The 57,671-nt window shown below is 64.4% G+C and carries 46 protein-coding genes and 2 tRNA genes (1 of these 48 running past the window's edge); 20 read left to right on the top strand and 28 right to left on the bottom strand.

The window, feature by feature from the left end; translation table 11 throughout:
- Nucleotides 1–312, top strand: partial view of a dihydroorotase gene (locus tag ACVOLI_RS00240; RefSeq protein WP_481533034.1) — the end only. Its footprint begins 1,035 nt before the window's first position; the window shows 312 of its 1,347 coding nt (coding positions 1,036–1,347); its start codon lies off the left edge, out of view; its stop codon occupies nucleotides 310–312.
- Nucleotides 312–1,163, top strand: a complete 852-nt coding sequence (locus ACVOLI_RS00235; RefSeq protein ID WP_481533033.1) for a M23 family metallopeptidase — start codon at nucleotides 312–314, stop codon at nucleotides 1,161–1,163. Before ACVOLI_RS00240 ends, ACVOLI_RS00235 begins: the two co-directional genes overlap by 1 nt.
- A 346-nt stretch (nucleotides 1,164–1,509) precedes the next feature.
- Here the strand turns inward: ACVOLI_RS00235 and ACVOLI_RS00230 are convergent, their stop codons facing one another.
- From ACVOLI_RS00230 to efp, 5 genes are all read right to left on the bottom strand, one after another.
- Nucleotides 1,510–2,190, bottom strand: coding sequence for a phytoene/squalene synthase family protein (locus ACVOLI_RS00230; RefSeq protein WP_481533032.1), 681 nt, complete (start codon nucleotides 2,188–2,190; stop codon nucleotides 1,510–1,512).
- A 19-nt stretch (nucleotides 2,191–2,209) separates the two neighbouring features.
- On the bottom strand, nucleotides 2,210–2,899 hold the full coding sequence (locus tag ACVOLI_RS00225; RefSeq protein WP_481533031.1) for a phosphoglycolate phosphatase: 690 nt from the start codon (nucleotides 2,897–2,899) through the stop codon (nucleotides 2,210–2,212).
- On the bottom strand, nucleotides 2,896–3,618 hold the full coding sequence (gene ubiG, locus ACVOLI_RS00220) for a bifunctional 2-polyprenyl-6-hydroxyphenol methylase/3-demethylubiquinol 3-O-methyltransferase UbiG (protein WP_282266737.1): 723 nt from the start codon (nucleotides 3,616–3,618) through the stop codon (nucleotides 2,896–2,898). The genes ACVOLI_RS00225 and ubiG overlap by 4 nt, the downstream gene beginning before the upstream one ends.
- 43 nt (nucleotides 3,619–3,661) lie before the next feature.
- Nucleotides 3,662–4,999, bottom strand: a complete 1,338-nt coding sequence (locus ACVOLI_RS00215; RefSeq protein ID WP_481533030.1) for a TRZ/ATZ family hydrolase — start codon at nucleotides 4,997–4,999, stop codon at nucleotides 3,662–3,664.
- A gap of 307 nt (nucleotides 5,000–5,306) precedes the next feature.
- Complete coding sequence (gene efp, locus ACVOLI_RS00210; RefSeq protein ID WP_282266739.1) at nucleotides 5,307–5,873, bottom strand: elongation factor P; 567 nt, start codon at nucleotides 5,871–5,873, stop codon at nucleotides 5,307–5,309.
- 100 nt (nucleotides 5,874–5,973) lie between these two features.
- Between efp and epmB the strand changes: the two genes are divergently transcribed.
- Nucleotides 5,974–7,002, top strand: a complete 1,029-nt coding sequence (gene epmB, locus ACVOLI_RS00205; protein ID WP_481533029.1) for an EF-P beta-lysylation protein EpmB — start codon at nucleotides 5,974–5,976, stop codon at nucleotides 7,000–7,002.
- 42 nt (nucleotides 7,003–7,044) lie between these two features.
- On the opposite strand, the gene ACVOLI_RS00200 is transcribed toward epmB, so the two are convergent.
- The 3 genes from ACVOLI_RS00200 to ACVOLI_RS00190 are packed head-to-tail and all read right to left on the bottom strand — an operon-like array spanning nucleotide 7,045 to nucleotide 10,934.
- Entirely contained in the window at nucleotides 7,045–9,192 is a 2,148-nt protein-coding gene (locus ACVOLI_RS00200) for a putative bifunctional diguanylate cyclase/phosphodiesterase (protein WP_481533028.1), read from the bottom strand.
- The gene (locus tag ACVOLI_RS00195) at nucleotides 9,189–10,106 is read right to left on the bottom strand and encodes a phosphate/phosphite/phosphonate ABC transporter substrate-binding protein (protein WP_481533027.1); all 918 of its coding nucleotides are present in this window, start codon (nucleotides 10,104–10,106) and stop codon (nucleotides 9,189–9,191) included. The genes ACVOLI_RS00200 and ACVOLI_RS00195 overlap by 4 nt, the downstream gene beginning before the upstream one ends.
- A gap of 60 nt (nucleotides 10,107–10,166) precedes the next feature.
- Nucleotides 10,167–10,934, bottom strand: a complete 768-nt coding sequence (locus tag ACVOLI_RS00190; RefSeq protein ID WP_481533026.1) for an RNA methyltransferase — start codon at nucleotides 10,932–10,934, stop codon at nucleotides 10,167–10,169.
- A 119-nt stretch (nucleotides 10,935–11,053) separates the two neighbouring features.
- On the opposite strand from ACVOLI_RS00190, the gene ACVOLI_RS00185 reads away from it, so the two are divergent.
- Entirely contained in the window at nucleotides 11,054–11,881 is an 828-nt protein-coding gene (locus ACVOLI_RS00185) for an inositol monophosphatase family protein (RefSeq protein WP_282266749.1), read from the top strand.
- Nucleotides 11,882–12,085: 204 nt separating this feature from the next.
- On the opposite strand, the gene ACVOLI_RS00180 is transcribed toward ACVOLI_RS00185, so the two are convergent.
- Both ACVOLI_RS00180 and htpX read right to left on the bottom strand, forming a co-directional pair.
- Complete coding sequence (locus ACVOLI_RS00180; protein WP_481533025.1) at nucleotides 12,086–12,877, bottom strand: hypothetical protein; 792 nt, start codon at nucleotides 12,875–12,877, stop codon at nucleotides 12,086–12,088.
- A gap of 283 nt (nucleotides 12,878–13,160) precedes the next feature.
- On the bottom strand, nucleotides 13,161–14,027 hold the full coding sequence (gene htpX / locus ACVOLI_RS00175) for a protease HtpX (protein WP_296248767.1): 867 nt from the start codon (nucleotides 14,025–14,027) through the stop codon (nucleotides 13,161–13,163).
- A gap of 92 nt (nucleotides 14,028–14,119) precedes the next feature.
- On the opposite strand from htpX, the gene gluQRS reads away from it, so the two are divergent.
- The 3 genes from gluQRS to phaR all read left to right on the top strand — a co-directional run bounded on the left by gluQRS (nucleotide 14,120) and on the right by phaR (nucleotide 16,489).
- Nucleotides 14,120–15,007, top strand: coding sequence for a tRNA glutamyl-Q(34) synthetase GluQRS (gene gluQRS / locus ACVOLI_RS00170; protein ID WP_481533024.1), 888 nt, complete (start codon nucleotides 14,120–14,122; stop codon nucleotides 15,005–15,007).
- 56 nt (nucleotides 15,008–15,063) lie between these two features.
- Entirely contained in the window at nucleotides 15,064–15,804 is a 741-nt protein-coding gene (gene phbB, locus ACVOLI_RS00165; protein WP_282266756.1) for a beta-ketoacyl-ACP reductase, read from the top strand.
- A 160-nt stretch (nucleotides 15,805–15,964) separates the two neighbouring features.
- Nucleotides 15,965–16,489, top strand: coding sequence for a polyhydroxyalkanoate synthesis repressor PhaR (gene phaR / locus ACVOLI_RS00160; RefSeq protein ID WP_481533023.1), 525 nt, complete (start codon nucleotides 15,965–15,967; stop codon nucleotides 16,487–16,489).
- Between the two features lie 139 nt (nucleotides 16,490–16,628).
- Here the strand turns inward: phaR and ACVOLI_RS00155 are convergent, their stop codons facing one another.
- The 7 genes from ACVOLI_RS00155 to ACVOLI_RS00125 all read right to left on the bottom strand — a co-directional run bounded on the left by ACVOLI_RS00155 (nucleotide 16,629) and on the right by ACVOLI_RS00125 (nucleotide 24,323).
- On the bottom strand, nucleotides 16,629–17,564 hold the full coding sequence (locus ACVOLI_RS00155; protein WP_481533022.1) for a TraB/GumN family protein: 936 nt from the start codon (nucleotides 17,562–17,564) through the stop codon (nucleotides 16,629–16,631).
- Nucleotides 17,561–18,502 carry a DUF1684 domain-containing protein gene (locus ACVOLI_RS00150; protein ID WP_481533021.1) on the bottom strand — a complete coding sequence of 314 codons (942 nt, stop codon included), beginning with the start codon at nucleotides 18,500–18,502 and terminating at the stop codon, nucleotides 17,561–17,563. Before ACVOLI_RS00150 ends, ACVOLI_RS00155 begins: the two co-directional genes overlap by 4 nt.
- Nucleotides 18,502–20,361 (bottom strand): DNA mismatch repair endonuclease MutL, encoded by a 1,860-nt coding sequence (gene mutL / locus ACVOLI_RS00145; protein ID WP_481533020.1) that lies wholly within the window; start codon nucleotides 20,359–20,361, stop codon nucleotides 18,502–18,504. Before mutL ends, ACVOLI_RS00150 begins: the two co-directional genes overlap by 1 nt.
- Entirely contained in the window at nucleotides 20,358–20,483 is a 126-nt protein-coding gene (locus ACVOLI_RS00140; protein WP_481533019.1) for a hypothetical protein, read from the bottom strand. Before ACVOLI_RS00140 ends, mutL begins: the two co-directional genes overlap by 4 nt.
- A gap of 185 nt (nucleotides 20,484–20,668) precedes the next feature.
- Nucleotides 20,669–22,282: an N-acetylmuramoyl-L-alanine amidase gene (locus ACVOLI_RS00135; protein ID WP_481533018.1), complete on the bottom strand. Its 1,614-nt coding sequence runs from the start codon at nucleotides 22,280–22,282 to the stop codon at nucleotides 20,669–20,671.
- An 80-nt stretch (nucleotides 22,283–22,362) separates the two neighbouring features.
- Nucleotides 22,363–22,842 carry a tRNA (adenosine(37)-N6)-threonylcarbamoyltransferase complex ATPase subunit type 1 TsaE gene (tsaE, locus tag ACVOLI_RS00130; protein ID WP_481533017.1) on the bottom strand — a complete coding sequence of 160 codons (480 nt, stop codon included), beginning with the start codon at nucleotides 22,840–22,842 and terminating at the stop codon, nucleotides 22,363–22,365.
- Between the two features lie 8 nt (nucleotides 22,843–22,850).
- Nucleotides 22,851–24,323, bottom strand: a complete 1,473-nt coding sequence (locus ACVOLI_RS00125) for an NAD(P)H-hydrate dehydratase (RefSeq protein ID WP_481533016.1) — start codon at nucleotides 24,321–24,323, stop codon at nucleotides 22,851–22,853.
- Between the two features lie 23 nt (nucleotides 24,324–24,346).
- Here ACVOLI_RS00125 and queG point away from each other — a divergent pair, with 23 nt between their 5' ends.
- The 3 genes from queG (at nucleotide 24,347) to xseA (ending at nucleotide 27,313) form a co-directional block, all read left to right on the top strand.
- A complete protein-coding gene (queG, locus tag ACVOLI_RS00120; RefSeq protein WP_481533015.1) occupies nucleotides 24,347–25,429 on the top strand; it encodes a tRNA epoxyqueuosine(34) reductase QueG in 1,083 nt (360 codons plus the stop codon).
- 53 nt (nucleotides 25,430–25,482) lie between these two features.
- A complete protein-coding gene (locus ACVOLI_RS00115) occupies nucleotides 25,483–25,857 on the top strand; it encodes a DUF6559 family protein (protein ID WP_481533014.1) in 375 nt (124 codons plus the stop codon).
- An 85-nt stretch (nucleotides 25,858–25,942) separates the two neighbouring features.
- Nucleotides 25,943–27,313 (top strand): exodeoxyribonuclease VII large subunit, encoded by a 1,371-nt coding sequence (gene xseA, locus ACVOLI_RS00110; RefSeq protein WP_481533013.1) that lies wholly within the window; start codon nucleotides 25,943–25,945, stop codon nucleotides 27,311–27,313.
- Here the strand turns inward: xseA and ACVOLI_RS00105 are convergent.
- From ACVOLI_RS00105 to ACVOLI_RS00095, 3 genes are all read right to left on the bottom strand, one after another.
- Nucleotides 27,304–28,518 (bottom strand): virulence factor family protein, encoded by a 1,215-nt coding sequence (locus ACVOLI_RS00105; protein ID WP_481533012.1) that lies wholly within the window; start codon nucleotides 28,516–28,518, stop codon nucleotides 27,304–27,306. The two genes, xseA and ACVOLI_RS00105, sit on opposite strands and share 10 nt — an antisense overlap.
- An 85-nt stretch (nucleotides 28,519–28,603) precedes the next feature.
- Nucleotides 28,604–29,518: a M48 family metallopeptidase gene (locus tag ACVOLI_RS00100; protein ID WP_481533011.1), complete on the bottom strand. Its 915-nt coding sequence runs from the start codon at nucleotides 29,516–29,518 to the stop codon at nucleotides 28,604–28,606.
- Between the two features lie 66 nt (nucleotides 29,519–29,584).
- The gene (locus tag ACVOLI_RS00095; protein ID WP_481533010.1) at nucleotides 29,585–31,534 is read right to left on the bottom strand and encodes an SUMF1/EgtB/PvdO family nonheme iron enzyme; all 1,950 of its coding nucleotides are present in this window, start codon (nucleotides 31,532–31,534) and stop codon (nucleotides 29,585–29,587) included.
- Between the two features lie 84 nt (nucleotides 31,535–31,618).
- On the opposite strand from ACVOLI_RS00095, the gene rnd reads away from it, so the two are divergent.
- Nucleotides 31,619–32,701, top strand: coding sequence for a ribonuclease D (gene rnd / locus ACVOLI_RS00090; protein WP_481533009.1), 1,083 nt, complete (start codon nucleotides 31,619–31,621; stop codon nucleotides 32,699–32,701).
- Nucleotides 32,702–32,990: 289 nt separating this feature from the next.
- On the opposite strand, the gene ACVOLI_RS00085 is transcribed toward rnd, so the two are convergent.
- Both ACVOLI_RS00085 and ACVOLI_RS00080 read right to left on the bottom strand, forming a co-directional pair.
- A tRNA-Phe gene (locus tag ACVOLI_RS00085) sits at nucleotides 32,991–33,066 on the bottom strand.
- Nucleotides 33,067–33,316: 250 nt separating this feature from the next.
- Nucleotides 33,317–33,392: transfer RNA gene (locus ACVOLI_RS00080), tRNA-Ala, on the bottom strand.
- Between the two features lie 318 nt (nucleotides 33,393–33,710).
- Between ACVOLI_RS00080 and ACVOLI_RS00075 the strand changes: the two genes are divergently transcribed.
- From ACVOLI_RS00075 to ACVOLI_RS00055, 5 genes are read left to right on the top strand one after another with little or no spacing between them, the layout of a single operon-like run.
- Entirely contained in the window at nucleotides 33,711–34,454 is a 744-nt protein-coding gene (locus tag ACVOLI_RS00075; protein ID WP_481533008.1) for an integrase arm-type DNA-binding domain-containing protein, read from the top strand.
- Entirely contained in the window at nucleotides 34,387–37,044 is a 2,658-nt protein-coding gene (locus ACVOLI_RS00070) for a type I restriction endonuclease subunit R (RefSeq protein ID WP_481533007.1), read from the top strand. The genes ACVOLI_RS00075 and ACVOLI_RS00070 overlap by 68 nt, the downstream gene beginning before the upstream one ends.
- Before the next feature lie 4 nt (nucleotides 37,045–37,048).
- Entirely contained in the window at nucleotides 37,049–37,813 is a 765-nt protein-coding gene (locus ACVOLI_RS00065) for a M48 family metallopeptidase (protein WP_481533006.1), read from the top strand.
- Between the two features lie 6 nt (nucleotides 37,814–37,819).
- On the top strand, nucleotides 37,820–40,201 hold the full coding sequence (locus ACVOLI_RS00060) for an McrB family protein (protein ID WP_481533005.1): 2,382 nt from the start codon (nucleotides 37,820–37,822) through the stop codon (nucleotides 40,199–40,201).
- Nucleotides 40,202–40,209: 8 nt separating this feature from the next.
- Nucleotides 40,210–41,553, top strand: a complete 1,344-nt coding sequence (locus tag ACVOLI_RS00055; RefSeq protein ID WP_481533004.1) for an McrC family protein — start codon at nucleotides 40,210–40,212, stop codon at nucleotides 41,551–41,553.
- A gap of 688 nt (nucleotides 41,554–42,241) precedes the next feature.
- Here ACVOLI_RS00055 and ACVOLI_RS00050 read toward each other — a convergent pair.
- From ACVOLI_RS00050 to ACVOLI_RS00030, 5 genes are read right to left on the bottom strand one after another with little or no spacing between them, the layout of a single operon-like run.
- Nucleotides 42,242–43,684 (bottom strand): amidohydrolase, encoded by a 1,443-nt coding sequence (locus tag ACVOLI_RS00050; RefSeq protein WP_481533003.1) that lies wholly within the window; start codon nucleotides 43,682–43,684, stop codon nucleotides 42,242–42,244.
- Nucleotides 43,685–43,701: 17 nt separating this feature from the next.
- Complete coding sequence (locus tag ACVOLI_RS00045) at nucleotides 43,702–45,513, bottom strand: amidohydrolase family protein (protein WP_481533002.1); 1,812 nt, start codon at nucleotides 45,511–45,513, stop codon at nucleotides 43,702–43,704.
- Between the two features lie 14 nt (nucleotides 45,514–45,527).
- Complete coding sequence (locus ACVOLI_RS00040; protein ID WP_481533001.1) at nucleotides 45,528–46,532, bottom strand: FecR family protein; 1,005 nt, start codon at nucleotides 46,530–46,532, stop codon at nucleotides 45,528–45,530.
- Nucleotides 46,516–47,103: an RNA polymerase sigma factor gene (locus ACVOLI_RS00035; protein ID WP_296253322.1), complete on the bottom strand. Its 588-nt coding sequence runs from the start codon at nucleotides 47,101–47,103 to the stop codon at nucleotides 46,516–46,518. Before ACVOLI_RS00035 ends, ACVOLI_RS00040 begins: the two co-directional genes overlap by 17 nt.
- A gap of 52 nt (nucleotides 47,104–47,155) precedes the next feature.
- Nucleotides 47,156–50,521 carry a TonB-dependent receptor gene (locus ACVOLI_RS00030; RefSeq protein WP_481533000.1) on the bottom strand — a complete coding sequence of 1,122 codons (3,366 nt, stop codon included), beginning with the start codon at nucleotides 50,519–50,521 and terminating at the stop codon, nucleotides 47,156–47,158.
- Nucleotides 50,522–50,706: 185 nt separating this feature from the next.
- On the opposite strand from ACVOLI_RS00030, the gene ACVOLI_RS00025 reads away from it, so the two are divergent.
- From ACVOLI_RS00025 to dxs, 4 genes are all read left to right on the top strand, one after another.
- Complete coding sequence (locus tag ACVOLI_RS00025) at nucleotides 50,707–51,183, top strand: LEA/WHy family protein (RefSeq protein WP_481532999.1); 477 nt, start codon at nucleotides 50,707–50,709, stop codon at nucleotides 51,181–51,183.
- A gap of 36 nt (nucleotides 51,184–51,219) precedes the next feature.
- Complete coding sequence (locus ACVOLI_RS00020; RefSeq protein ID WP_481532998.1) at nucleotides 51,220–53,010, top strand: acyl-CoA dehydrogenase C-terminal domain-containing protein; 1,791 nt, start codon at nucleotides 51,220–51,222, stop codon at nucleotides 53,008–53,010.
- 338 nt (nucleotides 53,011–53,348) lie between these two features.
- Nucleotides 53,349–54,014 (top strand): HNH endonuclease, encoded by a 666-nt coding sequence (locus tag ACVOLI_RS00015; RefSeq protein ID WP_282266789.1) that lies wholly within the window; start codon nucleotides 53,349–53,351, stop codon nucleotides 54,012–54,014.
- Between the two features lie 166 nt (nucleotides 54,015–54,180).
- On the top strand, nucleotides 54,181–56,091 hold the full coding sequence (gene dxs / locus ACVOLI_RS00010; RefSeq protein ID WP_481532997.1) for a 1-deoxy-D-xylulose-5-phosphate synthase: 1,911 nt from the start codon (nucleotides 54,181–54,183) through the stop codon (nucleotides 56,089–56,091).
- 333 nt (nucleotides 56,092–56,424) lie between these two features.
- On the opposite strand, the gene ACVOLI_RS00005 is transcribed toward dxs, so the two are convergent.
- A complete protein-coding gene (locus tag ACVOLI_RS00005) occupies nucleotides 56,425–57,447 on the bottom strand; it encodes a TraB/GumN family protein (protein ID WP_481532996.1) in 1,023 nt (340 codons plus the stop codon).
- Nucleotides 57,448–57,671 lie beyond the last annotated feature (224 nt).

Here is a 57,671-nt window from a genome sequence, read left to right as displayed (position 1 = left end):
GAGCGCGTGCACGAAGGCAAGCTGAGCCGCGAACAGGTGGTGCAGAAGTTCGCCCACGCCCCGGCACAGCTGTTCGACGTCGAAGAACGCGGCTTCCTGCGCGAGGGTTACTTCGCCGACCTGGTGCTGGTCGAGGACGTGCCGTTCACGGTCAAGCGTGAGGACGTGCTGTCCAAGTGCGGCTGGTCGCCGTTCGAAGGCACCACCTTCCGCTCGCGCATCGCTTCCACCTGGGTCAATGGCCGGCAGGTATGGGACGGCAGCAAGCTGGTGGGCGCACCGGCCGGCCAGCGCATGACCTACGACCGTTGATGCGTTCGGTCCTGATGATGGGTGCGCTGCTGCTTGCAGCGCCCCTGCTCACCGCCCTGCCCGCGCAGGCCCAGGATGGCATCGGCAACCTGCTCGACAACCGGGTCGTGTTCCCTGCCAGTGCCTCACAGGGCGCAATGGTGATCGGCAAGGTCCCGGCCGGCAGCACGGTCCGCTACGCGGGTCGCGAGCTGCGGGTCAGTGGCTACGGCAGCGTGGTGTTCGGTATCGGCCGCGATGAGAAAGGTCCGCTGCAGGTACAGGTGCAGCGCCCGGATGGCGGCAACGAAACCATTTCAATTGCAGTAACTGCGCGCGACTGGCCGGTGGAACGGGTCAACGGCGTACCGCCAAAGACGGTGAATCCGCCGCCGGCAATCGCCGAACGCATTGCCCGTGAGCAGGCGCAGGTGACCGAATCGCGCAAGCGCGACGACAACCGCACCGACTTCACCCAGACCTTCATCTGGCCGGTGCAGGGCCGCATCAGCGGCCGCTTCGGCAATGCCCGCGTCTACAACGGACAGCCGGGCAGCGGCCATTCGGGCATGGATATCGCCGTGCCCACCGGTACGCCGGTGAAGGCGCCGGCAGCCGGCGTGGTGACATTTGTGGGCCCGGACCTGTACCTGACTGGCGGCACCTTGGTGCTGGACCACGGCTTCGGCATCAGCTCCAACTTCCTGCACTTGTCGCGGATCGACGTGAAGGTCGGCGACAGGATCGAACAAGGGCAGAGCATCGCCGCAGTTGGCGCAACCGGCCGCGCAACCGGCCCGCACCTGCACTGGGGCATGAACTGGTTCGACACCCGCATCGACCCGCTGCTGGTGCTGGAACGCGGCAAATAGGGCAAAGCGCCTGTAGCGCCGAGCCATGCTCGGCAGATGCTTCACCTGTAGTGCCGAGCCATGCTCGGCAGATGCTCCAACTGTAGTGCCGAGCCATGCTCGGCAGAGGCTTCACCTGTAGTGCCGAGCCATGCTCGGCAAAGGCCTTCCCGGCAGAGCCTCAGCCGAGCATGGCTCGGCTCTACAGGTGAAGCCTCAGCCGAGCATGGCTCGGCTCTACCCGTGGGAGCAACGCAAGCCGCGAAGCAAATAGATCAACAGCGCAGAGCCCCCTCATCCGCCCTTCGGGCACCTTCTCCCGTAAACGGGAGAAGGGAGCGACTCCTGCAGACTCCGCCCTATCGCCTCAGCCCCGCGCAGCCCACCAGCTGCGCCACAGCAGGCCCGCCGGGCTCGGCTGGTACTCACCGCCACGAATGCGCGCCTGCTGGCGACCACGCGCCAGCACGGCATAGACGCGACGTGGACGTGGGCCGGCAACGCGCGACGGCCAAGCCGCCTGCAGGGCCTTGTCCCATTCCATTTCATTGCTGAAGGCCTGCGGCACCGAAGCCGCCTGTTCCTGCACGCGCAGCGCCAGCATCTGCGTGGTCAACGCCTCGGCAGCAGACGGTGACGGCTTGCTACCAAACATCGCCGCCTCCACCGCCGCCGCCGCCGCGGCGTACTGCGCCAACCCCTTGCGCGCCTGCGCGGCATCGGCCACAGGATCACGCGCGTCGATCAAGCTCGGCAAGGCATCGGCCAACTGTGCCCACGGTGCACGCACCGGCTCCAGCACGCGGCCCAGCGGATGCCGCGAGCGCTGCAGCTCCCAGCTGCGCAGCTCCTCGCCCCACCACGCCAGCTTGGCGTCCTGTGGCGTGGTGTCGCCACTGGCGTTCAAGATGTCATCAAATTCCTGCAACAGCGCGAACCAGGCCACGCTGCGCTCACGATCGGCCTCGTCGACAAAGCGCTCCACGAAAGCCCATTCCGGCCAACGCTCACGCCACTTGTCCAGGAAGCTATCCAGCGCACTGCTCACATCAAACCTCGTTGTTGAATCAGGCCGAAGCCGGTTGGGTAGCTGGCCATGCGGCTGGCTGCCAAAGTTCCTGCGGTAGTTCACAAATACTGTCGGCCTGCCACGTCGACGGGTCATCGCCTTCGGGACGGTAACCCCACAACACGGCCACCGACGGCATGCCCGCAGCGCGCGCGGCGATGATGTCGCGCTCGTCGTCGCCGACATAGACGCAGGCACTGGCGGCGGTATTGATCCGCTGCGCAGCCACCTCCAGCGGCAACGGGTGCGGCTTGCGCTCGGCCAGGGTGTCGCCACCGATCAGCACCGCGCAGCGCTGCTCCCAGCCGAGCTGCGGCAGGATCAGGCGGGCCAGGTACTCCGGCTTGTTGGTCACGATGCCCCAGGTGGTGCCTGCCTTTTCCAGCGCCCGCAGCATGGTCTCAACGCCATCGAAGAGCGTCGCGTACTGGCCGATCAGCGCCTCGTAGATTTCGAGGAACTCCGGCACCAGCGCATGCCGTTCGGCATCGGCCATGTGCGGGAAGGCAACCGTCAGCATCGCCCGCGCGCCCTTGGACACCGCCGGGCGCAGCTGCTCCAGCGTCACCTTGCCCATGCCGCGAGCCTGCAGCATGCGGTTGGCGGTAACGACGAAGTCCGGCGCGCTGTCCAGCAAGGTGCCGTCCAGGTCGAACAGCACCGCTGCCGGGAACCTGCCCGCACTCATGCCTGTTCCGGCTTGACCGCGTAGGCCAGGTAGTTGATGTCGGTGCGGCTGCTCAGGCGGGCACGGTTGCGCCACGGCTCGTAGGCCATGCCACTGACGTCCTGCAGCGAGAAATCAGCAGCGCGCAGCCATGCGCCCAGCTCGGCTGGCTTGATGAATTCCTGGTAGTGGTGCGTGCCCTTGGGCAGCAGCCGGGCGATGTACTCGGCACCGACGATGGCGACCGCAAACGCCGCCGGGGTGCGGTTGATGGTGGACAGGAACAGCTTGCCACCCGGACGCAGCAGGCGATGGCAGGCAGCGATGATCGCGCCCGGGTCCGGTACGTGCTCCAGCATCTCCATGCAGGTCACCACGTCGTAGCTGCCCGGCTGTTCTGCGGCCAGGTCCTCGGCTGCCTGCACCCGGTAATCAACGCTGACGCCGGATTCCAGACCGTGCAAGCGCGCGACCTTCACCAGCTCCGGGGCCAGATCGATGGCGGTCACCTGCGCACCTTCCTTTGCCAGCGCTTCGCTGAGCAGGCCGCCGCCACAGCCGATATCCAGCACCTTGGCGCCGCGCAGGGGCGCGCGATCAGCCACATACTTCAGGCGCACCGGATTCAGTGCGTGCAGCGGCTTCTGCGGGCCGTCGGCGTCCCACCAGCGGGTGGCCAGTGCGGCGAACTTGTCCAGTTCGGCCTGATCGAAATTGGTGGAGGTGGAAGCTGCACTCATAACGGTTTCCTCGTGCGGCCGCGTGGGGCGGCCGGTTGCGCGGTCAGGCGCGGATGGTACGGATGCGGTCGCGCCACTGGCGCGCATTGGCGGTGATCGCGGCGATATCCATGTCGACCAGCTGGCGCTGGACCAGCTTGGGCTTGCCGGCGATCCACACGTCGCTGACCTGGTGACGGCCAGCGGCATACACCAGCTGTGACAGCACATGATGCAGCGGCTGGGTCTCCAGCGCGGACAGGTCCACGCAGGCCAGATCGGCCTGCTTGCCGACTTCGATCGAGCCGATGCGGTCGCCGAAACCCAGCGCGCGGGCGCCGCCCAGCGTCGACGCACGCAACGTGGTGGCCGCGTCCAGGGCAGTGGCGTCATTGGCCACGGCCTTGGCGAGGATGGCCGCGGTGCGGTTCTCGCTGAACATGTCCAGGTCGTTGTTGCTGGCGCAGCCGTCGGTGCCGATCGCCAGATTGACGCCGGCCCTGACCAGCGCACAGGCCGGGCAGAAGCCCGACGCCAGCTTCAGGTTGGATTCCGGGCAATGCACCACGCTGACCCCACGCTCGCCGCACAGGTGGATCTCGGCCTCAGTCAGCTGGGTCATGTGCACCGCGATCAGGCGCTCGTTGACCAGGCCAAGGCGATCCAGCCGCGCCAATGGGCGCTGCCCGTGCAGGGCAATGGAATCGGTGATTTCCTGTGCGGTCTCATGCGTGTGCAGGTGAACGCGGCTGTCGAGCTGGTCGGACAGCATCCGCACCCGCTCGAAATTGGCATCGCTCACCGTGTACGGCGCATGCGGCGCGAAGGCGGTGCCGATCAGCGCATCGTCGCGCCAGGTATCGTGCAGTTCGGTGGCGCGGGCGAAGTACTCATCGTCGGTCCTGGCCCAGGCGCTGGGGAAATCGATGATCACCGAGCCCACCAGCGCACGGAAGCCATGCTTCTTGTAGACAGCAGCCTGCACGTCGGCGAAGAAGTAGTTTTCGTTCGCACAGGTGGTGCCACCGCGCAGCATCTCGGCAATGGCCAGGGTGGTGCCGTCGGCAACGAATTCCGGCCCGATCACCGCCGCTTCCACCGGCCAGATGTGCTCGCGCAGCCAGGTCATCAGCGGCAGGTCGTCGGCAACGCCGCGCAGCAGCGTCATCGGGTTATGGGTGTGGGCATTGACCAGGCCCGGGATCAGCGCCGCTTCCGGGCGCGATACGACCTGCCTGGCGCTGAAACGCGCGCGGGCCTCGGTACGCGGCAGCACCGCGACGATGACACCGTTGCTGACCGCCACCGCGTGGTCCTCAAGCACCACTGCATGCGGCTCTACCGGCACCACGTAACCGGCTTCGATCAACAGATCGCATTGCTGGGGTTGGATATCACTCATGCCGGCTCACCTCTGGATCTGTTGCTGTATTCATCCAGCCAAGGCTGGATGCGAAAAAGGCTTCGAGCTTCCCTAAGGTCGCCCGAAGCCCAATGTTACCTGCGTCGCTATGCCGGCCTTGGCGGGGATCGCGCAAAGGCAAATGCCGAAGCCAGAGCGCCCCCCGCCTGCGCGGGGATGACCAGCCGATGCAAATGCCGGAGCCAGCGCAAGTGCTGGAGCCAAAGCCAAGGCAAGAGCGATCCCCGCCTGCGCGGGGATGACGTAATGGCAAAAGCGTTTGCGCTTGCGCAAACGCGCCATTACGTCACTTGACGCGGGCTGAGTATTCGCCCGAACGCGTATCAACGCGGATGATTTCATCCTGGTTGACGAACAGCGGCACGCGCACCACGGCGCCCGACTCCAGGGTGGCCGGCTTGCCGCCGCCGCCCGAGGTGTCACCACGCACGCCCGGATCGGTCTCGACGATCTTCAGCTCGACGAAGTTCGGCGGGGTCACGTCGATCGGGGTGCCGTTCCACAGGGTCACCACGCAGGACTCTTCGCCCTTGAGCCACTTCTCGGCGCCGTTCATGCCGGCCTTGTCAGCCTGCACCTGCTCGAAGGATTCCGGGTCCATGAAGTGCCAGTACTCGCCATCGCTGTACATGAAGTTCATGTCGGTATCGACCACGTCCGCTGCATCCAGCGAATCGGTCGACTTCATGGTCACTTCCTGGGTACGGCCGTCCTTGATCAGGCGGTACTTCACGCGGGTGAAGGCCTGGCCCTTGCCCGGCTTGACGTATTCGGTGTCGATGATGACAGCCGGCTGGTTGTTGACCAGGATTTTCATCCCGTTCTTTACGTCGTTCATGCCGTAACTGGCCATGCTGAAACTCCTGAATTGGCAAAACCGCCGCGTGTTGCGGACGGCCGGATTAGAATGGAACGCCCGCCGTCTGGTGGGCCATCTGTTTTTCTGACCGCCAATGATAACCGCAGCCCCCGCCCTCACTCCAGAAAAAGCCATCCTGACCCTGCCCGACGACCGCTGGCAGGCGCACTGGCGCCAGGCCATCCGCGATCCGGCGGAGCTGCTGGCCATGCTGGGACTGGATGCCGAAGCGGTCGGGGTTTCGGCCGAGGCACTGGCGCAGTTCGCGCTGCGGGTGCCGCGCGGCTTTGTCGCCCGCATGCGCCATGGGGACCCCACCGACCCCCTGCTGCGACAGGTATTGCCGATCACCGACGAGATGCGGATCGTGCCCGGGTTCAGCTTCGACGCCGTCGGCGACGGTGCGGCCAAGAAAGCCACCGGCGTGATCCAGAAGTACCGCGGCCGCGCCCTGCTGGTGACCACCGGCAGTTGCGCGATCAACTGCCGTTACTGCTTCCGCCGCCACTTCGACTATGCCGGCGAGAACGCCGCCAAGGGCGGCTGGCGTGAGGCGGTGGCGGCGATCGCGGCCGACCCGGGCATCGACGAGGTCATCCTCTCCGGTGGCGACCCGCTGTCGCTGAACACCTCCAAGCTGGCCGAGCTGACCGATGCCCTGGCCGCCATCCCGCACATCAAACGCCTGCGCATCCACAGCCGCCTGCCGGTGGTCCTGCCCGAGCGCGTGGACGACGGCCTGGTGCAATGGTTGGCCAGCCTGCCCTGGCCGGTGGCCTTCGTGCTGCATGCCAACCATGCCAATGAATTCGACGCCCAGGTGGATGCCGCCCTGGCCCGCATCCGTCGCACCGGCGCACAACTGCTCAACCAGGCGGTATTGCTACGCGGCGTCAACGACGAGCTGGACGCACTGGCGGCATTGAGCGAGCGCAGCTTTGCTGCCGGCGTGATGCCTTACTACCTGTACCAGCTGGACAAGGTACAAGGCGCGGCCCACTTTGAAGTCAGTGACGAGCAGGCGCTGGCCCTGCATGCCGCGCTGATGGCCCGGCTGTCCGGTTATCTGGTGCCCAAGCTGGTGCGCGAGATCGCCGGCGACACCAGCAAGCGGCCGCTCTGAGACAGAGCGGCCTGGTTTCCGCGGGCCAACCAGGCGGCCAGGTCAGCGCACCGCCGCCATCGCACCGCGTTCGAGCAGGCTCACCAGGCCAGCCGCCTCCAGCGGCCGTCCCAGCCAGTAACCCTGGACCAGATCGCAGCCACGCTGGCTGAGCAGCTCAAACTGTGCTTCCTGCTCGACCCCCTCGGCCACCACGGTAATGCCCAGCGCGTGGGCCATGGCGATGATGGCCGTGGTCAAGGCCAGATCGTCGGGATCACGCTCCATGTCGGCAACAAAGCTGCGGTCGATCTTGACCCCGTCCACCGGTACCTGGCGCAGGTGGCTGAGCCCGGAGAAGCCGGTGCCGAAGTCGTCCAGCCACACCTTCACCCCGGCCCGGTGCAGCTTTTCCAACAGGGACACCGCCAGCATCTCATCGCCGATGACCGCGGTTTCGGTCAGCTCCAGATGCAGGCGCGAGGCCGCCAGCCCCGATCCGAGCAGGCTGCTTTCAACCTCCTGCAGCAGGTCACCGTTACGCAGTTGCTTGGGCGAGACATTGACCGAGATGAACAACTCCTCGCCCAGCGCATTGCGCGGCCACTGCTGGGCCTGCTCACAGGCCGCGCGCAGCACCTTGGGGCCGATCATCTGGATCAGGCCGCTCTGCTCGGCCACGTCGATGAACACCGACGGCGGGATTGCGCCCAGCGCCGGGTGATCCCAGCGCAGCAGCACCTCCACGCCACACAGCATGCGATCGCGGGTGCGGAAGATCGGCTGGTAAACCAGACGCAGCTCGTTGCGCTCCCAGGCTCCACGCAGTTCCTGCTCCAGGTGCAGGCGCCGCTCCACCGCATGATCCATGGCCAGGTTGTAGTAACGGAAACAGTTCTTGCCGGCCAATTTGGCCTGGTACATCGCGATATCGCCATTCTTCAACAGCGCGGTGGCGTCAACTGCATCCTCCGGGAACAAGGTGATGCCAATCGAGCTACCGAGGAATATCTCGCGCTGCTGCACGTGCAGCGGCTTGCCCAGATCGATCACCAGCCGCTCGGCCAGCTGCTTGGCGATCTCGGCAGCGCTGCTTTGGCCCTGGCTGATCAGGATGACGAACTCGTCACCACCGAACCGCGCCAGCAAGGCGTCGTCCCCACCAATCTGCTCAACGGCGCTGGAGATGTGCTGCGCAAACTGCAGCAGGGCATCGTCGCCGGCCTCATGCCCCAGCGTGTCATTGACCCGCTTGAACTCATCGATATCAATGAACAGCAGCGCCAACCCACGCCCAGCCGCCTGCGCGCGCAGCAAGCGGTGGTCCAGGGCTTCACGGAAAGCGAGCCGGTTGGTCAAGCCGGTGAGTGCATCGGTATAGGCCATCTGGCGCACGTCACGATCGTGCCGGGCAATGCTCTGGCTCATCCGATCGAAGGTGCGCAGCAACTCCCCGACCTCGTCGCCGCGTCGGGTCGCCTGCGCCTCGATCAGGTAATCGCCGCGCTCGATACGCTGCGCCGCCGCGCCCAACCAGCGGATCGGCCGCACCAACGTGTACTGCACGTAGAACGCCATTACGCAGACAAAACCGAGCAACAGCAGCATCAGGCCCAAGGCCCAGCCCAGTTCCCGCCGCTGTGTCTCCTGCATGCGCTGTTCCAGCGCCTGCATGGACTTGACTTCCTGGGCACGCACCGGCGCCAGGTTCATGCCTACACGCAGCCCGCCCAGCGGCTGGTCACCAATCGCCAGCGGTACATCGACCTCGAGTATCGACGGCGACTCCTGCACCAGCGGTTTGCGCGAACGCACCGCCGCGTTGGCAAAGGGGTCATTCATCGGCTGGCCATAACCGGCCACATCGAACGAACCATCATGGATCAGCCGCCCTTCCGGGTCGTAGACCAGCACGTAGCTGACCGACTTCTGCCGCGCCGTATTGCGCACCGCTGCACCGATGGCAGCAAAATCGGCGTAATACAGTGGATTTATCAGCGTATCGGCCAAGGCATTGGCCAGGGCGGTGCCGCGCTCACGCACACCCTGGTCGAACACCTGGCTCAGCACCTCGCCACTGTTGCGCAAGGCCTCGCGCTGGGCGGCAGCCTGGCGCACCAGCATCAGCCCGACAATCGCCACCACCACCAGCAGCACCACGGCACTGCCTGCCAGGAAGCGGGCCTGCAATCCAAACCGGGGCGTGCTCATTCCACCTCCATCCGGATACGGACCAGACCACGGCGCAGACGCTCCAGCGCGCGCAGGTTGTCCGGGTCGACGGGGTGAAAGCCCGTGGTTCCAAAAAACTTGGCCAGCGCCGGCCCGGCCACCGGGTCACTACTGGCCTGCAGCAACACCTGTTGCAGGCGATCACGTACCGCCGGATCGAGGTCGGCGCGCACCATTTCCACCGCACGCGGGATCGGCTCGCTGCGGTACAGCACCCGCATGTCCTGGCGGAAGGCTGGCGGCATGGCCTGGTCGTCACTCCAGTCGATGCTGCTGATCACCCCGGCATCCACCACCCGCTTGTGTACATAGGTGGAGATGTTCAGTTCCGTGCGCACGAACACATACCCCACCGAGTCCTCGACCGGGGTGTCGCGCGGGTCCAGCAGGATTTCAGGCTGCAGGTCGTGGTCGAGCAGCTCCATGGCCGGCACCAGGTAGGCACTGGTGGACAGCGCGCTCTGCAGTGCCAGGGTACGCCCGCGCAACCCCTCCAGCGTGGTGATCGGGCTGTCGCGGCGCACGAAGAACACGCTGTGATACGTGCCCACGCCATTGCGCTCGGTCAGCAGCAAGGGCTTGGCGCCCGCCCGCTGGCCCAGCGCCATCGCCGTGCCCGAAGTCTCGGTGACCCAATCAACCCGGCCGCGCCGCAGATAGCTGCCCATCTGCTGCGCGTCCTTGGCCATCAGGATGCGTCCTTCGACGATCCCGACATCGCGCATGCGCGGCACCACATAGTCCAGCAGTGGCTTGAGTTGGTCGTAATGCGACTTCGGATCATCGCTGATCCGCCCCAAGACCAATACCGAACGATCAACCGCCCCCACCGCAACGGGCTGCAGTGCAGCCAGTGTCAGTGCGGCTCCCCAAAGCCATCGCAAGACACCCAAAACGACACCCCCTAATCCATCCCCACAGAGTACCGCTTTTAGCAAAGCGTGATGCAGCCCTCAGCCCTTGTCTGTCGAGGCCAGTCGGGCCATGCGCTGGGCATCGGACAGGATGCCGCGCATCAGCCTGACCTCCTGCTCGGACAGATCCGCCTTCATGAACAGACGACGGAGCTTGCGCATGGCCGATTCCGGAGCGCGACCCTTGTGGAAGTCGATCTGGTCCAGGGTATCGCCCAACTGACCGAACATCCCTTCCAACTGGGCATGGCTGGCAGGGGCCTCGTCGCGGCCAGGCTCAGCCACCACCGGCGCTGCCACGCCGGGCTGCGCTTCCAGCACCGCCATGCGAACCTCGTAGGCCTGGACCTGGACCGCGGCGGCCAGATTCAGCGAGCTGAACTCGGGATCGGACGGAATGTGCACGGCGGCATGGCAGAGCTGCAACTCCTCATTGGTCAAACCGGTGCGCTCGCGACCGAACACAAAGGCCACTTCCGCCGGTTCGGCCGCCTTGGCCACGGCGCGTTGTCCGGCCACTTCCGGCAGCAGCTCTTCCAGCTGCACCCGTCGCGCGCGCGCGGTACAGCCCATCACCAGGCGGCAATCGGCCACCGCTTCGGCAAGGCTGGCGAACACCGGCGCATCACCGAGCACGTCCTCGGCACCGGCCGAGCGCCGGAAGGCGTCCTCGTCCAGGGGCTTTTCCGGGGCCACCAGGACCAGCCGTGCCAGCCCCATGGTCTTCATCGCACGGGCCGCCGCGCCGATGTTGCCGGGGTGCTGGGTGCCAACAAGAACGAAGCGAATATGAGCGGAAACAGACATGGCGTTAAAAAATCAGGAGCGAGACAGCTGTAGATGGTAAACTGCGCGGCCGGTCAATGCGCCGGACCCGCTCTTTTCCCCCGCCAATCCGATCTCTGCCTTCACGGGAGCCTTTCGCCATGCAGAAACCCGCCGTAACCGTCATGGTCAAGGCCGCTCGCCTCGCCGGCAACGTCCTGCTCCGCAACATCAACAAGCTTGAAGCCCTCAACGTGGTACAGAAGGGTCGGATGGATTACGCCAGCGAAGTCGATGCCGACGCTGAGAAGGTGATCGTCAAGGAACTCAAGCGCGCCTACCCGGAATACGGCATTTTCGGTGAGGAAGGTGGCATCCAGGGCGTCAACCGCATGATGTGGGTGATCGACCCGCTCGATGGCACCAGCAACTACCTGCGCGGCTTCCCGCACTACTGCGTCTCCATCGCCCTGGTTGAAAACGGCGAGCCGACCGATGCGGTGATCTTCGATCCGCTGCGCAACGAGCTGTTCACTGCCTCCAAGGGCAATGGCGCCGTGCTCAACGACCGCCGCCTGCGGGTGGCCGACCGCAAGGACCTGGAAGGCACGATGATCCACACCGGCTTCGCCCCGCGCGAACGCAGCCGTGCCAGCACCCAGCTCAAGACCGTCGATACCCTGCTGGTGCAGGCTGAAGACGTGCGCCGCACCGGCTCAGCCGCGCTGGACCTGGCCTACGTGGCCTGCGGCCGTGCCGACGCCTACTTCGAGGCTGGCGTGAAGGCATGGGACATCGCTGCCGGCGTGCTGCTGGTTCGCGAAGCCGGCGGCAAGGTCTGCAACTACCGCGGCGCGCCACTGGACCGCATGGACTCGCGCGGCCCGGAGACCCAGCAGGTCGTGGCCGGCAATATCAAGGTGTGCGAGGCCCTGCAGAAGGTCATCGTCAACACCGGCTACGCTGCCGAGTTCGACCCGAAGTTCTGATTCAGCTGCCACAAGCAGCGAGTCATTCGAAATCCGATGCCAGGCTCCTGGCATCGGATTTTTTGTGGGTAAAGCTCTGTTCACCGATTGTCTTGTGGGAGCTGCGCAAGCCGCGAAGCAGGAAATCCATCAGATGACACAAGCCGCCGGCGCCCCAGCAATGCCGGCTTCGCAGCTGACGCGGCTCCCACAACGTCGGGCCAATCAGCCAGCCGGCACCGCAGGAACCACCGCACCCGCCACAGGCTGCCGGCCCCAGCCATGGCGGGCGGCCAACCAGATCTCCAGCACCACCAGCGCCATCACGATCAGCAGCGGCAACAGCAAGCCAAAGTAGATACCCGGCATCATCGAGCTGATCTGCGCCTTCAATAGACGGATCACGCCCTTGGTATGCAGCAGCTCGCTCATGCGCATGCCCAGCGCCTCGCGGAACACGGCTTTATCAAGCCCACTGCGGCCACCAACCTCCTTCACCAGGCTGTCCTCCACCCATTGCAGCATCACTTCGCTGCGCAGGTGCTCGATGCCCTTGCGCGCCAAGCGTTGCGGCATGCTTTCGCCACTGAGCATGCTCACGTCGGCCAGCCGATGCTCACTCAGATAGGACTCCACGGCCATGCGCGCGGCATCGTGCGCGGTGACATCATCGCGCAGCATTGCCTCCAACTCCGGCGTATCCAGCGACTGCCCGAATTCGAGCAGCCAATGCTCGGTCGCAGCCTGCAGATGTGGCTGGAAGTGATCGATCTGTTTGTACAGCGCACGCTGCCCACCAGCAACCAGCCCAACCTGCAACCCAATGAAGGCAAACAGCAGCGGCAACACCACCACATAGCTGGCAATCAGCCAGTGATGCCAACGCCGTCGTCGGGCAAGGCCACCCCTTCGCGCCAGAGCGATCCACACTGCCACACCCAAGGCCAGCCCAAGAACCGCTCCAAGCAATGAGCCGCCGATCAAATCCAGCACGCTCAGCCCATTCCAGAATTCCATTGCCCAATATTGCGCGTCCTGCACCACATGCTCCCCATTCGTCTGCAGTGCCCAGAAGGGTAGACACAAACCCGTGGACCGAGAATACAAGTGTCTGGTTTCTACGGACGGCAAAAAGCAAAACTGCTACGTGCATGCACAGTCAGCGACGAGGGCACAGCTACAGCCGCGGCGGCAAAACAGACAACGCCCCTTACGGGGCGTTGTCGTCAATCACTTGCGAACCGTGCTGGAACCGGGACAGTTGCCGCACGCGCTGCGCGCAGCAGCTTCAATTGCCGGCTCAGGCCACCGTCGAGGAACGCAGCGCGGCGATACGCTCTTCCAGCGGCGGATGGCTCAAGAACAACTTCTTGGCAGTGGAACCGGCAATACCGAATGCCGCGATCTGGGTCGGCAAGGTGCTCTGGCCGTGGTTGAGCTTCAAGCGCTCCAGTGCGGCGATCATCTTCTGGCGACCCGCCAGCGACGCACCGCCGTGGTCGGCGCGGAACTCGCGACGGCGCGAGAACCACATCGCGATCATCGTTGCGAACAGGCCGAACACCATCTCAAGCACGAACACGATGATGTAGTACGCAAAACCACGGCCGCCGCCTTCGCGATTGCCCGACAGCGCACTGTCGATGATGCCGCCGACCACACGCGCCAGCACGATGACGAAGGTGTTCAACACGCCCTGCAGCAGCGCCATGGTGATCATGTCGCCATTGGCAACGTGGGCGATTTCATGGCCCAGCACCGCCTCGGCCTCGTCCTCGCTCATGTTGTGCAGCAGGCCGGTGGACACCGCCACCAGTGCGTTGTTGCGGTTGGCGCCGGTCGCAAAGGCATTGATCTCGGGAGCGTCGTACACCGCCACTTCCGGCATGCCGATGCCGGCCGCCTTGGCCTGGCGGGCCACGGTGTCCAGCAGCCAGCGCTCGGTCTGGTTGCGCGGCTCGGTGATCACGACCGCGCCGGTGCCGCGCTTGGCCATGAACTTGGACAGCAGCAGCGAGATGATCGAGCCACCGAAGCCAAAGATGGCTGCCATGACCAGCAAGCCGCTCATCTTCGAGGGGTCAGTCCCCAGCAGAGACATGACGACACTGGCCAACGCCAGCACTGCCAAGTTGGTCAGAAGAAACAGCCCGATACGGGTAAACATGGGAAACAGATCCATAAGGATTGGAGATAGAGGCAATTTGCGGCGCAGACAGCTTGAATTCAAGCATTAATCTGACCGACGATTCAGTTTCGATGCCAGCTATTCCCTACCGCGGCCGCTTTGCGCCCTCCCCGACCGGTCCTTTGCACCTGGGCTCCATGCTGGCGGCCTTCGGCAGCTGGTTGCTGGCCCGCCATGCCGGTGGCCAATGGCTGGTGCGCGTGGAGGACGTAGACCCCCCTCGTGAAGTCCCCGGCGCGGTCGATTCACAGCTAGCCACGCTCAGCGCGTTCGGATTGACGTCGGACTTGCCGGTGCAATTCCAGAGCCAGCGCAACGCCTTTTACCAGGCAGCCATCGAACAACTGCTGGATCAGGGCAAGGCCTTTGCCTGCCACTGCAGCCGCGCCGACCTCACCAGCCAGGGCGGCATCCACCGCCGCTGCGCTGCCAGCCAACAGCGCCCGCAACCAGCAATCCGTCTACGCGTGGCCGACGGCAGCCACGTCAGCTTCGACGACGCCCTGCAGGGCCGGCAGCAACAGGACGTGGACCGCGACGTCGGCGACGTGGTCCTGCTGCGCGCCGATGGTTACTGGGCCTATCAGCTGGCCGTGGTGGTGGACGACGCCGAGCAGGGCATCACCCACGTGGTACGTGGCGCTGACCTGATCGACTCCACCGCCCGGCAGATCCTGCTGCAGCGGGCGCTGTGCCTGTCCACCCCGCACTATCTGCACCTGCCGTTGCTGCTGGACAGTGCCGGACAGAAGCTCTCCAAGTCGCAGGCCGCCATCCCCGTGGACAGCGCCCAGCCCCTGCCCGTGCTGCGCTGGCTGTGGGCGGCACTGGGCCAGCCGCCGCCTGCCCTGGATGCTGCAACCAGCGTTGCCGAGGCGCTGCAGCACGCGACCGCCGCCTTCGAGCCGACCCGGCTGCAAAAAACCTCGCTTCTGGCCCCGCTGCAGCCCCCGGGTTGAGCGCAGTTTCATTAGAATCGGGGACTGCCCTGCACATCTGCCCTGGAGTTGAGCCCATGACATCGCGCGTCGCACTGGTCACCGGTGGTACCGGCGGCATCGGTACTGCCATCTGCCAACGTCTGGTCGACCAAGGGCACCGCGTCGCCACCAACTACCGCAACGCCGAAAAGGCGCAGCAGTGGCAGCAGACCATGCGCAGCAAGGGCTATGACATCGCATTGTTCGAAGGCGACGTGGCGCACCCGGACAGCGGCCGCGCCCTGATCCAGGCCGTGGAAGCCGGACTGGGGCCGGTGGAGATACTGGTCAACAACGCCGGCATCACCCGCGACACCACCTTCCATCGGATGAGCCCGGAACAGTGGCATGAGGTGATCAACACCAACCTCAACTCCGTGTTCAACGTCACCCGTCCGGTGATCGAGGGCATGCGCAAGCGCGGCTGGGGCCGGGTGATCCAGATCAGCTCGATCAACGGCCTCAAGGGCCAGTACGGCCAGGCCAACTACGCCGCCGCCAAGGCCGGCATGCATGGCTTCACCATCTCCCTGGCGCGCGAGAATGCCGGCTTCGGCATTACCGTCAACACCATCTCGCCGGGCTATGTGGCCACCGACATGGTGATGGCCGTTCCCGAGGAAGTCCGGGCAAAGATCATTGCCGACATTCCCACCGGGCGCCTGGGCAAGCCGGAGGAGATCGCCTACGCGGTCGCCTTCCTGGTTGCCGAGGAAGCCAGCTGGATCACCGGCTCGAATCTGGACATCAACGGTGGTCACCACATGGGCTGGTGACAGCCAGCTGCTGACCGCCCACGCCATGTTGCACACCATGGCGATTCATGTTGCGCAACAAACCTGGAGTTCCCCGACGCTTGCAACCTGTACTTTTGGCGGTTGCAAGCCCTGCTGCACTGCGCCATGCTGCGCACCTACCGTGACGAGTGACTGCTTAATGGCTGCGACCCGCATCATCAAGAAGTATCCGAATCGCCGGCTCTACGACACCGAGATTTCCAGCTACATCACCATCGAAGACGTCCGTCAGTTGATCCTCGACGGCGAGGACTTCGAAGTCCGCGACGCCAAGAGTGGCGACGACCTGACCCGTTCGGTGCTGCTGCAGATCATCGCGGACAAGGAGCAGGACGGCGAGCCGATGCTGTCCACCCAGCTGTTGAGCCAGTTGATCCGTTTCTACGGTGACTCGTTGCAGGGCTTCATGGGCAATTACCTGGAGCGCAGCATGCAGGTGTTCCTGGACCAGCAGCAGCAGTTCCGCCAGCAGATGGGCAACCTGCTCGGGCAGACGCCGTGGGCGATGATGAACCAGCTCACCGAGCGCAACCTGGAGCTGTGGCAGGAATTCCAGCGCAACATGGGCGGTGGTTTTGGCGGCGCCCGCCCGCCGGCAGGCACCAGCAAGCCAACCGATCCGCCGCCGAGCGGCACCGGAAGCAAGACCCGCAGCGGTCGCTGAGGGCAACGAAAAGGCCGACGCAAGCGTCGGCCTTTTGCTTTGTAGAGCTTTGTTTTTTGTAGGAGCGGCGTAAGCCGCGAAGCTATTGCAGCATCAGACCCAACGGCTTCGCGGCTGACGCCGCTCCCACAAAAAAGACTCAACGCTTGCAGGCGCTGCAGATCCGCTCGACCTTGTAGCCCTGCGCGCGCAACTTCTCGACCACGCCATCGCTGCCCAGCAGGTGCAGTGCACCGACCACCACCAGCGTATTCCCGCGCCCTGGCTGCAACCACTGCTGCAGGCTGGGCAGCCAGGCATTGTTGCGGTCCACGTTGATCCGCTGATACAGGCCCGGGTACTCGCGTTTCATCTGCGCGGCCATGTCCCGCCACAACATCACATCATCGCCACGGCGCCAGGCATCGTGCAGCTGGCGGCTCTGCTCGTCGCCCTTGTCGACCTGTTCCAAGGCTTCGCGCAGCAACTGGCGCTGCTCATCGATGCTCATGCTGTCGAGCATGGTGATCTGCGATGCCGCACTTTCAAGACCGGAAGCCGGCTTGCTGGCCTGCGCAGCACGGTCCATCAGATGCCGATCCAGCCCGGACTTCGGGTCCAAGCCTTGCCGGGTCATCTGCGCGATGCTGATGGTCAGGCCGACGAACCAGGGTTTGAATCCAGCCAGCCGATCGACCGGCATGTTGTTGGCCGCCCCCCATCGTTCCAGCTGCTGCCAGGTGGCCGGATCAAGATCATCCTTGAGTTGGCGACCATCACGACGCAGCGCCGCCTGCATCATCTGCGTGGCCAGCTGCGGCGAGTTCATTTCCTCCGGCGACAGCTCGAACAACAGGCGCTGCGCTCCTGCGAACGCCCGGTCGACATCGGCGGACAACGGATAGTCATCGGCCTTGAGCAGATGGAAGGAACCCAGCAGATACAGATCGCTGCCCTGGCCGCCGCTCACTTTCCACAGCAGCGGTACCGGTGGCTGCTTCGCGGCCGGCTTTGGCGTGGCTGCACTTGCCAACAAGGGTGCTGCAACCAGCAGACCGGTGGCCAGCAACATGCCCATACGCGTGATCCACTTCATGCGGCTGGCTCCTGCTTGTGCTTGGCATAGGCTTTTTCACCAGCCGTCACTTCCATGTCCAAGCGGTTCTCCGGCGGCGGCAACGGGCAGGTCGCAAACGGGGTGAATGCACACGGCGGGTTGTAGGCACGGTTGAAATCAATCACCACCTGGCTTTTCGCGTCCGGCACATCCACGTCGATGTAGCGCCCGGCCGCATAACTGCCACGGCCGCTGGTGCGGTCGGCGAAGATCACCTGCAATGGGCGGCCCACATCACCCAGCGCTTCCAGCCGCCAGGTTCGTCCGTCACGCTCGAACTCGATCGCCCCGGCATTGGCCAGCTCGGTGGTCAAGCCGGTGATATCGACGATCGGAATGGTCTTGTTGACGTCGTGCGGCACGAACCGTGCTGTGATGCGCCAGCTTGGATCTGCCGGCCAGTAATCCAGATGGGTGAAATCCACACGTGCGGGTGCATCGGCATGCTTCACCCGCAGCCCGAAACGCGGCCCGCGTTCGATCAGGCTCAAGGTGCCCTTGTCATCATCGAAATGAATCAGCGTTGGCACCTCGGCATGGTCACTGTGCAGCGGGATGCGGCCCTTCACCACCTGTCCGTCCACCTTCACCGAGACACCGGCTTCCGGGGTAAAGAACCATCCGTCGCCTACGCGCGTGACCATTCCCATGCGCGGTGGACCCGCCGCCAGGCGGACGCCACTGGTACTGCCGCTGCCGATATAATGCGCTTTCAGGTCCAGCCAATGCAGCCCAACCAGACTGGTCCAGCCATCCGGAGCCAGCAATTCGGTCAACCGTTGCTCGCGCCAGCGTTCATTGTCCTGCGCGAACGCCGGATCAACCTTCGCCGTCGGCGCTGCGTTCTTCGCGTCATCGCCACAGCCACCGAGCAGCATCGCGGCGAGCAATGCCACACCCCCCAATACGTGTTTCATCAACGCCCCCGCAGGAACCAGCGATCAATTTCAGCCAAGGAAAAGCGCGCCCAGGTCGGGCGGCCGTGGTTGCATTGCCCGGAGCGCTCGGTGATTTCCATATCGCGCAGCAAGGCATTCATTTCCGGGATGGTCAGACGCCGGTTGGCGCGCACCGCACCGTGGCAGGCCATCGTCGACAACAGTTCGTCGCGCGCGGTGGCGATGCGGCGGCTCTGGCCGTGCTCGCGAAGATCACCGAGCACATCGCGCAGCAGGCCCTCCGGCTCGGCATTGGCCAGCAGCGCCGGAATGCTGCGCACATGCAGCGAGCCGGGCCCGGAACGGGTGACCTCGAAACCCAGCGCCGCCAAGGTCGCCGCTTCACGCTCGGCGGTATCGGCATCACGCTCGCCAACCGCCAACGTCATCGGCACCAGCAGCGGCTGCGCGTGCAGGCCGATACCGTCGTGCGCGTTCTTCAGGCGTTCGTAGCCGATGCGCTCGTGGGCGGCATGCATGTCCACCACGATCAGGCCTTCGGCGTTTTCGGCCAGGATATAGATGCCGTGCAACTGGGCGATCGCGTAGCCCAGCGGCGGCACGCCGGCCTCATTGGAGGTCGGCGGCAGGGATGGGCCCGCATCCATCTGCCGCGGCAGATCCGCATCGCCATTCACGGATGAGTACAGCGCCGCATATGCCGAGGGCGCTTCTGCCACCTGCAGGCCCAGCGGCGACTGCCGCGCCTGCCAATTGCCATTGCCACCACCACCTGCACTGCCGCCAGGGCGCGACAGCATGTAGCCACCTGCGCTGTAACCGGGCGTTGGCTGCGCCTGTGGGTCAGCCGGGTGTGTCTGCGCTGCGGCTGGCTCCATGCCGGCGCGGGTTTCCGCCAGCGCGTCTTTCAGAGTGCGGTAGACGAAATCATGGATCAACCGCGAATCACGGAAGCGCACTTCGTGCTTGGCCGGATGCACGTTGACGTCGACCCGGGTCGGGTCCAGCTCCAGGAACAATACGTAGGCCGGCTGCCGGCCGTGGTACAGCACATCGCCGTAGGCCATCTTCACCGCATGGCTGACGCTGCGATCACGCACCGAGCGACCATTGACGTAGAGGTACTGCTGGTCCGCGCTGGCGCGGGAATACTGCGGCTGCGCGATCCACCCATGCAGGCGCAGGCCGGCCGCACTGTGATCCACGCGCAGCGCCTGGCGTGCGAAGTCCTCGCCCAGGGTTTCGCCCAGACGCGCATCCGAATACAGATCACCGGGCTTGTAGCGGCGCGAAGGCTTGCCATTGTGCGAGACACGGAGTTCCACGTCTGGACGGGCCAACGCCAGTGAACGCAGCCACTCCTCGATGTGGCCAAGCTCGGTGCGTTCGGCGCGCAGGAACTTGCGCCGGGCCGGCACGTTGTAGAACAGCTCGCGCACCTCGACCGTGGTGCCGGGTGCATGCGCACGCGGGGTGACATCACCGAGCTTGCCGCCCTCGATCTGCAACGCGGAGCCGTGCTCGTCATCGGCACGGCGCGAAGCGAGGGTGAAGCGGCTGACCGAGGCAATCGACGGCAGCGCTTCACCACGGAAGCCCAGCGTGGCCACCGATTCCAGGTCATCCAGGCTGGCGATCTTGCTGGTGGCGTGACGCGACACTGCCAGCGGCAGCTGCTCGGCGGCGATGCCACCACCGTTGTCGCGGATGCGGATCAGGCGTACCCCGCCCTCCTCCAGGTCGATATCGACACGGGTGGCACCGGCATCAAGCGCGTTCTCGACCAGCTCCTTGACCACCGAGGCGGGCCGCTCGACCACTTCGCCGGCGGCGATCTGGTTGATCAGGATTTCCGGCAGCGGACGGATCGCATTCATGCCGCACCGCCGGTCAATAGCGAGGCTGTGGCGCGATAGAGGAACGAGGCTTGGCGGGGGATCAGGCTGACTTCATGCATGCCGACGATGATAGCCGAGCATGGACCGAACACCGCGACCAAGGCGCCAATCCTTTCTCCCTTCGGGAGAAGGTGCCCCGAAGGGGCGGATGAGGGTAAGCCTGCTGACAATGTGAGACTTCAGCAGAAAAGCCGGACAAGGACGGGTAGTTCATCGATCCTTACTTCGCCCCACCCTCACCCCAACTCCTCTCCCGCAGGGAGAGGGGCTTCAAACAAGCGCAGTCTTACTTGCTACCACCCGCAACGGTGCCAGCGGCAGCATCCATCTCGGCCTGGGCGCGGGCGGCGAACAAGGTGCCCGGCGGTGGCTGACGACTGAAGAAGGTGTGCACGCCATCGAGCACGGCACCGGCGATGCGGCGCTGGTAGGCCGGATCAATCAGGCGGCGCTCTTCATCCGGGTTGGAGATGAACGCGGTTTCGACCAGCATTGCCGGCATGTCGGAGGTGCGCAGCACGGCGAAGTTGGCCCGCTCAAGGTTGGGCTTGTGGTTGTTGCCGATACGCTTGAGGCCGCCGAGCACGTGCCCGGCCGCGTCTTCCGACGCCTTCATGTTGCCGCTCTGGGCCAGATCCAGCAGTACGTTGGCCAAGGTGCCTTCGGTACGGCTGAGGCTGACGCCGCCAATCAGATCGGCGGCGTTTTCCTTGTCCGCCAGCCAACGCGCACGCTGCGAGGACGCACCCTTGGTCGACAGCACATAGACAGAGGAACCCGTCGCTGAGCGATTCTCGGCCGCATCGGCGTGGATCGAGATGAAGATGTCAGCCCTGGCCGCACGTGCACGCTGGGCGCGCATCGGCAGCGGGATGAACACGTCGGTGTCGCGGGTCAGGAACGCGCGCAGGCCCGGCGTTGCATTGACCTGGCGGGCAAGTTCACGTGCAACCGCCAACGTCACGTCCTTCTCGCGCTTGCCAGTGGGGCCGACGGCACCCGGATCCTGGCCACCGTGGCCCGGATCGATGGCAACCACCAGATTGCGCATTCCCGGCGCCATCCGAATTCGTGACGCGTCACTTGGCATGACCGGGCGCGGCGCAGGCGTCTGCGCTGCAGCGACCGGTGCGGCAGCCGCAGGTGCCGCAGCAGCTGGACTTGCCACGATCGGAGTGGGCACGCCGGTAGCGATGGTGGTGCGGACCGGGGTGCCATGTCCATTGAGGATCGCAGCCGGTGAAGATGTCGAAGCGGCAACCGGCGTATTGCCGCTGCTGGCGACGACGGTCGTCGCGCCTGCAGCTGCCGGACCTGGAGTAGCCTGGACCGGCACCGGTGGCGGTGTGGTCGCCTGCTGACGCACCGCAGCGGTCAATGCAGCGGTGGCGCGGGCGGCTTCGGCACGTGCCTGCTCTGGATTCACCACGGGAGCGGCAGCGGGCACCAGCGCTGGCGAGCTTGCGCTGGGCGCGGCAGCAACAGCTGCCCGCCGCGGCGCGGTTTCACCCGGCCATTCGATCAGCAACTTGGATTCGGCGCCCTGCCCCTGCATCTGCGGCTTGAAGGCAGCCACGGATTCGGCCAGGTCGAACACGATACGGAAGGTACCGGGGACCGGGTTCCCGGTGCGCACGGCCGTCACCACACCTGCAGGCGCAGGCAGCTTGAGGCCGCGCACGCCGGTGGATTCGGGGAAATCGATGACCAGACGGTTGGGGCCGGCCAGGCTGATGGTCTTGTAGCTGCCACCACCAGCGAGCTGGATCTCGGCGCGGGTGCCGGTTGCGCCAGCGCTCAAACCGAGCCCACGGACCTCACCGGCCCACGCGGAAGCGCTGGCCAGGCACAGGCCGGCAACGGCGACAGACAATGCGAACAGGCGGTTTCCCGTAGTCATGGGCGGATTCAATCACCGGATTTCGGTAATTGCAACATTTTTTCCCTTAATAATCCGCAACCTGCCGTAACTTCCTGTTGTTACAGGGCAGGAAGCCCCTGCAAGTGTTGCGTTTTGCGCAAGCGCTGCAGCCAGGCCTCACCGGTCGGGCTATATGCCTGCAGCCGCGCACGGCGGCCATGGCCGTCGATCTCCAGCGCCACCACAAGGTCCAACGGCGGCAATCCGCCAGCCCCGCGCTCGGGCCATTCGATCAGCCACAGGTCGGCGCTGGCATCGTCCAGTCCCAGGAAATCCAGCTCACCGGCGTTGCCGATCCGGTACAGATCCAGATGCCAGGCTTCGCCGGCATCCAGCGGGTAACGCTCGATCAAGGTGTAGGTCGGGCTGCGGATAGGCCCCTGCACGCCCAGCGCGCGCAGCAGGGCCCGGGCCAAGGTGGATTTCCCGGCGCCAAGATCACCTTGCAGGTGAACCACCGCCTGCGCGGGCCGGGTCTGTGCCAAGGCCTGACCCAGCAGGTCGGTGCTCTCGGCGTGGGGCAATGACAATTCGATCATGGGAGACATTATGGATTGGCCAGCGCCCGCAGGTGCGGCAATAGATCGCGCGGCAACAGCCCGCGCTCACCTTCGGTGGCCGCCGCATCGCCAGCCAGGCTGTGCAGCAAGGCACCTGTGCTGGCCGCATCAAACAGCGACAGGCCCTGCACCAACACGGCGCCGATGGCGCCGGTCAGCAGATCGCCCATGCCGCCGACCGCCATGCCCGGATTTCCCGCGGCAATCACCCGCGGCAGCTGCCCGGGCGCTGCGATCACCGTACCGGCGCCCTTGAGCACCACCACTGCCGCATAGCGCGCTGCCAAGGCATGCGCTGCAGCAAAACGATCACGCTGGATACTGGCGGTATCGGTGCCTAGCAGGCGCGCCGCCTCGCCCGGGTGCGGGGTGAGAATCGCCTGCGGCAGCGGCCGCGGCTCAGCGGCCAGCAGATTCAAACCATCGGCATCCAGCACCAGCAGCTTGCCGCTGCCCAGCACCGCCGACCACAAGGCATGCGCCCAATCATCCTGGCCCAGTCCGGGCCCAAGCGCGATGACAGTGGCGCGTGCCAGCAATGGCGCGAAATCCTCGGAACTATCGACGGCGTGCACCATCGCTTCGGGACAACGCGCCAACAACGGCGCCACATGCAGCGCGCGCGTTGCAACGCTGCATAGACCGGCACCACTGCGCAGCGCAGCCTCGGCTGCAAGCATCACCGCGCCGCCAGTGCCATGGTTGCCGCCGACGCACAGCACATGCCCGGATTCGCCTTTATGGGTATTGAGCCGACGCGGTGGCAGCATCCGCAGCAACTGCGGCCTGGCCCAGCGCAGCGCGCTCGCACTGACACCGTCGAACGCAAACGCGGGCACCTCCAGATCAGCCAGCAGGCGCTGCCCAGCGTGCTCCAGCGCCGCACCGGTGTGCAGCCCCTGGTGCGGCACGATGAACTGCAATACCCGCGCTGCACGCACCGCAGCGCCCATTACGTTACCGCTGAGCGCATCAACGCCACTGGGCACATCCAGCGCGAACACCGGCGCAGACGCAGCATTCATTGCTGCAATCAGGGCAGCGTCTTCGGTATCTGGCGCGCGGCTGAAGCCGATGCCATACAGCGCATCGACGATCAGATCGGCCTGCTGCAGGCAATGCGGCAAAATCTCAACGTGGCCGCCAACAGCCAGGTAATCGGTGCAGGCGCGTTGCGCCAAGGCCGTGCGCGGCGACGCCTCCGGCAGGTGCAGCACGCTGACGTCACGTCCGGACTGGCGGGCGTGACGGGCCAGCACATAGCCGTCGCCGCCGTTGTTGCCGGGCCCGCACACCACCACGATGCGCCGCGCCTGCGGCCAATACTGCAGAGCGGTCTGCCACGCAGCGTGGCCGGCGCGCTGCATCAGCAGGTACGCATCACCGCCCAGGGCAGCGGTCGCTTGCCCATCAATCTGGCGGGCAGCGGCGATATCGAACAATTCGACGGGCTCTGACATGCCGGCAATTCTATACTTGCGCCATGTCTGAAGCCGTTACCGCCGCAAATCCGGCGCAGTTGTCGCTGCGCATCCGCCAGCTTGCCCGTGAGGCAGGCTTCCAGCGCTGCGGGGTCAGCGGCATCGAGCTGGGCGAGGATGAAGCGCACCTGGCCGACTGGCTGGGCAAGGGCCTGTACGGGACGATGGAATGGATGGCGCGCCACGGCACCTTGCGGGCACGCCCACAGGAACTGCTGCCCGGCACGCTGCGGGTGATCTCGGTCGGCCTGGATTACGGTCACAAGGACGATGCCGAAGCCTGGGCAACCTTGAATGATGGCGAGCGCGCCTATGTGGCGCGCTACGCGCTGGGCCGCGACTACCACAAGCTGATGCGCAACCGCCTGCAGAAGCTGGCCGAGCGCATCGCCGGCGAGATCGGTCAGTTTGGCTACCGGGTCTTCGTCGACTCCGCTCCTGTGCTGGAGCGCGCACTCGCGCGCAATGCCGGGCTGGGCTGGATCGGCAAACACACCTGCCTGATCGACCGCAACGGCGGCTCCTGGTTCTTCCTCGGCGAGATCTACGTTGACCTGCCATTGCCGGTGGATGTGCCGGCCACCGCGCATTGCGGCAGCTGCACGCGCTGCATCGATGTCTGCCCCACTGCCGCCATCATTGCCCCGCACCGGCTGGATGCACGCCGTTGCATCTCCTATCTGACCATCGAGCATGAAGGCGCGATTCCGCTGGACATGCGTCCGCTGATGGGCAACCGCATCTATGGCTGCGATGACTGCCAGCTGGTGTGCCCGTGGAACAAGTTCGCCCGGCGCACCGACGAGCCGGACTTCCGCGCCCGCAACAATCTGGATACCGCCACCCTGCCCGAGCTGTTCGCCTGGGAAGAAGACGAGTTCCTGCGCCGCACGGAAGGCAGCCCGATCCGCCGCAGCGGCCATGAGCGTTGGCTGCGCAATATTGCCGTGGCGCTGGGCAATGCAACACCTTCGGCTGCCGCGCAGAACGCACTGCTGAGTCGTCAGTCGCACGCTTCCGAAGTGGTGCGTGAGCATGTGCAATGGGCCCTGCAGCGGCACGCTGACGCGGCGCAGAAGCGTTAGTCCCCTTTCGATTCCAACACCATCGCTCCCCGCAATCGCCACAAGGAATGTGAATGAGCAACGAACTATTGCCCACCCCCTGCGCCATCGCGCCTGAGGACAAGCGCCGCCAAGCCCAACTGGTCGGCGACGACCTGCTTCGCCACTACGGCAAGCGCAACTTCTACTCGGTGCAACAGGTGCGCGATGCCAACCGGCGCAGCAAGATCAACATCGATCTCGAATGTTGGTCACACGCCCTGTTCAACACCCATTCCGACTTTGACCAGTTACATGCAGCCAGTGGTGAAGCCTGCGACTACGCCGCAATGAAAGCAGAAATGCTGCGCTCGATGGCGACCGACAGTAGCGCGAGCTGGTTTGATTTCGACCTGTCCTGGCTGGATTTCCCCGATCTGGACATCTCCCTGTTCGATTTCTTCGACTAGCACAGTCGCTCCCGTAAGATAGCGGCCGTCAGCTCGTCTGCGCCCCCGGCGCGGCCGAGCGTCCCACCGGCATAGCAGTTCAACCATGACCTCCAGCAACGACGTCCTCACCCCCAACCAACTCAACACCTTGGCGCGCGACCTTCTGGAGAGCACGTTCCCGATGGTCTGGGTGGAAGGCGAACTGGGCAGTGTCAGCCGGCCCGCCTCCGGACATCTGTACTTCACCTTGAAGGACGCGCGCGCCCAGGTGCGTGCAGCGATGTTCAAGCCCAAGAGCCAGTGGCTGAAGTTCCTCCCGCGCGAAGGCATGCGCGTGTTGGTGCGTGGCCGGTTGACCCTGTACGAAGCACGCGGCGACTATCAGCTGATCCTCGACCACATGGAGGAAGCAGGCGAAGGCGCGCTGCGCCGTGCCTACGACGAACTCAAGGCCCGGCTCGAAGCCGAGGGCCTGTTTGACCCGGCGCGCAAGCGTCCGCTGCCAGCGCACGTGCGCCGCCTTGCGGTGATCACCTCGCCCAGTGGCGCGGCGGTGCGTGACGTACTGAGCGTGCTGGAGCGGCGCTTCCCGATGCTGGAAGTCGAGCTGCTGCCGTCGCTGGTACAGGGCGCCACCGCCGCTCCGCAGATCACCTCGCTGCTGCGCCAGGCCGATGCCAGTGGCCGTTACGACGTGATCCTGCTGACCCGCGGCGGTGGTTCACTGGAAGACCTGTGGGCATTCAACGATGAACAGCTGGCGCGTGCAGTCGCCGCCAGCAACACGCCGGTCGTTTCGGCGGTAGGCCACGAAACCGACTTCAGCCTGAGCGACTTCGCCGCCGATCTGCGCGCACCGACGCCTTCCGTGGCCGCCGAGCTGCTGGTCCCGGACCAACGCGATCTTGCGCTGCGGGTACGCCGGTTGGCGCAACGCCTGCAACAGCTGCAGGTACACGCTATGAGCCAGGCCATGCAGCGCGCCGACCGTGCAGCCTTGCGGCTGCAGGCGCATAGCCCGCAGGCACGGCTGAACCTGCTCAAGCATCGACAGGAAGCCGCCTTCGCACGCCTGCACGCCACCTGGCAGCAGCAACAGGAACGTCGCGCATCTCGACTCCGCCACGCCGCCACCGTGCTGCGCAGCACCCAGCCACAGCGACGCTTGAACGCATTGGCCGAGAAGCTGGCAACCCTGGCACCGCGCGCCCATGCGGCGATGGCGCGCCAGTTGCAGCGCGATGCATTGCGTCTGCGCGGCGTCGCCCGCTCACTGGAAGCGGTGAGCCCCCTGGCTACCGTGGCTCGTGGTTATTCGATCCTGACCACGCTTGAGGACGGCGCCCTTGTCCGCAGCGCCGAGCAGGTCAAGCCCGGCGAACAGCTGCGCGCCCGTCTGGGTGAAGGCGAGCTGCAATTGAGGGTTGAGCAGATCAGCGCAAAACCAGCGCCCGGCGATTCCACTCAGGGCTGAGCCGGCGCCGCATCCCAACGATCGACAATGATCCGCGCCAGCTTGCCCGGGTCACGATCGAAGTGATGCCCACCAGGGAGCTCAACCACCTGCATGTGCGCATCACCTCGCAGGTCGCGGCAAAGGCTGTCTTTCTCATCGACGCCGTAAATGCACTGGTGCGCGACTGGCTGCAAGCCGGCCAACGCAGGCTGCACAGGCACTTCCTGGGCACGGAACCAGCCCAGCCAGCCGCCTACGCGCACCTCAAAGTCAGCACCGTGGGCAAGCCCCAACAGCGACACCAACCGTACCGCGCGGCGCTGCTCCCCGCTGAGCAGCGGATAGGCAAAGGGCAGCACATCCGCGCCAAACGAATAGCCAACCAGCGCCACGTCGTCAGCCTGCCAGCGCTGCCGATAGGTACGCATCACATTGTCCAGATCGGCACCTATCTGGGCAGCGGTACGTTTCTTCCAAAAGTAGCGCAGGCTGTTCCAGCCGACCACGGAAATGCCGCGCTGGTTGAGCTCGTGCGCCAGCCCCTTGTCCAGGTCACGCCAGCCACCGTCACCGGAGACCAACACGACCAGCCGCTTGCTGCCTGCAACCGGCATCTCCACCAAGGGCAGCGTCGCCACCCCCGATGCAGGTGCGGCGTGCAGCGCCGCCGGCACCGCCGCCAACAACGCATCCGTCGGCAAGGACTTGACCTGCACGGTGGCCGTTCCGCCAACACAACCCGCGTCACTCGCTGCTGCGCCATCCGCAGCAACCAGGGCGGCAGCGAATTCGCCGGCTGCAGCACCGGCTGCGCTGTCGCGCACCAAGCCTGCACTGCTGCCCTGACCGACCAATACCGGCAGGTAGAACTGCTCGGCACGCTCGCGTTTGAGCAGCTTCTGGGCAAGCAGCGCCGCATCATCGGCCATCGCCCGGCAGCTGCCATTGCCCTTCTGCAGCCGCTGTCGATAACGCGCTGCGTCCACCACCGCCACCCATGCGCCGGCGTGTGCCAGCTGCCCGGCAAACTGCCTGCGCTGCGCACGTGGCAAGGCCGGGTCTGCGAAATAGATCACCAGACCACGCGGCGCGACCGGCGGCTCCACCACCTGCACACGGCCGTAGCGACCTGCGGATAACTGCCTGGCGTGTGCCGCCCAGCCCCAGCCAAGCGCCACCACGATCAACAACACACCAAGAGCCAACAACGCACCACGTCGCATCCGTAACCTCTGGCCACAAAGCAAGAACGCCGGCGAGCATCCTCCGGCGTTCGTTATGTCCCTGTGCAGTCCGCTGCGCCGCGTGTTACCTGGCTGCAGCGCCGACGGTGCAGAAGCGCTGCTTGTACTCCAGCGCCTTGGGCATCAAGGCCTGCAGGTTCTGGATGCGGGTGCCGGGATTGGGATGGGTGGATGAGAACTCCGGCGGCGCCTGCCCGCCACTGGCCTGACTCATGCGCTGCCATAGCGGCACCGCTTCTTCCGGGTTGAAGCAGGCAGCTGCGGCCAGCATCAGCCCGACTTCATCTGCCTGGGTTTCATGCGAGCGCGCATACGGCAGCAGGTAGCCGTAGCCCATGGCCGACATCATCATCTGCTGCTGTTGAACATCCATACCGCTGGCCGCGCCAGCCATCTGCCCGATCTGGGTCAGCTTCTGCTGGGCCATGCGCTGGGCTCCATGCCGTAACAAGGCGTGGGCGATTTCGTGCCCCATCACCACCGCCAGGGCATCTGCGTTCTGTGCAACCGGAATCAGCCCGGTATAGACCGCCATCTTGCCGCCGGGCAGGCAGAACGCATTGGCCTCATCGGACTGCAGCACGTTCACGTCCCACTCGAAGTCCTTGGCGAAGTGCTGCGGCTGCAGGCCGTGCTCCTGCGCCAGCGAGGTTTCCACCACGTCGACCTTGGCGATCAGGCGACTGGCGATCTCGCGCACTTGGCGGGCGATCTGCGAATTTGGATCGACCGGCCGCTCCTGCGCCAGGATCTCCTGGTAGGCCTGCAGGCCCATCGCCTTCTCTTCACTGGCATTGAGCGAGCTGTCGATCAGCACCTTCTCGCCGGTATACGGGTCCACCGAGCGGTTGCCGAAGTAGTAGCAGCCGCCATAGACCGCGAAGCCCAGCAGGATCACCCAGCGTATATTCCCGAACAGGCCGCCGCCACGCCGACGTTGACCGCCATTGCCTTGGTTACCGAAAGGATCTTGTCGCATGGTTGGATTCCGTCTGGGCCGGGCTGGCCCTCGCCGATGGTACCGCCAGCGCAGGCCGCTGCAAGGTCAAATTCCGCGTACCAGGCGGAAACCGATGCGCGCCGAGGTGACGTCCGAGTCCTGTGATTGCCGCCACGCCGCACGGGTCTGCTCCGGCGCATTGGCCCAGTTGCCACCGCGGATCACCCGTTGCCGGCAACCCGGGTTGTACCAGGCCGCGCCATCGGCCGGCGCACGCCGGTAGCTGGCGTGCCAGCAATCGGCCACCCACTCGCTGACGTTGCCGCTGATGTCGTGCAGGCCCCAGGCATTGGCACTGAACATCGCCACCGGCGCGGTGCCCCAGAACCCATCGCCATAGCCGACGAAGGCATTGTTCCAGTGCCGACCACTGGGCGATACATCCAGGCTGCCAGTGAAGTTGCCGGCGTTCTCCGGCGGCGTCATCGATCGCCCCCACGGATAGCGGCCCTGGCTGCCAGCCCGCAGTGCATATTCGAATTCCGATTCGCTGGGCAGGCGGTAGTAGCGTCCGGTCTGATCGGACAGCCACGCCGCATAGGCTTCAGCATCGCGGACGCTGACATGCATCACCGGACTGTTGGGCGCGGCCTTGGCACCGTTGTAATCGGACTGCCAATCCACCCCGCTGCGACGGATGAAGTTGCCGCTACGCTCGTCATAGACAATCGAATGGCCGCGCCGGGTCGCGCGCGGGCGCGCCTTGGCGGCCTCCACGAAGCGACGGAAGTCGGCCACGGTAACCTCGGTGATCGACATCGCAAAACCGCGCTCGAAGCTCACCAGATGCTGCGGACGTTCGGCATCGGCGCTGCCGATCTCGCCCTCCGTCGCCCCCATCTGGAAGCTGCCATAGGGCACCACCACCATCTGCGGACCCCGGCTGCCATCGGCCAGGGCATCGCTGAACACCTGCCCCGGGCGGAAGCTGCCGTAATGGGTGACCAGCTCGATGCGCTCGCGCAGCAGGACCACGGTGCGGTCGCCGGGCAGCGCGATGCGCTCGGCCTGGGCCAGCTTCAGCCGCGCATCCTTCAGCCCCTTGGATGAGACCAGATCACGCAGGCCGCCTTCGCGCAGCGCATCAAGCTGGGCGGTGCGGATGCCTTCGATGCGCGCACGTGCATCCTTCAAGGTCACGGCCTCGCCACGGATGGTGGTGGCCTTGTCCAACCAGCGCGCGGCCGCCTCGAAGTCCGAGTCCATTGCCGCGGCATGTTCGGCGCGGCGGATCAGGCCGCTTTCCACCGCCGCCAAGCCCTGCCGGGCGCGGCTGTTGAGTGGATCGGACGCCAGCACTTCGCGGAACGCCGCCTGTGCGCCGCCGCCATCCTCGCCAAACTGGTGTTGGCGCAGCGCCTGTTCGCCGGCGCGGTTCAGCGCCAGCAACCGCCGCGCCACTGCGATGCGCTGCTGCAAGGCCTGCTCGGCCTTGCCCTCGGGCGCCAACGCCACCGCTACGCCAGCGATCTCGGCAGCCTGGGCCAGGGCCTGGCGTTGATTCTCCGGTTGCGCCATCAAGGCGCTTGCCTGCGCGCGCAGACGCTGCCGGGCCTTGTCCAGGCCGCGCTGCGCGGCCCGGTCCCTCGGCTGCTGCGCCAGGATCGCCAGGTAGAGCGGAATGGCATCCTCGGCCTCGCGGTACAGCCTGTCCTCGGCCAGCGCCTTGTCGGCCGCCTTGCGCGCTTCGGCCAGTTGCCCGGGCTGCAGGCTGACTTCCGGCGCGCTCCAGACCGGCAACGTGATGTCCTCAAGCTGCGGGGTGGGATCCGGCGTTGCGGGCTGGCCCTTTGCTGCCGCAGCTGCCTCGGCCTTGGCTTCGGCACGTGCCTCAGCCCTCGCCTCCAGCCGCTCGGCCAGGCTTGGCTTCTTCGCTGGCTCGGCATTTGGCGCAGCCAACGGCGCTTGCGGCGCGCTGCCGCTACACCCCGCCAGCGCCAGCAACAGCGCCGTCAGACCCAACACTTGGCCGGTTTTACCCAAAAACGCCTCCATTACCTTGCACACTTTCCCGGGAGCGGCCCGACGTTAGGCTATTCTCGCCTGCCTGAGCAAACCCTGCAGTTGACGGAACCCCACGTGGCTTACTGGATCAAACACCCGGCGGAGTTGGAAGAACGCTACCGCCAGCGCCCGAGCCGGATCGGGCTGGATACCGAATTCATCCGCGAACGCACCTATTGGCCGCAGCTGGCCCTGGTACAGATGGCGGTCGGCGATGAAATCCTGCTGATCGACCCGCTGATCCCCGGCATGTGCGAGGCACTGAAGCCCTGGCTGACCGATACCTCGATCACCAAGATCATGCACAGCGCCAGCGAAGACCTCGTCGCCTTCAAGTGCGCCTGCGACGCGCTGCCGCGGCCGCTGTTCGACACCCAGATCGGCGCCGCACTGGCCGGCATCGGCGGCGGCATGGGCTATCAGAAGCTGGTTGCCGAGATCACCGGCGTTACCCTGCCCAAGGGCGAGACCCGCTCGGACTGGCTCAAGCGCCCGCTCAGCGACGCACAGCTGGAATACGCCGCCGAAGATGTCGAATACCTGTTCGCCATGCACGACACCATCAGCGCCAAGCTGCAGGCTGCAGATCGCATGCAATGGCTGCAGGACGATGGCGAACGCCTGCTGGCCAGCGTCGAAGGTGACGAAGGCGAGCATTGGCCACACCTGTCGATGCGCTCCTCGCAGGTGCTGGAGCGCGACGCCCAGCTGCGCCTGTTGCGCCTGTTGCGCTGGCGCGACCAGCAGGCCCGCAGCAGCGACAAGCCGCGCAGCTGGATCCTGGACAATGAACTTGCCAACGTGCTGGCGCGCACCCCGCCAGCCGATTACGACGCCATGCTGAAGCTGTTCGGCCGCTTCCCCAAGGCCCCGCGCAAGTTGGCCCAGCAGGTATGGGAAGCACTGAACACCCCGCTTGCCGACGAAGCCGACGCACCGATGGCCCTGCCGGCCACCGACAGCAACAAGAGCGCACTCAAGCGCCTGCAGGACGCCGTCAGCAAGCGCACCGCCGAGCTGGGATTGCCGGACGGCCTGCTCGCCTCGCGCAAGCACCTGGAGGCCTTGCTGGAAAGTGGCAACTGGCCGACCGCCCTCGCCGGCTGGCGTCGCGAACAGCTGGAACCCGTACTGCGCCCATTGCTCCCAAGCAACTGAGCATCACAGCCCCGACCAAATCGGGGCCGCGTCAGCTGTAGTGCCGAGCCATGCTCGGCAGAACCACCAAAGAACCCGCAGATCCGCTCTTGTAGGAGCGGCGTAAGCCGCGAAGCAAACGATCCATCAGATCGCAAGCTCGCACTGCAAACTCGGCAACCCCAGCTTCGCGGCTCAAGCCGCTCCCACAAACCGCAAACCCAAAGCACCACCACAATCGCAACCGGAGCAAATCCGGCGCAAAAGAACAACAAAAAAGGGCTCGCATTTCTGCGAACCCTTGAAATTTTGGTGGCCGAGGACGGAATCGAACCGCCGACACGGGGATTTTCAATCCCCTGCTCTACCAACTGAGCTACTCGGCCACTTTGTTTTGTTTTCGTCGGCGTTGCTGCCGTCGAGGAGGCGTATATTACGGAGCTATGTCGGTTTCGGCAAGCCAATTTCACAAAATTTTTCACATCCGCCGAAAATTCCTCGAAATGCCTTGTGTAGCGAGGGTTCACACGCAGAAGCCGCGCTGCCACATGGCGAAAAATTCGCCAAACCGCCTATTCCTAGCGCAAAAACGCAAAGAAGCCGCATCATCCGATGCGGCTTCTTTGCTTGAAGACTTGGTGGAGCGGAGGAGGATCGAACTCCCGACCTTCGCATTGCGAACGCGACGCTCTCCCAGCTGAGCTACCGCCCCACACGGTGAACCGAGCATAGCGCTGTTGCCCGCGTCACGCAAAACGCCCCTTGCAGGACTCGCAGCCGTTCGCCTACGCCAGGAGAGTAGTCCCCCGAGCGAAGAGCAGGATCAGTCCACCTACGGAGCCGGAGGAGCAAAGCAAAGACACTGCTTGCTAATCAACGAGTCCGCACGCCGGGACAACCGAAAGCACCGGTGGCCGAGCACCCCGCAGCATCGCTCCCCCAGGTCGCCAAACGCGGACAATCCGTATCCAGCCTCCGCCCATCCCGGCGTCCTATCTTGGCGGTAAGCCAACTTACGGAAGCCGGTTCAATGCGGGTCCAGCTGACCAAACGCCAAGTCGAAACCTATCAACCCCAAGAGCGACCCTATGAGATCCGGGATGCCCAGGTACGAGGGCTGATCTTGCGGGTGCAGCCATCGGGCCATAAAGCATGGATCGTGTCTTGGGCGCACGGGAAGCGACGCACCATCGGACCTACGACTGCAATCCCGTTGGATCTAGCTCGCGCACAAGCCACCCACGCCATCGCTGAGTACCTGCAATCGGGATTACCTCGGATCGGAAACAGCAGGTCCCTCGCCCCCACCCTGCAAGACTTCATCGATCAGCGATATCGCGCTTGGGCGACGTTGGAGCTCAAGCGCGGCCACATGTACGCCAATCGGCTGGAGCAAGTGTTCGCAGATCATCTGGGCGACCCATTGACCGGCTTCAACACCGCATGGGCGGACCAATGGCTGCAACAACGCCTGACGACCCCCACCGACAAGACCAAATCCCCGCCCACCCGTTCAACTGCTGCGCGTGACCTTGCGTGCCTGCGGGCTGCGCTGTCCAAAGCGGTCAGCTGGGGGCTGATCACCACCAACCCGCTGCTGGGGACGCGCATCAAGGGCGGACAATCCCGCAAGGTCGTTCGCTATCTGTCATTGGCCGAAGAAGCCTGCTTGCGCACGGTCATGGCTGCCCGGGATCGCCACATGATTGCGGCCCGCGTGTCAGGCAACCGTTGGCGCGCACTACGCCCAGTGGAAGTCGGTGGTCGGCCCTGATGGCTGCGGTAGCGAGATTGAGGTGGCGCAGGCGCTGGGCAAGGCGGCCATTTCCGAACAGGAACGCTTGATCGCCGGGTTGCTCACCCCTGCTCATTTGCTGGATGTGGTGAAGAACTTCATGTTGTTCATGCAAGCAGGCGGCCAGACCATCAAGACCGTGTGCCGCTACCAGCAGTACCGGGCGGTGAACCGGGCGATTGCGCGCCTCAAAACCGGCCTGACCCGGCTGCAGCATGGCGAGCACGACCAGCGCGGCGGCATCATCTGGCACACCCAGGGCTCGGGCAAGAGCCTGACCATGGTGTTCCTGGTGCGCAAGATGCGCGCGGAAGCTGACCTGCGGCGCTTCAAGGTCATCGTCGTCACCGACCGCAAGGACCTGCAGGGTCAGTTGTCGGTGACTGCCACCCTGACCGGCGAAGTGGTGGACGTGGCTGAGAGCACGGCGGGCGTGAAAGCGCTGGCGCGGCGCAAAGGGCCAGCGCTGATCTTTGCCACCATCCAGAAATATCGCGACCCGGATACAGCAGGTGATACTCCGCTGACGGCCGGCGATTTGCCCAAGGTGGAAGAACCGAAGGCTACTTATAAAGCCGACGAAAAATTTGAGGTGCTGAACGAGGACGACAGCATCCTCGTACTGGTGGACGAGGCGCACCGCACCCAGGCGGGCGACCTGCACGCCAACCTGCTGGCGGGCCTGCCCAACTGCGCGCGCATCGGCTTTACCGGCACGCCGATCATCATGGGCGACAAGAAGCGCACCCATGAAATTTTTGGCGAGTTCATCGACCGCTACACCATCAAGGAAGCCGAGGCCGACGGTGCTACGGTGCCGGTGCTCTACGAGGGCCGCACGGCCAACGGCGCAATCAAGGACGGCGCCAGCCTGGACGAGCTGTTCGAAGACCTGTTCCGCCAGCACTCGCCGGAGGAGCTGGAGGCGATCAAGAAAAAGTACGCCACCAAGGGCCACATCTTTGACGCCCCGGCGCTGATCGCCGACAAGGCCCGCGACATCCTTCGCCACTACGTGACCAACATCCTGCCCAATGGCTACAAGGCGCAGGTGGTGGCGTATAGCCGGTTGGCAGCGATTCGTTATTTCGAAGCCTTGCGATCAGCCCGCGATGAGTTGCTGGCCGAGGCCAACGCGCTCTCGCCCGAGGACAAGGCGCTGGATGACGAAGCGCTATGTCAGCGTCCTGTGAGCATGCAGGCGTTAGTGCAGGCTTGGCGCTGGCGCGACACACTGGCGCGCATTGAGTTCGCGCCCATCATTTCTGGCAGCAACAACGATGACCCAGCGTGGAAGCAATGGACTGACGGGGCTGCACACGAGCAGCTGATCAAGCGCTTCAAGAAGCCGCTATTCCATGCCAAGCCAGAGAAGACCGACCCATTGGCCTTCCTGGTGGTGAAGTCGATGTTGCTCACCGGCTTTGATGCGCCGATTGAGGGCGTGATGTATCTCGATCGCCCGATCCGCGAGGCGGAGTTGCTGCAGGCGATTGCCCGCGTCAACCGTACCGGCTTCGGCAAACGTTGCGGCATCGTAGTGGACTACTACGGCGTGGCACAGCACTTGAAGGAGGCGCTGGCGGCCTACGCCGATGAGGACGTGGAAGGCGCGCTGGCCAGCCTCAAGGACGAGGTGCCGGTACTGCGCGACCGGCATCTGCGCGTGGTGGATCTGTTCCGCCGGCGCGGCATCGAGTCGCTGGAGGACACCGAAGCCTGTGTCGAGGCGCTGGGTAGCGAGAAGTTGCGCGCCGAATTTGCCGTCAAGCTCAAGGCCTTCCTCGGATCGCTCGACACAGTGTTGCCGCGGCCGGAAGGATTGCCCTATTCCGGCGACGCCAAGCGCCTGGCCTACATCTACGCCCGCGCCCGCAACCGCTACAAGGACACGCCGGTACTAGGTAAGGATGTCGGCGCCAAAGTACGCAAGCTGATTGACGACCATGTGATCTCGCTGGGTATTGACCCCAAGATCCCGCCGATTCAGCTGACCGATGCCCAGTTCGACACGCACGTTGCGCGGGCCGCGAACGACCGTGCCAAGGCGTCTGAAATGGAACACGCAATTCGCTCGCACATCCGCAAGCACACCGATGAAGACCCGGTGCTGTATCGCAAGCTCTCAGAGCACTTGAACGATATTCTCAAAACACTGGGCGAAAAGTGGACCGAGGTGATCTCGCAACTGCAGAAGATCATCGACGAGCTGCGCACGGGCAAGGCGGGGAGCGCCGATGCACCGAGCGACTTGCCCGAGCATTGCGCGCCCTTCCTGCGCACCGTGCTGGACGTGGTGTGTGCTGGCCAGGCACCCACGGCAGCCGAGTCGCTGCGACTGAAGGATGTGACCGTGGATCTGGTGGATCTGCTGGTGCAGGAGCTGCAAAGCAACCGCGATATCTGGAGCCCCCATAAACGTGCGGCACAGGAAGACCTGAACACGCAACTGTTCGAGCACTTGATGCGCCTGCGGCCACCGTTGGTGGACACCGACAAAGCGGGCGTGCTGGCGGACAAGTTGATGGAGCAGGCACGCGCCAGTCACGACAAGTTGGTGCAGGTGTAGAGCCATGCTGGCAACCCTGAAATCTATCCGCCACCATGCGGACACCCCTGCGACCGAGGCAGAGACAGAGACAGAGGCTAGCTTCCAGGTGGACGACTTGCTCTTCACGATACGGCGCAGTGCCCGGCGTCGGACAATGCAAATCACCGTTGAAAGAACGGGGGAACTGATTCTGAGCGCACCGCCTGAAGTTGGCATCGACCAACTCCGTGACTTTGTCAGCGAAAAGCGCTTCTGGATCTATACCAAGCTTGCCGAGAAGGACCGATTGCAACGCAAGGTGCCGCGCAAAGAGTTCGTTGGCGGCGAGGGCTTCCTGTATCTGGGGCGCAGCCATCGGCTGAAATTGGTGGATGAGCAAGACGCGCCCCTGAAGCTGGTGAATGGCCGCTTTGCGCTGCACCGCGATGCGCAGGCAGGCGCACGGGAGCACTTCATCCGCTGGTATAGCGAAAGGGCTCGCCTCTGGCTGTCGGCCCGGGTGGCCGACTACCAGTCACGCATGGAGGTGGCGCCTGCCGGCGTAAAGGTGCAGGACCTCGGTTATCGCTGGGGTTCTTGCGGCAAGGGCGACTGGCTGTACTTCCACTGGAAGACCATCTTACTGCCAGCCCGTATAGCAGAATATGTGGTGGTGCACGAGATCGCCCATCTGCACGAGCCACACCACACCCCTGCCTTCTGGCTGCGCGTTGAGCGCGCAATGCCCGACTATGCGCAGCGGAAGGCCTGGCTGGCCGAACACGGAATCGATGTTGAGGGGATATAAGAAGACATGGCGGACTATTTCACCAGTGACCACTTCAAACTGCTGAACAAGTGGAAGGGGCAAAAGCATGACGCCTCTAATCCTGAACAGAAGCGAGCCTATGACGCCTTGAAGCAAGCCTACGAGATCACTGAGGAGTGGGCAAATAAGCTGAAGGTCGAGCTGTTTCCCTTGGGGTACGTTGAGTGTCGCAAGCGCCCGACAAATCAGGGCAACAACTTTGCCGCCTATAACTGGGCGCGTATCTATCCGGCAGCGGATTCCCCCAAGAAATTAGCTTATACGGTAGGGATCGATGCGGTCCATGGTTTTGTGGTCAAGATCGATACGGTCGGGCTTGAAGATGGCGCGCCCGTTCGTCGTGACTACCTTGCACTGCGCGGCGGCTACGACAACGCGTCACCCATTGTCGCCATGCTTTCGATGTCAGAAGGGCTGGGCAAATCGCTGGCTGAATTGGCCGACTGGAGCGTCGAGGCCATTCGAAAATTCCGGGTCCGCTATGACGAGGTAGTGACCAAGCTGGATTTGGGTGAAAAGCTCAGCGACGAAGACCTGCTTAAGCACTTCGATGGCAAGCCCGCCTTCAAAACCTTCCGGGCTTCTTGGTCGGCGCAGGACGTGGCTACGTTTTGCCGACTATCCAGAGCCGTTCACGCGGCGGGGCTGGATTGGTGGCACATGGGCAAAGGGATTCAGGTGCGCTTTGGCCGCAAGAGCCCTGGCAGTGAGCGTGCGATCGGCGTGCTCGGTGTGATCCGTGGCTCCCGCACCCGAAAGATATCCTGGACACGTGATGTCGGTGCCGTGCCCAAGTTGAACAGGGAACTACTGACCGATGATCTGGTGGCGAAAATTGAAGCCGCCTTGGTCGCCGAGCGTGAAATGCTGGAAGAGTGGTTGGTGTTGGAAACCGAACGCCCAGGCCTGTGGCCTGACCAACTTCGGGATGACCCCACTGAGTCCGACGAGGAATCCGATGACGAGGAGCCAACGATGGATGCAGTCGTCACGCAAGCCTTCAATCGCATTTACTATGGGCCGCCCGGGACCGGCAAGACTTACGAGGTTTCCAAATTGCTGCGGCGGGACTATGAGCAGGCGACGACCTCGGTGTCGGCGGTAGAATGGCAGAGCCAATTTATCGCTGACAGGATTGTTCCGCTGAAGTGGTGGGAAGCTGCTGTTCTGGCGTTGGTTGACCTTGGCGGCAAGGCCAACGTGAGCCAGCTTTTAGCGCACCCCTTCATCGATGCGCTGGCCACGGCCAAAGGCCGCAGGGACAACGTGCGGCAGACAATCTGGACGACGCTGCAGCAGCGCACGGTTGATGAGTCCACGACCGTCAAGCAGAAGCTGCGTTTTAGCCCGCAGGTGTTCGACAAGAGCGACGAGCGTGTCTGGCACCTCGCGGGTGAATGGGAGGACGCCTGTGCCGACCTCGTCGCCTTGCTCAAGGAATACCAGGCTGGCGCTCAGTCTTCGGAAATCCTCCGTCACTACAGCTTTGTCACGTTCCACCAGTCATATGGCTATGAGGAATTCGTGGAAGGCCTACGCCCAGTGCTGGACGACGATACTGAATCGGGTGCTATCAAGTACGAAATACGACCTGGCGCGTTCAAAGATCTGTGTCGCAAGGCGCGCCTAGCACCGGATCAGCGCTTTGCCATGGTCATCGACGAAATTAACCGGGGCAATATCAGCAAGATATTCGGCGAACTGATCACGTTGATCGAACAGGACAAGCGCGAGGGTGCGGAAAACGCCATCTCTGTCACATTGCCGTACTCGGGCGAAGCCTTCTCGGTACCCTCTAACGTTGACATCATCGGCACGATGAACACGGCAGACCGATCATTGGCCCTGCTTGATACAGCGTTGCGTCGCAGGTTCGACTTTGTGCCCGTGCTGCCTGATGCTCGTGATGAGGCGGGTGCGCCACTTTTTGACCTACGGGTGACATTGGGCGGGCATGTGATCAATATCCCGCGAATGCTGTCGGTTATCAATCAGCGCGTCGAAGCACTTTACGACCGAGACCATTGCATTGGTCATGCTTACTTCACATCGCTTGCGGAAGTGCCTGATGGCGATGAAAGGCTGGTGGCGTTGTCGCAGGTCTTCAGCAATCGCATCGTCCCATTGCTCGAAGAGTATTTCTTTGAAGACTGGCAAAAAATCCGGCTTGTGCTGGCAGATAACCAGAAGCCCGAAGCGGCGCGGTTTGTGATTGACAGCCAGGATCACGAAGAGGACTTGGCGCGCTTGTTCGGCAGCGATCACGGGCTAGACAGCTATGCCACCAAGCAGCGCTACGTGGTTCAGGATGCGTCTTTCACCAACCCAGACGCCTACATCGGTATCTACCAGACGCTACCAGCCTGATGAGTGGCTTGACGATTTACGAGTTTGACGCCCTCGCATCAGCTGGGGAAGATTTCTCGGGTATCGATGGTGTGCATCGGGTTCCGGCAAGCGTATTTGGCTGGCTTGAGAACCAATGCTTGCGCGTTGCGGACGCGGGAGATGCCGCCTGGCTGCGCTGGGCACAGCGTCGTGGGCGCCGCGTTATTCAGGTAACCAGCTTTGTCGGCGTCATTCGCGCGCCGGACGGATACCAGATTGAGGTGCTGCCTAAAGTCGGCAAGGCCATCGGTGGGGGACCAGTCGAGGCGCGTCAGTTGCTGATTGATATGTTGTGCTGTTTGCATGGATTTCGGCATGTGCTGACAGACAGCGCCAAGCTATCCGCCGCCCGGATGCCGCTACTGGAAATTTTCATCAGTGAGTTTCTGCGCACTGTCGAGCATATCGTCAAGCGGGGACTTCGGAGTGACTATCGCCAGCGGCAGGACAACTTGTTTGCCTTGCGTGGCAAGCTCCTGGTGTCGCCACATTTGCGGCAGAACATGTTTAGGGCAGACCGGTTCTTCACCGAGCACGATGAGTTTTCTACGGACAGACCGGAAAACCGACTAGTCCACGCGGCGTTACGGCGCGTGTTGCTTCTGACGGGGACGCAGGCTAACCAGAAGTTGGCCCGAGATCTGGATTTCGTATTTGCAGATGTTCCACCTTCCACGCAAACACGGATCGATTTCCTGCAGGTACGACTCGATCGCGGGATGAGCTACTACAGCGATGCTTTGGCATGGGCGCGCCTCATCTTGGATGAGGAATCACCGCTGACAGGCTCTGGCCGCCACAATGCCCCATCATTGCTGTTTCCGATGGAGGCTGTATTTGAAGCCTATGTGGCCAAGCATCTTTCACGGCAGCTGACTGCGCCACTTATTCTGAAGACACAAGCACGTAGTCATCACTTGGTTCGCCACCGCGAACAGAGTTGGTTTCGGCTTAAGCCGGACTTGTTGGTCCGAAATTCGGAACGAGATCTTCTGGTGCTCGACACTAAGTGGAAGCTGCTGGATGGCCTGAGGGCGAACGGAACAGACAAGTACGGATTGTCCCAGGCTGACTTTTACCAGTTGCAGGCGTATGGATTGAGTTATCTCGACGGCGCTGGTGATGTGATACTGATCTATCCCAGAACCGATGCCTTCGCCGATCCGTTGCCTGTGTTTGATTTTCCGAAGATCAGAGGAATGCGGCTATGGGTCGTACCATTTTGTCTTAGGGAGCGCAGACTGAAGGTGCCCAGCTCCTTTGGACTGCGGTCGATGTTCATTGGGATGGATGGAACCCAGGCCGAAGAATTCAATTCTGTGTCGATCTGAGCAATCCGAACGAGAGGTAAGAAATAGCGCTTAATCTTGGCAACAAGGCCAGCAGCCAGGCGCTGGAGAAAGGCGTGGTGTTGCTGCAGCAAGTGGTGGCAGAGATCGGCTCATAGCGTCCGCGCTCGCAAAAGGGAAACCGGCTTGCCACCGGCTTCCATTTCCTCCGCCATTGACTAACCTACTGATCCGCAAGGATACCCACTCACTCGCCAGACGCATTGCACATGCGACGCTTACAGCCTCAAGCCATCAACGAGACCAGCGCATGCCAATGAGGCTGGTCCTCGTCCTCATCTGCATTGACGCTTTATCTTAGAAGTCAGCGTAAGTGTCGGCGACTCGCTCGCCCTCCCCGACCGCCTTATGCAAAACGCCCGCTGATGAGCGGGCGTCGGTCTAGTTTTTGATCCGCGAGATGTTCTCAGCTTTTACCGGCCAGCTTGCGAACGCGACGCTCTCCCAGCTGAGCTACCGCCCCACGCGGTAAGCCGAGCATAGCGCTGTTGTCTGCACTGCGCAAAACGCCCATGCCCTGCCCGAACACGAGCGGCGACCCGATGGAGGGGATCGGGTCGCCGCCCGAGGGCGCGATGGGCTACCCAGCAACATCACTCCGGCCGCCACCTTGCCCACGCAGCGGTGAAGCCCGCGTAGAACCAAGATTGCAATCCCGCGACAGCGTGCTTCAGTCCTTGGTCTTGCGCCGATAGTCAAGTGGCGGTGCTTCCCGCTGCAGCAGTGGCACGTAGCGGAAGCCAGCGCCGCGGCGCTCGTGAAACTCCTGCTTGGCCTTGACTACCAGCTCCGGCGACTGCAGCAGCTGCACGCCGGCCAGGGCCATTACCTTGGCTGCGTTCAACGCGCCTTTGGCACCGATCGACATGCCCGATGCGGCAACTGCCTGCCAGCTGTGCGCCGGGGTTCCGGGCACCCAGGTTGCGGTGCTCACGCCAACCGTTGGGACGTTCCAGCTGACATCGCCAACATCGGTGGATGCGCTGCCCGCCTGATCCGCACGGTAGGGCTGCAGCTGTGTTGCCTCTTGCAAGTCCGGGCGCTTTTCCAGGCTCTCCTGCAGTTTCTTCGCGAATGCCTGCTCGGCCGGATCGTACTGCACGCCGCCAACCTGCTGCAGCGCTGTCTGCATCACCTGCCCAAGCGTGTCATTGGGCAACAGCGAGTACACCCCACCGGTCGGCTCGAATTCGACCGTGGTACCCGTGCCCATTGCTGCGCCTTCGGCTGCCTTCTGCAGGCGCTCGATCACATCACGCACCACTGCCGGATCGGTGTGGCGAACATAGTAGTAGGCCTCAGCGGCATCTGGCACCACGTTGGGAGCGGCGCCGCCGTTGCTGATGACGTAGTGGATGCGGGTGCGGTCGGGCACGTGCTCGCGCATCAGGTTGGCCATGTAATTGAAGGCTTCCACGCCGTCCAGCGCGGAGCGGCCGCGCTCTGGGGCGATGGCGGCGTGGGCGGCACGCCCGTGGAAACGGAACTTGCCGCTGATGTTGGCCAGCGTCGTGCCTTGCGCAGCTGAGTTCTCCGCGGACGGATGCCAATGCAGCACCACATCCACATCATCGAACAGCCCCGCCTTGGTCATGTATACCTTGCCGGAGCCGCCCTCCTCCGCCGGCGTTCCGTACAGCCGCACTTCGCCGGGCGTACCGGTCTGCTGCATCCACTGCGCCAAGGCGCGGGCTGCGCCCACCGATGCCGCACCAAACAGATTGTGGCCACAGGCCTGACCCGCATCCTGGCCGGCGATGAGGCTGCGCACCGGCTCCGCCGCCTGGGCCATGCCGGGCAGCGCATCCATTTCTGCCAGCAGCCCGATCACCGGGCCCTTGCTGCCGTTGCGAAAGCTTGCGACGAAGGCCGTCGGCATGCCGGCAACATTGGCCTGGATATGGAAGCCGGCCTGTTGCAACTCCTTCTGCAACAGCGCGGATGATGCATGTTCCAGATAGCCGAGCTCGGGCTGCTGCCACAACTGTTGCCCAACCTCAGCCTGCCGCTGCGCGTAGCTGTCCAGCGTACTGATCACGTCCGCGGCAAGCGTGGTTCCTGCAAGAGGAAGCAACGCTGCCAGCAACGCGGCACGCAGATAACGGGTCTTCATCCAGCCAGCCTCACGCATCAATAGAAACTGACGTTGTCGATCTCGAACCACAGCTTGCTGCCGGGTTCACCGCTGCCGGAGACAACCAGTTGCTGCAGGTCATCGCCCTTCCACACCGCCACGGGTGCCTTGGCGCGATACGGGGGCTGGCCCTGCAGTGCGGTGAACGGAATCTCCACCGTCTGCCATTGTGCCCCGGCCTGCAGTGGCGCAATGAAACGACGGTTGCCCAAGGCCCTTACTTCCAGCCGCAATTCCGGTGCGCTGCCGCGCAGCTCCAAGCGGACGCCGCGATAGGCACGCGCATCCACCGGCGCCACCGAACCACGGCTCAACGGCAGGATCGTCGCAGCGAAGGCAGTGTCCTTGCTGGACAGCTTGGCCTGGGTCGCCAGCGCGTTGCCGCCGGTTTCGCGTGCGACGATCTCGGTGACCTGCGCGGTGCGGTCGTTACCGCCATCGGCCTCGTCCACGCGCAGCGTGTCCAGCGCGGTACGACCATCAGTGCGCTCAAAGTCATCAACTAGGGCCTGCACCGGCTGCGCAGGCAAGGCCAAGGCTTTGTTGCCGGCCGGCAACACCGCACCCTTGCCTTGCACCTGGCGACCGGCCACGTATACCTGCTGCGTATTGCGAACGTCCCCGATGCGCTCCCACGGGCGACCGCTTACGAGCAACAGATCCGCACGCTTGCCAACTTCGATGCTGCCGCGGTCATTCACGCCCAGCGCCTTGGCGCTGGCCGAGGTACCAGCCAGCAGCGCCTCGCTCGGGGTCAGCCCAGCCTGCACCAGCAGCTCCAGTTCGCGCAGGGTCGATGTGCCATGCGGCGTACCGGTCATGCCGGCATCGGTGCCCACCACGACCGGAATACCGGCATCGTGCAGCGTCTTGACGTTATGCAAGGCGTTGGCGAAGTTCTGCTCGCGCTGGGCCAGTACATCCGGCTTTCCGTTGTTGCGTCCGCTGCCATCGACGCGCTCGGGCAGATACACCGCCAGCGAGGGGGCATAGGCGGTACCGTGCTCACGCATCAACGCGATCAACTCATCGTCAACCGCACCGTCCTGCACGCTGTGCGCGATCACGTCCACGCCCGCACGTGCGGCGGCCTTGCCGCGCTTGACCATCACCGTATGAGTGAACACCTTTAGGCCGTTCTTGTGGGCTTCGTCGACCAGCGCAGTGAGGGTTTCCTCGTCCATGCTGCTGTTGTCGGCAGCATTGGAATAGCGCCAGCCATCGGTGAAGGCCTTGATGAAGTCCGGCTTGTAGGCGGCAACCGCACGCACGCCAGCACGCGCGGCCTCGGGTGAGTTCACCCAGCGGGTGGTGTTCTCGTCACCCCAATCCGCGCCATGGCCGAGCGGCGTGCTCATGCGCGCGGCGAACTTGACGTCGGGTGCGGCGATCGAGGCCAGCCAGGCACGGCGTGGCGCATAGGCCTCCGGCGGCTCGTGGAAATCGCTGACCGTGGTGACGCCGGCCGCCATGTAGAGATTCGCCACCTGCGGCAGTTCCGACGGCGTGGCGTTCGGCGTCCAGTGCGTGTGCAGATCGAACAGACCCGGCAGCAGCGCCTGGCCACGCGCATTGACCACACGTGCGCCCTTGGGGGCCGTCAGTTCAGCGCCGATCGCAGCAATGCGACCGTCCTCGACCAGCACGCTGGCCGCATAGGGAGCGCGGCCAGTGCCATCGAAGACCATTGCGTCGCGGATCAACACGGCCTTGTCGCCGGCAGTAGCGGCCATGCTGGCCTGCCCTGCCCCCAGTAATGCCGCGGCGAGCACCGCCAAGGCGAAACCACGCTTGCTGTTGTAATGCATGTTCTTATCCAGATTCATTGCATGGACCGCGCCGCCTGCGGCGCGGCATCAGGGGAGCTCAGCCGCACCACGTCTCCGCGCTGCTGAACCACCAGGCCAAGGCTCAGCGCGACACTGTTGGCAAAACCGCGCGGGTCACTGGCCGAATACAAGCCAACGATGCGGCGACTGCCAACCAGCGGGTCATCGATGACGATGCGGGTATCGCTGTAGCGCAGGAACTGCGCCGCCGCCACCGACAAGGTGTCGCCGTTGAAGGACAACATGCCTTCGCGCCAGGCCAACTGCTGATCCACATCATCCGTGGGCACCGCCTCGATGCGAATGCCGTGGCTGCGGTTGGCCAGCGCTCGATAGTTGGCTACCAATCGTGCTGGAGCGACCGCGCCCTGGGTATCGGTCACATCGACGATGCCTTCGCGCACCAGCACTTCCACGCCACCGCTGCGGCGCTCGGTGAGGCTGACCGCGAAACTGGTGCCTACCGCGGTGACATCGGTTTCCTCCGCGCGCACCACGAACGGGCGTTGCGGGTTCTTGGCCACGTCGAACAAGGCCTCGCCCTGCAGCAGGTGGATATCACGGCGGGTCGCACTGAACTGCACCCGCACCTGCGAGTCCGAATCCAGTGTGATCGCCGAGCCGTCCTGCAGCGGCACGCGCAGGATCTCGCCCTTGCGGGTGGCGAAGTACTCGACCCCATCGTCCTGGCGTTGCACGCCGATGGCGAGCACGCCAACCACGGCAGCCAGGCCCATTGCCCAGCGCAGTACGCGCCGCGCCCGTCGTGGCGCGCGTGCGGTGAATGCACGGTCCATTTCCCCGGCCGACAGCGCACGTGCGCGATCGGTACGTGCCAGCACTGCATGGGCGCGGGCATAAGCGCCAAAGTGGCGCGTATCGGCTTCCAGCCAGGCATCTCGTTGCGCACGTTCCTCCACCGTGAGTTGCGCGCGGTCCTCGCGCGCCACCCAACTGGCGGCTACATCATCAATACTCGCATCAGCGCCGACGCGCATGCCTTGCTCCTTCCGCGGCGAACCGCTCACTACTCTTCTGCATTACGTCGTCATCACGCTTCATCGAATCCATCAATACCCGGATTCCCTTGCAGATGTGTTTCTCCACGGTGTTCTCGCTGATCTGCATGCGTTCGGCGATCTCGCGCTGCGAGTAGCCCTCCACACGCCGCAGCACGAAAGCCTGCCGACACTTGTCCGGCAGGCTTTCGATCAAGGCGCCTATCCGCGCCAGCTCCTGTCGTGACGACGCCATCCGCTCCGGGCTGACTTCGTCGCCAACAATGGCGACACGGTCGATCTCGGCAACGGCCTCGATCGACACCACCTGCGCGCGCCGCAACTGCTGCAGCACCACCGAGTGGGCGACCGAGTACACATAGGCCTTGGGCTGCAGGATGTGCGATACATCCGCCATTCCGGCGAGGATGGCGTAGGTCTCCTGGATCACGTCATCCACGTCCTGGCGCAGCGACAATCGCCGCCGCAGCCAGTCCCGCAGCGCGGGCTCGCAAGGCAATATGTGCTCGGCCAACCAGCCGGCACGCTCCCGCGCAAGCGCCGCGTTCATCGCGGCACCTGCCCGGCTCCCGCCACATGGCGGAATGGAACGTTTTTCTGCATCAGAACGCCTTGCTCACGTTGACGTACCAGTAGCGCGGGTTGGCCTGGTAGACACCCGACGGGTAACCGAACACATCGTCGGAGATCGGCGGGCGCTTGTTGGCGATGTTGTTGGCACCGACCTTGACCGCCACGTTGTTGAGCCAACCTTCGCGTGCGAAGTCGTACTTGACGAAAGCGTTAGCCAGCGTCTGCGACTTCACCGTCCACGGCGTGCCATCGGCCAGGGTCAGGCCATTCTCGACGTAGGAACTGGCATAACGCGCGCTCGCGCCCACCGACAGCTGCTGGTAACGCCAGGTCAGCGTGCCGGACCACTTCCATTCCGGATTGCCGCCATTGCCGATCAGGTCGCCACCACCGGTGATGCGGATCGACGGATCCACCAGCCCAGCGGACTTGGCATCTTCCAGCGCCTGCAGTGCCGGCGAACGCTGGCGATAGAACTCGATCAGGTGGGTACCGGTAACCGAAAGATCGAAGCGGCCGATCGCGGTTTCCGGCGAGTTCCAGCTGAAGTTGTAGTCCACGCCGCGCAGGGTCTGCGGCTCCAGGTTGACGTACTGATCAGTGACGTACAGCACCTTGCCGGCAGCCTCCAAACCGGTGCCTGCGAAACGGGCGATGTCGTCAGCGGTCGCATCTGCACGCACCACCGCCGAGTTGCTACCGCCCTGCTGGCGCAGCATGTAGTCCAGGATCAGCGCATTGCCTTCACCAAACAAGCCGATGATGCCTTCCTGCTCGTACTTGTAGTAATCAACGGCGAAGGTGAAGCGGCCGTAGTTCTCAGGGATGAAGCGCGGCTGGAAGACCAAGCCGGCGCTGGTATTGGTCGAGGTTTCCGGCTTCAGGTCCGGGTTGCCCGAACGGCGCGCGGTGGTGGAGTAGCTGTAGCCGCCGCAGTTGGCGAAGGCCGGCTGTGCACCGCTGCGCTTGTCCGCCTCGCACTGGATGTAGTCGGTGCGGGTGTTGGAGCGGCTGACCACCGTGGCGTTGATCTGCTCCAGGTTGGGCGCGCGGAAGCCCTTGGCCCAGGACGAACGCAGGGTCAGGCCATCAAACACCTGCCAGCCCAGCGCCAGCTTCGGCTTGGCGACATTGCCGAAATCGTTGTAGCGCTCGGCGCGGCCGGCCACCTGCAGGTCCAGCGAGCGCACCAGCGGGATGTTCATTTCCGGCGACACCAGCGGCACCGAGAACTCGGCGAACAGACCGGCGACAGTGCGCGAGCCATAGGTGTCCGGGGTCGGGCTGACGCCGTACATGTCGCTGGGATAGGCAACGCCGGTGATCGCATCGGTGAAGGTCACCGAACCATCGACGCGTGCGTCGCGATCATCGCGCTGGGTTTCGTGGCGCACTTCAAGGCCCGCGGCCATGCCGACATCGCCGGCCCAGGTCTTGAACAGGTCCGCGCGCGAGGCCTTGAAGTCCCACAGGAACAGCTCGGTCTTGCTCTGGCGCTGCGCCTTGTAGAAGAACTGGTCCAGCTTGTCCCAGTCGTTGCAGCCACCGCAGAACGGGTTGTAGGCCGAGGCGGTGGGATTGGCAAGGGCCTGCTGGAACAGCGACATGCTCACTGCATCCTGGGTGTCCTTGACCTTGGCCGCCGAGTACAGCGCGGCGCTTTCCCAGTCAAAGCCGTAGTGGAAGCCGCGCAGGCCGGCCAAGGCACGCACCTGGGTGTTGTTGACCTCGATGCGGGTCGGCCGCTCGAAGCGGTAGCTGGTGATGGTCACCGGCACGCCGTTGGCGTCGATGTTCAAGCCCTGCAGGCGGTTCGGATTGAGCGAGCCATCGGGCAGGTACATCGCACCGAACGGGTTCCAGTAGTTGCTGGCAGCCACCGTCATCGGCAAGGCGGTGATGGTGTTGACGCCGTTCTGCAGGCTGTAGGCGCGCGAGTTGTAGACGCCAGCTTCGCTGAAGAACGACAAGCCGTTGTCGAAGTCATGCTTGCCGGTGACGAACAGGTTCAGACGACGCACGTCCGGGCTGATCGACAGCGGATACTGGCCCTGCTGGTTGTCACGCAGGTTGGCGTCGGCACCGGAAGTGGCCTTGCTGCCGGACTGCACGCACAGGCCATCAGCAATGGTCGCCGCACAGCCGCTGTTGCTGGTCGGCTGCACATGGAAGGCACCGGCAGTGGTGGTCAGCCAGGTGCCGTTCTGCGACATGCGCGGGCCAACCACGGTGAAGTTGCCCCACGGGCTGTTGGTGTTACGGTTGTCGGTGCCCGCCAGGCCTTCAAACGGCGTGCCGAGGAAGTCAGCCGCACGGTTACCGTTCTTGGTCCAGTCCTGGTCCAGCGAGTTCAAGCCGGTGGTGTTGTAGTAATTGAAGGCGATGGTGATGTTGGAGCGCAGGTCCTCGGAATTCTTGCCCCACATGCCGTTGACGCCGATATCGCGCAGGTCGGTACCTTCACCGAACCCCTTCTGCACGCTGATGGTGCCGCCGTCCATGTCGTCGCGCAGCACGTTGTTGACCACGCCGGCCACCGCATCGGTGCCGTAGATGGCGGCCGCGCCGTCCAGCAGCACCTCAACGCGACGCAGGTTGGACACCGGCACCGCATTGGCGTTGTAGGTCAGCACCGGCACCAGGTTGCCGTCGGCCTGGCTGGTGGGATGGACCACGGTGCGGCGGCCATTGATCAGCAGCAGGGTATTGCCGACACCGAGGCCGCGCAGATTGACCGAGGCGATGTCGCCGCGGGCGTAGTTGGAGCTGTTGCCACCATTGGTGCCACTGAACGAGACATCGCCCATCTGCGGGATGGAGCGGTACAACTCGTCGCCGGACACAGCGCCGGTGGCCTCGATCTGCTCGGCCTGCAAGGTTGCCACCGGCAGGATCGCGGCGGTCTTGGCGCCCTTGATCTGGCTGCCGACCACGGTGATCTGGTCCAGCGTGCTGACGCTGGGACTGGCTGGCGCTGGCGCGGGTTCAGCGGCTTCCTGTGGCGCAGCCGGAGCCGCTGCCTGCCCGGCGGCCAGGCCACCCAAACCACCGAGCGAAGCCAGCATCGGCGTTGCCGCGCGCAGGGTAATGGTGCGACCGTCATCCGATGCCACACTCAGGCCGGTACCGGTCAGCAGGCGGGCCAGCGCCTGGCGCGGCTCCATCTGCCCTTTCAACTCGGCTACTTCAATGCGCTGGGCACCACCTGAATGCGCCGGGGCAATGATCTGCACGCCGGCCTGGCGGGCGAACTCCGGCAATACCTCCTCGATGCTGCCAGCCTGAAGATCGAACTGTGGTGGCGCTGCCAGCGCCGGAACGGAGGCGCACAGCGCCACAACTGCCAGACCGCCGCGGATAGCGCTTGCAAGCGGCAACAACTTGAATGAACGCATTGATGAATCCCCAGAAAATGACGCGAATGACGGCAACCTCTGCCCCCTGCACTAGTCGATGCATGACCGCGGCGGTTCCGCCATCCCATCGTCATATTGGCTGATCTTGCAGACCTGTACCCAGCAGGCCGCCATACGCCGTAGTATTCTTGGGAGATAAGCTCAGGACCCGAGGACCACGCCCCATGCGTTTTCGCCCCCAGTACGCCTTGATGGCCGTACTCGCACTTGTACTCACCGCCTGCGGCAATGGCCCGGTGAAGCGCGTTTCCGAACCGGCCGCCAGCATCCAGCAATTGAGCGTCGGCAATGACGGCAACTGGGAAGTGGAACTGCGCCTGCGCAATTACAGCTCGATGCCGATGCGTTTCGACAACGTGTCGCTGGCGGTGAAGGTTGGCGATGAGGCCGCCGGCACGCTCAGCGCCAGCCCGGCGCTGTCGATCGGCCCGGAATCGGCCGACGTCATCAAGGTCCGCCTGCAGCCCGCGTCCTCGGCACGCATTGTCGTGGCCGACGCCCTGGCCGGTGGCCGCTCGCTGTTCTACGAACTGGAAGGCAGCGTCAGCGCCACGCCGGAAGAAAAGAAGCAACGCAGTTTCGACATCAAATCGCGCAACAGCCTCAACCAGGCACCGGGCCTACCCGGCGTGCTGCGCTGATCCCCACCCGTTCCCGTATCGTTCGAGAGCCGCCTGATGAGCAACTACAAAGCCCCTGTTTCCGATCTTCGCTTCGCCCTGCACGACGTATTGAAGGCCGAGTCCCTGTTTGCATCGATGGGTTTCGAAGATGCCAGCGCCGACGTCATCGACGCGGTGCTGGAGGAAGCCGGCCGTTTCAGCACCAGCGTGCTGGCCCCGCTCAATGCAGTGGGCGACCAGACCGGCTGCAAGCTCGACAAGGCCACCAACGAAGTCACCACCGCTCCGGGCTTCAAGGAAGCCTACGCACAGTTCGTCGAAGGCGGCTGGACCGGCCTGACCGCGTCGCCGGATTTCGGCGGCCAGGGCATGCCGGAAACCATGGGCATGGCATTGAGCGAAATGGTGTCCTCGGCCAACCTGGCCTGGAGCCTGTTCCCGATGCTGTCGCACGGCGCGGTTGAAGCGCTCAAGCATTACGGCGAAGACTGGCAGAAGGAAGCCTTCCTCAAGCCGCTGGTGGCCGGCAACTGGACCGGCACCATGTGCCTGACCGAGCCGCACGCCGGTACCGACCTGGGCCTGCTCAAGACCCGCGCCGAGCCGAACGCCGACGGCAGCTATTCGATCACCGGCACCAAGATCTTCATCACCGCCGGCGAGCACGACCTCGCCGACAACATCGTGCACCTGGTGCTGGCCAAGCTGCCCGACGCACCGGCCGGCCCGAAGGGCATCTCGCTGTTCGTCACCCCGAAGTACAAGGTCGACCGCGAAGGCAAGCAGGGCGAGCGCAATGAACTGCATTGCGGCGCGCTGGAACACAAGATGGGCATCCACGGTTCGTCCACCTGCGTGATGAATTTCGACGGTGCCCAGGGCTACCTCGTCGGCCAGCCGCACAAGGGCCTGCAGGCAATGTTCGTGATGATGAACTCCGCCCGCCTCGGCGTTGGCGTGCAGGGTCTGGCGCAGTCCGAGCGTGCCTACCAGGGCGCACTGGCCTATGCCCGCGAGCGTCTGCAGTCGCGCGCACCCAAGGGTGCCGTGCAGCCGGACAAGCCGGCCGACCCGATCATCGCCCAGCCCGATGTACGCCGCATGCTGCTGACCACCAAGGCGCTGACCGAAGGTGGCCGCCTGCTCGCCGCACACGCTTACACCCAGCTCGATGCCGCACACAGCAGCGCCGATGCGCAGGCACGCGCCGACGCCGACACACTGGTCAGCTTCCTCACCCCCATCGTCAAGGCCTGCCTGACCGAGTGGAGCATCGAGGCTACGTACAACGGCCAGCAGGTATTCGGCGGCCACGGCTACATCGCCGAGCACGGCATGGAGCAGTACGCCCGCGATGCCCGCATCACCACCTTGTATGAGGGCACCACCGGCATCCAGGCGCTGGACCTGATCGGCCGCAAGACCGCCGCCTCGCAGGGCGCCGGCCTGAAGTTGTTCCTGGCCGAGATCGAGCAGTTCATCGCCGCCAATGCCAGCAACCCGGCCGTAGCCGAGTTCCTGCCGGTGTTGGGTGGCAAGACCCAGGAATGGGGCAAGCTGACGATCGACGTGCTGCAGCGCGCCGCCGCCAACCCGGAAGAACTGGGCGCGGCCAGCTGGGATTACCTGTTCTACAGCGGCTACGTCGCCGTGGCCTACTGGTGGGCCCGCTCGGTGGTCGCCGCACAGGCATCCAGCCATCCGGAAGCCTTCAAGCAAGCCAAGCTGGAGACCGCGCGCTTCTACTACGCCCGTATCCTGCCGCGCACCCTGAGCCACGCTGCCGGCATCGCCGCCGGCGCCGACTCGCTGATGGCGATGGATTCGGCCCGCTTCGGCGACTGATCCGGAAGCGAAAGCAGGGGCAAAGCTCCCCTCATCCGCCCCTTCGGGGCACCTTCCCCCAAGAAGGGGGCTGCAGTCCCGCACGCAGGAGTAGGGAACGATCAGGAAAGCCTGCGACCCTGAAGCCCCTCTCCCGCCTGCGGGAGAGGGGTTGGGGTGAGGGCAGCTCTTGCTTAGCCCCCTCCCTTGCGCCGAAGGCGGAGGGGAGGGCTGGGGAGGGGTAAGCTCTCAGGCGCCCGAAACACCATCAGCTTCGCGGCTAACGCCGCTCCCACAAAACCTGAGCTTCACCCGCCTTTACACAAACTGTCACGCATCGTGTATAAGCTGTTAACCCGATGGAGACAGACACTACACCGCGTAGTCTGATCGATACCGGAGCCGGGACTTCCGCTCCGACAGACGGGTTTTCACTTCCGCCCTCCCTGCACCGCCTCGGCTCCGTGCGACTGCTGTCGCTGGATGCGCATGGCCGCGTGCTGGACTGGATCAACTGGCAGGATGCCGCCTGCCTGTATGCACGCGGCGCCGTCGCCTGGACCATGGGCGATCCCTGCCTGCACGTACACGGCGCAATATCGCGGCTGACCGGCCTGCGCAGCGGCATGGACCTGCACCCGATCATCGCCTCGCGCGGCCACGCCCGCTCGCGCGCGATCGACCCCACGCCCAACCTCACCAATCCCGCGCTGTTCGCGCGCGATGCCCAGCTCTGCCTGTATTGCGGCCAGCACTTCAGCCGCCCGCAGCTGACCCGCGACCACGTCCTGCCCGTCTCCAAGGGCGGCAAGGACACCTGGGAGAACGTGGTCAGCGCCTGCTTCCACTGCAACTCGCGCAAGAGCAACCGCACCCCGGCCCAGGCCAATATGCCGTTGCTGGCAGTGCCGTACCGGCCCAGCTGGATCGAGCACCTGATCCTGTCCAACCGCAACATCCTCGCCGACCAGATGGCCTTCCTGAAGTCGCAGTTGCCGCGCAAAGCCCTGCAACGCGGGCTCTGAGCCCCACGCTGCGGTCTCGCGTATTCATGCGAAACTGCCATCCAGGCTGAACACGGCCTTCAGCTTGGTGCCAAACCACCTCATCCGGCACTCATTGATGATGTGCTTTGCTTGCCCCACCCTCTCCGGACGGGGAAAATACCGTTTCGAGTGAAACGCGAAGACCATGATCGACTCTGCCAGCTATCCGCGCCTGTCGCGCATCAAGACTCCCGATGACCTGCGTCTGTTCGACGAGAGCGAACTGGGGGCCATTGCCGGCGAGTTGCGCGCCTACCTGATCGAATCGGTGGGCAAGAGCGGCGGTCACTTCGCGGCCGGCCTGGGCGTGATCGAGCTTACTGTCGCCCTGCACTATCTGTATGACACGCCGGTCGACCAGCTGGTGTGGGACGTGGGCCATCAGACCTACCCGCACAAGATCCTCACCGGTCGTCGCGACAGCATCCACACCGTCAAGCAGAAGGACGGCGTTGCGCCGTTCCCCAAACGCGAGGAAAGCGAGTTCGACACCTTCGGCGTCGGCCATTCCTCGACCTCGATCTCGGCTGCACTGGGCATGGCCATCGCGCGCCAGCGCCAGGGCGATGACCGCAAGGTGATCGCGGTGATCGGCGATGGCGCGATGACCGCCGGCATGGCGTTTGAAGCGCTGGCCCACGCAGGCGGCATGGACGACGAGCCGAACGTGCTGGTCATCCTCAACGACAACAACATGTCCATCTCCGAAGCCGTCGGTGGACTGACCAAGATGCTCGGCCGGGCAACCGCCAGCCGCACGCTCAACGCCCTGCGCGAGAGCGGCAAGAAGATCCTCGGCGACAAGCGCCACAGCCCGCCTGCGCGTTTCGTGAAGCGCTGGGAAGAACAGTGGAAAGGCATGTTCGTGCCGTCCACCGCCTTCGAGCAGATGGGCTTCCATTACACCGGCCCGATCGATGGCCATGACCTGCCGCTGCTGGTATCGACCCTCAAGCACCTGAAGGATGCCAAGGGCCCGCACCTGCTGCACATCATGACCACCAAGGGCAAAGGCTACGAGCCGGCCGAGGACGACCAGATCGGCTACCACGCCGTCGGCCCATTCGACCCGAGCAAGGGCCTGCCGGAAAAGGGCGCGCCCAAGAAGCCGACCTATACCGACATTTTCGGCGACTGGCTGTGTGACGCCGCCGCGGCCGACCCGAAGCTGCTGGCGATCACCCCGGCCATGCGCGAAGGCTCGGGGCTGGTGCGTTTCAGCAAGGAATACCCGCAGCGCTACTTCGACGTCGCCATCGCCGAGCAGCATGCGGTGACATTGGCCGCCGGCATGGCCACCCAGGGCGCCAAGCCCGTGGTCGCCATCTACTCCACCTTTCTGCAGCGCGCCTACGATCAGCTGGTGCATGACGTCGCCACCCAGGACCTGGACGTGCTGTTCGCCATCGACCGTGCCGGTGTTGTCGGCCCGGACGGCGCCACCCACGCAGGCAACCTCGACCTGAGTTACCTGCGCTGTGTGCCCAACATGGTGGTCATGGCCCCGGGCGATGAAGCCGAATGCCGGCAGATGCTGAGCACCGGCCTGCAATACAAGGGCCCGGCTGCGGTGCGCTACCCGCGTGGCACCGGTCCCGGCGCTGCCGTTGGCACCGATCTGTCCACGCTGGAAATCGGCAAGGCGCAGCTGCGCGTGCAAGGCAGCCGCATCGCCATCCTTGCCTTCGGCGCGGCCGTGCCAGCGGCTGAGCAGGTCGGCCGCGAGCTGGGCCTGAGCGTGGTCAACATGCGTTTCATCAAGCCGCTGGACAAGGCGATGCTGCTGGAACTGGCGCGCACGCACGACGGCTTCGTCACCGTTGAAGACAACGTGGTTGCCGGCGGTGCTGGTTCGGGCGTCTCCGAACTGCTCAACGCCGAAGCCGTGCTGATGCCGATGCTGCACCTCGGCCTGCCCGACAGCTACCAGCACCACGCCAGCCGCGAAGACCTGCTGGCCGAGGCCGGGGTTGATGCAGCAGGTATTCGCGCCGCCATCCTGAAGCGCTGGCCGAAGCTGCAGGACAGCACGGCACCGTTGAGTGCGGCGAGCTGAGCTGGACTCCGATCAGTGAGTATCCCGAAATCCGATGCCAGCCCCCTGGCATCGGATTTTTCTTTGTGGGGGCGGCGTAAGCCGCGAAGCAAAAACACCATCCGGCGATACGAAAACTGGCTGCTCGAGCTATCCCAGCTTCGCGGCTTACGCCGCTCCCTTAAACCAGCAACACCGTAGCCCGGGTAAGCGCAGCGCACCCGGGAAAGTCATTCTCCAGCGGCCGCTTAGATCACCGCGAACAGCCCCGGGTGCGCTCCCGCTTACCCGGGCTACCTGGACTGTACCCACAGTCCTTGCATCAGCTCCGCGCTGTCACCACAGAACTGCTTTTCAGGGCGACTCAACCTCATACCCACGCGCCTGCAGCGCTGCCAGATAGCCATCGGCTTCCAGCAACCGATCCACCGGCAACATCGCAAACGTTTCTTCATTGCGCTGCACGGCAGTCTCCGCAATCGACAGCCAATGCTGGCGCACACCCGCCTTCAGATCACCGAAACCGCGATTGCGCACGAAGCCCGACTGCGTGATCGCCTGCATGCAGGCCGCACCCGCGTCCTCATACGGTGAGCGCCGCAACGCCTCCACATCGCCCATTGCCCAGGCATTCGCACGCTCGACCAAGGTCGGCAGATCGTTCTCAACCAAGTCCACGGTTCGTTCGAGGCACACCGCATCATCCATGCCACCCTCGCGGAACTCACGGACCGCTGCCTTCGGGTCCTCGATCTTGATCTTCCAGCTCGTTGAGGTGGGCGTGATACCCGCTGCCTTCGCGGCAGCCTCCACCACAGGCCAGACCACCGGCTTCTGACCGAGGCCGATGGATTTCATCGCCGCCGCCTGCAACTCACCGGCGGCGAACATCGGCCGTTTGCGCTCGACCCCGCCGTCGCGCGGCAGGTAACGTTGTTTGACCACACGCCAGCGCGCGTACAGCGGCGGCGCCAGCACATCGGCCAGCTCTGCACCGTCTTCGTTGCGCATCACCTTCCAGACCGATGGCGCCAACGCCAGCTTGCCAAAGAAGCCCACATCGGCGTCAAACACCACGCCGGGTGACAGCAACACCTGCCCCGAGCGCGCGATCACCGCTCGTACCTCATCGGCCCGCCAATCAATCTGGTTTGGCAAGGGCGACACCGTGCCCAGGATCCAAAGCACATGCCCGTCCTTGCTGACCCGCCACAAGCCAGGCCCGGGCTGCACGCCATGGACGACGACCGCGTCCATATCGCGGATCGGTGCCGCTCCCGCGTCCGCAGGCACGTCCATCACTTCCTGCGCCGAAACCCCTCCCGCAAGCAAGCACATCAACAGACAGCAACCACGCAAGCCCTGCACTACCGACATACCTGTCTTCCTTGGGACGATCTGGCTGGCGACATTAGCCATTTCGTTGCAGCAATGCGTTAGAACATCGTTCTTCGAGCGCAATGAACTGCCAGCCATCCATGTAGTGGGGGGGGGGGGGGCGCGGGGGGGGGGGCGCGGGCGGCACCACACGCGGGGGGGGGGGGGGGGGGGCGGGGGGGGGGGGGGCGGGCGGCGGCGGCGGCGCCCCGGCCGGGCGCGGG

This window comes from Stenotrophomonas sp. STEN029 (assembly GCF_056760015.1).
This window is presented reverse-complemented; position numbering and strand designations above follow the sequence as displayed.

Coding starts and splice junctions, on each gene's coding strand:
- ACVOLI_RS00235 (WP_481533033.1), top strand. CDS start 312: ATGCGTTCGGTCCTGATGATGGGTGCGCTGCTGCTTGCAGCGCCCCTG.
- ACVOLI_RS00225 (WP_481533031.1), bottom strand. CDS start 2,899: ATGAGTGCGGGCAGGTTCCCGGCAGCGGTGCTGTTCGACCTGGACGGC.
- ubiG (WP_282266737.1), bottom strand. CDS start 3,618: ATGAGTGCAGCTTCCACCTCCACCAATTTCGATCAGGCCGAACTGGAC.
- ACVOLI_RS00215 (WP_481533030.1), bottom strand. CDS start 4,999: ATGAGTGATATCCAACCCCAGCAATGCGATCTGTTGATCGAAGCCGGT.
- efp (WP_282266739.1), bottom strand. CDS start 5,873: ATGGCCAGTTACGGCATGAACGACGTAAAGAACGGGATGAAAATCCTG.
- epmB (WP_481533029.1), top strand. CDS start 5,974: ATGATAACCGCAGCCCCCGCCCTCACTCCAGAAAAAGCCATCCTGACC.
- ACVOLI_RS00200 (WP_481533028.1), bottom strand. CDS start 9,192: ATGAGCACGCCCCGGTTTGGATTGCAGGCCCGCTTCCTGGCAGGCAGT.
- ACVOLI_RS00190 (WP_481533026.1), bottom strand. CDS start 10,934: ATGTCTGTTTCCGCTCATATTCGCTTCGTTCTTGTTGGCACCCAGCAC.
- ACVOLI_RS00185 (WP_282266749.1), top strand. CDS start 11,054: ATGCAGAAACCCGCCGTAACCGTCATGGTCAAGGCCGCTCGCCTCGCC.
- ACVOLI_RS00180 (WP_481533025.1), bottom strand. CDS start 12,877: ATGGAATTCTGGAATGGGCTGAGCGTGCTGGATTTGATCGGCGGCTCA.
- htpX (WP_296248767.1), bottom strand. CDS start 14,027: ATGTTTACCCGTATCGGGCTGTTTCTTCTGACCAACTTGGCAGTGCTG.
- gluQRS (WP_481533024.1), top strand. CDS start 14,120: ATGCCAGCTATTCCCTACCGCGGCCGCTTTGCGCCCTCCCCGACCGGT.
- phbB (WP_282266756.1), top strand. CDS start 15,064: ATGACATCGCGCGTCGCACTGGTCACCGGTGGTACCGGCGGCATCGGT.
- phaR (WP_481533023.1), top strand. CDS start 15,965: ATGGCTGCGACCCGCATCATCAAGAAGTATCCGAATCGCCGGCTCTAC.
- ACVOLI_RS00155 (WP_481533022.1), bottom strand. CDS start 17,564: ATGAAGTGGATCACGCGTATGGGCATGTTGCTGGCCACCGGTCTGCTG.
- ACVOLI_RS00150 (WP_481533021.1), bottom strand. CDS start 18,502: ATGAAACACGTATTGGGGGGTGTGGCATTGCTCGCCGCGATGCTGCTC.
- mutL (WP_481533020.1), bottom strand. CDS start 20,361: ATGAATGCGATCCGTCCGCTGCCGGAAATCCTGATCAACCAGATCGCC.
- ACVOLI_RS00135 (WP_481533018.1), bottom strand. CDS start 22,282: ATGACTACGGGAAACCGCCTGTTCGCATTGTCTGTCGCCGTTGCCGGC.
- tsaE (WP_481533017.1), bottom strand. CDS start 22,842: ATGATCGAATTGTCATTGCCCCACGCCGAGAGCACCGACCTGCTGGGT.
- ACVOLI_RS00125 (WP_481533016.1), bottom strand. CDS start 24,323: ATGTCAGAGCCCGTCGAATTGTTCGATATCGCCGCTGCCCGCCAGATT.
- queG (WP_481533015.1), top strand. CDS start 24,347: ATGTCTGAAGCCGTTACCGCCGCAAATCCGGCGCAGTTGTCGCTGCGC.
- ACVOLI_RS00115 (WP_481533014.1), top strand. CDS start 25,483: ATGAGCAACGAACTATTGCCCACCCCCTGCGCCATCGCGCCTGAGGAC.
- xseA (WP_481533013.1), top strand. CDS start 25,943: ATGACCTCCAGCAACGACGTCCTCACCCCCAACCAACTCAACACCTTG.
- ACVOLI_RS00105 (WP_481533012.1), bottom strand. CDS start 28,518: ATGCGACGTGGTGCGTTGTTGGCTCTTGGTGTGTTGTTGATCGTGGTG.
- ACVOLI_RS00100 (WP_481533011.1), bottom strand. CDS start 29,518: ATGCGACAAGATCCTTTCGGTAACCAAGGCAATGGCGGTCAACGTCGG.
- ACVOLI_RS00095 (WP_481533010.1), bottom strand. CDS start 31,534: ATGGAGGCGTTTTTGGGTAAAACCGGCCAAGTGTTGGGTCTGACGGCG.
- ACVOLI_RS00075 (WP_481533008.1), top strand. CDS start 33,711: ATGCGGGTCCAGCTGACCAAACGCCAAGTCGAAACCTATCAACCCCAA.
- ACVOLI_RS00065 (WP_481533006.1), top strand. CDS start 37,049: ATGCTGGCAACCCTGAAATCTATCCGCCACCATGCGGACACCCCTGCG.
- ACVOLI_RS00060 (WP_481533005.1), top strand. CDS start 37,820: ATGGCGGACTATTTCACCAGTGACCACTTCAAACTGCTGAACAAGTGG.
- ACVOLI_RS00050 (WP_481533003.1), bottom strand. CDS start 43,684: ATGAAGACCCGTTATCTGCGTGCCGCGTTGCTGGCAGCGTTGCTTCCT.
- ACVOLI_RS00045 (WP_481533002.1), bottom strand. CDS start 45,513: ATGCATTACAACAGCAAGCGTGGTTTCGCCTTGGCGGTGCTCGCCGCG.
- ACVOLI_RS00040 (WP_481533001.1), bottom strand. CDS start 46,532: ATGCGCGTCGGCGCTGATGCGAGTATTGATGATGTAGCCGCCAGTTGG.
- ACVOLI_RS00035 (WP_296253322.1), bottom strand. CDS start 47,103: ATGAACGCGGCGCTTGCGCGGGAGCGTGCCGGCTGGTTGGCCGAGCAC.
- ACVOLI_RS00030 (WP_481533000.1), bottom strand. CDS start 50,521: ATGCGTTCATTCAAGTTGTTGCCGCTTGCAAGCGCTATCCGCGGCGGT.
- ACVOLI_RS00025 (WP_481532999.1), top strand. CDS start 50,707: ATGCGTTTTCGCCCCCAGTACGCCTTGATGGCCGTACTCGCACTTGTA.
- ACVOLI_RS00020 (WP_481532998.1), top strand. CDS start 51,220: ATGAGCAACTACAAAGCCCCTGTTTCCGATCTTCGCTTCGCCCTGCAC.
- ACVOLI_RS00015 (WP_282266789.1), top strand. CDS start 53,349: ATGGAGACAGACACTACACCGCGTAGTCTGATCGATACCGGAGCCGGG.
- dxs (WP_481532997.1), top strand. CDS start 54,181: ATGATCGACTCTGCCAGCTATCCGCGCCTGTCGCGCATCAAGACTCCC.
- ACVOLI_RS00005 (WP_481532996.1), bottom strand. CDS start 57,447: ATGTCGGTAGTGCAGGGCTTGCGTGGTTGCTGTCTGTTGATGTGCTTG.